Below are 56357 nucleotides of genomic sequence, written 5' to 3'. Positions count from 1 at the left end.
TTATGGCATTACAGGCGGAAGCGGCTGACCAGAGTATTGAACGATGTCGCCAGGCTAGACAGTTCCTGAGTGGAGGCATTGGTCTGATGCGCACCCGCAGCTGTCTGGGTCGAAAGGTCCTGAATGTTGACCAGATTGCGATCGACCTCACGGGCCACGTTGGCTTGCTCTTCGGAGGCGGTGGCGATGACCAGGTTGCGGTCGTTGATCTGGGCGATGCCATCGGCGATCTGCTCCAGCGCCTGATCGGTGGCGTGGGCCAGTGACTGGGTATCGGTCACCAGCGCCTGACTTTTGCCCATGGCACCGACGGCTTGATCGGCACTGTTTTGCACGTGGCTGATCATGCCTACGATCTCACCGGTGGACGACTGCGTGCGGGCGGCGAGGGCGCGCACTTCGTCAGCGACCACCGCGAAACCGCGACCCTGTTCGCCTGCGCGGGCCGCTTCGATCGCAGCGTTGAGCGCCAGCAGGTTGGTCTGTTCGGCGATGCCGCGAATCACGTCCAGCACCTTGCCGATGTCGCGCACTTGCACAGCGAGGTCTTTGACCATTTCGGTAGAGGCCGCGATTTCCGTCGTCGCGCTGTTGATAGCGGTCACGGCGTTGCGGGCCTGATCGCGGCCACTGCTGGCTTGCGCGCTGGTGGCGCGGGAGGCCTCGGACGTCGACACGGCATTGCGTGCGACCTCTTCGACCGCCGAGGTCATTTCCGTTACGGCGGTGGCCGCCTGCTGGATTTCGTCGTTCTGACGCACCAGGCCGCGACTGGCGTTGTCGGTGACTGCCGCCATCTCTTCCGCAGCCGAGGCCAGTTGATCCGACGCGCTGGCGATCTGCTGAATCGTGGTCTTGAGGCTGTGTTGCATGTCACCCAACGCGCTCAGCAGTTGTCCGGCTTCATCGCGCCCGGTGCTGACAATGTGTTGGGTGAGGTCGCCTTCGGCAATGCGCTGAGCGCTGGCAACGGCGGAGGCGATGGGCTTGCTGATCAGACGGCTGATGAACAGCCCCAGCAGAATGGCCGCCACGAAAGCCAGTGCGATACCGGTGTACAGCGAGGTTTCGGCGGAGGAGGCCAGTTGCGCAGCGGCCACCGAACCTTCGCCCACTTGCCGGTTGTTGGAGTCGGTCATGATGGTCAGTTCGTCCATCACCACGCGATAGGCCTTTTGCAGATCGCCCAGCAGCAGCGCGCGGCCGTTTTCCACGTCACCTGCTTTCATCAGCGCGACGTAACGTTGCACCAGGGCCTGATAGGCCGGCCAGTCCCGCTCCATCTTGTCGCCTGCCGCACGCTCGTCGTCGGCCAGTTCAGCCTTGCGATAGGTGGCGAAGGCTTTTTCGCTGGCGGCCTGGTTGGCGTTCATCGAGGCGATGAACTCGTCTTTGGTGCTCTGGGGCAGACCGGCTTGGGTCGCCACGTAGAGACGATACATGTCGCGAGTCTGACCAACGGCCTTGATCTTGGCCTGGTCGGTGTTGGTGACGGACACCAGATTGTTGCTGAACACCCTGTCCAGGCTGTTCGAGAGATGAGAAACGCCCCGACTGCCCAGCACCCCCACGCCGAGGGTAATGAACGCGCACAGCGCGAACGCCGTGATCAATTTGGTCGAAAGTTTTGCATCGTGAATCCAGCGCATCTGACGTCCTGCCGAATGTTGTTGGAGTAAAAAACTGAAGAGTCAACCGAACTGGACGAACGGTCGTCTTACATCTGTCGGCGCGCTTGTAAATGACTGAAGGGTTACAGGATATTAATTTTCCTGAATATTAATGAATCAAGAAGCTTGTTCTAGAGCCTTCGCATTCGATAAGCACAGATGTGGCACTTTGCCTCTTGAATTTGTTGCAACATGTTATTCTTTGTGAAATATTCCCCGAAAATTATAAGACATCGTACCACCTGAGCTTTTTCCGTCAGCGTGATGGCATCAGCGTGTCCGCGATTCAACCAATTTTGAAAAAACCATAAAAGCATTGGCCTGAGGCAGGAATCATGTTGCGTTACGCGGGTAAGGGGAGAGGTGTGGGCAGAACCTTTGCTGGTCTGTTCACGCTGATGATGGCCAGTGGAGGGTTGGCCTACGGGCAGGCACTGGACGAAAATGCTTCAGCGGGCAAGCGCCTGGCGGTAGCAGCGGATTGCGTGGCGTGCCACAGCGTGCCCGGGGGCAAGGCGTTCGCGGGGGGTTATGCCCTCAACTCGCCAATGGGAACAATCTATTCCACCAACATCACGCCGTCGAAAACGGCCGGTATCGGCAATTACACGGAAGAACAGTTCGCCCGTGCGGTGCGCGATGGCGTCGCGGCCGACGGTACGCACCTGTACCCGGCCATGCCGTACACCTCGTATTCGAAGATGACCGACAGCGATATCTCGGCGCTCTACGATTACTTCATGCACGAAGTCCAGCCAGTGGACGCTGCCACGCCGAAGACCGAATTGGCATTTCCGTTCAACATCCGCGGCTCGATGATCGGCTGGAACGCGCTGTTCCACAGCGACAAGCGCTTCACGCCCGACCCGGCCAAGTCTGCCGAAGTCAACCGTGGCGACTACCTGGTCAATGGTCTGGCGCACTGCGACACCTGCCACACCCCACGTAACGTGCTGATGGCTGTCGACAATTCACGGCCGCTGGCAGGCGGCTCGCTGGGCAGTTGGTTCGCACCGAACATTACCTCTGACAAGGTCAGCGGCATTGGTGCGTGGTCCGCGAACGAGATCGTCGCGTACCTGCGCACCGGCCACGTCGAAGGCAAGGCCCAGGCGGCTGGCCCGATGGCCGAAGCGGTGGAAAACAGCCTGCAGCACCTGAGCGATGCAGACCTCAAAGCCATCGCGGCTTATCTGTTGCAAACCCAGCCGATCAAGACCGGCGAAGCCAAGGCCCGTCACGAATACGGCCAAGCGTCCAACGATGAATTGACCCTGCGCGGCGGCACACCCGAGGACAATCCGGGCTGGCACATCTTCAGTGGTACTTGCGCCAACTGCCACCAGCCGAATGGCCAGGGCAACAAGGAATACCCGTCGCTGTTCCACAACACCGCCACCAGCCGCAGCGACAACCTGATCGCGGCCATCGTGTATGGCGTGCATCGCGAAGTCGACGGCGTGGCCATCGACATGCCTGCGTTTGGCCCGGACGCGCTGTTCACCGATCGCCTTAACGATCAGCAGATCGCTGACGTCACCAACTACGTGCTGTCTCGCTATGGCAACGCCGACAAGGTGGTGACCGCTGCTGATGTCGCGCAAGTGCGTGAAGGCGGCCCGAAAGCCCCGCTGGCGGTGCTGGCGAAGTTCACGATCCCGGCAATCATCCTCGTCTGCGTGTTGATCGGCCTGATCGTGATGGCCCTGATCGCCCGTCGTCGCAAGGGAGCCTGATGCAATGGACCGTTCAAATATGAATACGCAACACCCTGAAGTTTCTGCCGGTTTCTCCCGTCGCAACCTGTTGCGCGGCTCCGTGGCGCTGGGCCTGGCCGCGCTGGCGGGCAGCGTGATGCCGTGGCAGTCGGTCATGGCGGCGCAGGTTTCAAACGACGATTTCATGGCCCTGTCGCAGTTTCTGGTGAGCCGCCCGGTCAACCCGGTATTGGCTGCTCGTTACTACACCGCGCTCGACAAGCGCGCGCCGAACTTCTCGACCAACGTGCTGGCGCTCAAGCAACTGATTGCCGCCCAAGGCTACAAGCATGTCGATGAGTACCTGGCGCAAGCCGATGCAGATGCCTCGCTGAAGGCCACTGCCACCAGCATCATTTCAGCGTGGTACCTGGGCATCGTCGGCGAGCCTGCCACGGCCGAACTGATCGCTTATTCCTTGGCCATGATGTATGTGCCCACGCACGGCATTCTCGCCATCCCCACTTACGGCGGCGGCCCGGCTACATGGGGTCCTAAACCAGACGCAGCACAGGATTCAAAAGCATGAGCAACGATCAATTCGATGCCGACGTGGTCATCATCGGCTCCGGCGTCATGGGCGGCCTGATCGCCACGGGCCTTGCCAAAGCGAACAAGTCGGTGATCGTGCTGGAAGCAGGTCCTCGGGTGAACCGCCGCGACGTCGTGGAAACCTTTCGCAACGCCCCGGTGAAGCTGTCGCTGGCCAACGCCAAATTGCAGGGCGCGGGTTCCCCTTATCCGAGTCTGCCGCACGCGCCATCTACCTACGGCGATTATTTGCAGCAGGTCGGCCCGGTCAAATACAACACCTCGTACCTGCGGGTCGTGGGTGGTACCACCTGGCACTTCGGGTCTTCGCTGTGGCGCATGCTGCCCAACGACTTCAAGCTCAAGTCGCTGTATGGCCGCGGTCGCGACTGGCCGATCAGCTACGACGAGCTGGAGCCGTTCTACGCGCGGGCTGAGACCGAGCTGGGTGTTTCGGGTGTTGATGGCCAGGACGAAAGCGGGCAGGGCGGTGGTGCATTCCCGCCACGTTCGATCCCGTACCCGATGGAAGGCCTCAAGCCGAGCTACATGTTCAAGCGTTTGTCCGAGATGTTGAGTGTCGGCGGCTACAACCCGATCCTCGAACCCAATGGTCGCGCCACCCGCCCTTACGGCAAGCGTCCGCCGTGCGCGGGCAACAACAACTGCAACCCGGTCTGCCCGATTGCCGCCAAGTACGACGGCTCGATGCACATCGACGAAGCCGAGCGCCATGGCGCCAAGGTGCTGGACAACTCGGTGGTGTACAAGATCGAAGCGGGCGATGACGGCAAGATCACCGCAGTCTGGTACATGCGCCCGGACAAATCTCAGCACAAGCTGACCGCCAAGTCGTTCGTGCTCGCGGCCTACGGTATCGAGTCGCCGAAGCTGTTGCTGATGTCGACCTCCGAGAAATACCCGAACGGCATCGCCAACTCGTCGGACCAGGTCGGTCGTAACCTGATGGATCACACCGGCATCAGCATGAACGTCATGACCAAGGAAGATATGTGGCCGGGCGAGGGGCCGACGCAGTTGCTGGTCTACCTCAACAGCCGCGACGGCGCATTCCGCAAGGACTTCCCGAGCTACAAGATCAAGGTCCGCAACACCGTGCCGACCTCGCAGATCACCTCCAACCTGATCGGCAAGGGCGTGTTGGGGTCCAAACTCGACGAGCAGATCCGTCTGCAATCGGCACGTTCGCTGAACTGGGCGGTAGACTTCGAAACGCTGCCGCTGCCGGAAAACCGCATCACGCCAAGCAAGACCAAGTTCGATGCCATCGGCCTGCCGGTGCCGGAGATTTACTACAGCGTTCCGGACTACTGGCATGCGGGTAAGGAGAAGGCGCTGGAGGACTTCAAACAGTTCGCCAAGCTGCTGAACGCGGACATTCTGAGCACTGACACCGGGTTCCAGAACCGTCAGCACATCATGGGCACGACCATCATGGGCGACGATCCGAAGGATTCGGTGGTCGACCGCGATTGCCGCACCCATGACCACCCGAACCTGTTCATCGCCGGGACCAGCGTCATGCCGTCGTCTTCGTGCGTGAACCCGACGCTGACAGGCGCGGCATTGAGCATTCGTATTGCTGATGTGTTGGTGGGCGAGGTTTAAATGTCGATCGTGCCCAGGCTCTGCGTGGGCACGCCATTGCGGACGCTCCGCGTCCAATGTCGCGGAGCGTCAATCACGGCATTCCCACGCGGAGCGTGGGGCCGATCACCCTTTATTGCTGACGGCTACAGGGATCACCGCGGTCTGGTGATTTTCACACCGACCGGGTAACGCCGCCATCCACCCGCAGATTCTGCCCCGTGATGTAGGCCGCACCTTCTGACGCCAGAAACGCTATCGTCGCCGCCACTTCTTCGCTGGTCCCGTAACGCTTGAGCGGCACACTGTCACGGCGCTCATCGGTTTTGGGCAGGCTGTCGATCCACCCCGGCAGTACGTTGTTCATGCGGATGTTGTCGCCCGCATAGGTCTGCGTGAAGATTTTGGTGAACGATGCCAGCCCCGCACGGAACACCGCGGAAGTCGGAAACATGTCTGTAGGCTCGAAGGTCCACGCCGACGAAATATTGATGATCGATCCACCTTTTTGCTGTTGCATGAATGGCGTCACCAGGCGCGTGGCACGGATCACGTTCAGCAGGTACACCTCCATGCCGCGATGCCAGTCCTCATCGCTGATCTCCAGAATCGGTGCCCGTGGGCCGTGGCCTGCGCTGTTGACCAGCACGTCGATCCGCCCCCATTTCTCTGAGACCGCCGTCACCAGACGCTGAATATCGTCGGTGGACTGATTGGAACCGGTTACGCCAATGCCACCCAGTTCATGAGCCAGCGCTTCGCCTTTGCCGGAAGAAGACAGAATGCCCACCTTGAATCCGTCTGCCGCCAGACGACGCGCCGCAGCAGCGCCCATGCCACTGCCGCCTGCGATGATGAGGGCCACTTTGGGTTCTGACATGTGCAAATCCTCTCGATAGGTGAAGGTCAGTAATGGCCTCAATCTAGGCCAGTGCTCTTAGATGCACTAGTGATGATTTTTGTACGAGGGTGTAGAAAAACTACATACTCAGCACTTCTCGGCTAAAGGGCAGGGCAGGCGATCTATGGAGAAATCCAGCGTTTCACGCATGGGACACGCCGTGATGGGGCAACTTGTGGCATTTGAAGCGACGGCACGGCTCGGCAGCTTTCGCGCGGCGGCAGACGAGTTGCACATCACGACGGGCGCCGTTGCTCAGCAGGTTCGGTTGCTGGAGCGCAAGCTTGGCATGGACGTGTTCAAGCGCCAGCCTCGCGGCGTTCGTTTGCTGCCCGAAGCGGAAGCCTTTCTGGCCAAGGTTCAACTCGCCCTCGATTTGATCAACGAGGCCACGCGCGAACTGAGCGCCCAGCGAGCCGCTTCGGGCAGCAGGGCATTGACGCTCAGTACGACGGGCGCATTCGCCAGCCGTTGGCTGATTCCAAAGCTCGCCCACCTGAGCGAAGCCGAACCCCAATTGTCAGTGATGATCGATGCCAGCAACGCTGCGCGCCCCCTGCATGGCGTCGATGCGGTCGACATGGCGATTCGCTGGGGTACGCCGCCGTTTCCGGGGTGCCATGTACGCCCGCTGTTCCTCGGCAGCATCATCCCGGTCTGCTCGCCGAACGTGAAACGCCAATATCGCTGGCGCAGCCTGAATGACTTGGCCCACGGCGCCCCGCTGATAGCCGACTCCCACGACAACTGGAGCAAATGGTTCACTGCCCGCCGCTTGGACGCCACATCCAGCGTGCAGATATTTTCCCAGACCAGCCTGGCCATCGAAGCCGCCGAGCGTGGGCTTGGCGTGGCCCTGGCGCCCGAAGTGCTGATCCGTGGCGCTTTGGCAAGTGGTGGGCTGGTCCGGGCGCTGGACCCCGATCAGGTACTGGACACCGACGGCGGGTTTTATCTGCTGACGGGCAGCGAGCCGGACGCCGGGTCGGATCTGGGTAAGGTGATGGCGTGGTTGTTGCGGAATGCCACGGATTCGAACCGGTCGTCATGAACTAGAAAAACCTGCTTGACACATGTGCATATACACATATGATGGGCGTCATGAAAACACGACTGAACGCCGATCTCTGTCATTGCTTCGCCGCCCGGCGCCACGCCCGGCTGCTGACGCGTCTGTATGACCGACATCTGGCGGAGGCGGGCATCTCGACCTCGCAGTTCTCGATCTTGACCGTGGTGCAAGAGCGTCCGGAGATCCTCATTGCCGAGCTTGCGGAGGTGATGGTCATGGAGCGGACGACGCTGGTTCGCGCGCTGAAGCCGTTACAGAACGAGGGGTTGTTGTTGAGCCACCCTGCCGGGCCGCGCGGCGCGATCAAGCTGTCGCTTTCTGCCGCAGGCGAAGCGAAGCGCAAAGAGGCTGCGCCGCTTTGGCAGGCCGCTCAGCACGAGCGGGAAGAGCAGATTGGCAAGGAGCGAGCCGTTGCGCTGCGTGAGTCAATTCTTGAGCAAGGCGTGTGACGTGTTTTTTTTGATTTTCAGCTGTGCAATTACACATGTAAACCATCTCAACCCACGAGGATCGTTTGATGAACATCAGTGGATCAGTTGTGTTTGTAACGGGTGCCAGCCGTGGTCTGGGTCTGGCGTTTGTCAAGGAAGCCGTGGCTCGCGGGGCGAAGAAGGTCTATGCCGGGGTGCGCAACCCAGCGGCATTCGATGTGCCCGGTGTCATTGCGGTGAAGCTCGACGTCACCGACGAGGCATCAGTGAGGGCGGCAGCGCAGCACTGCCAGGACACCACGCTGCTGGTCAACAACGCCGGTATCGCCAGTGTCATGCAAGGCCCCCTCGATCAGAACATGATCGAGTTGTCGCAGCATTTGATGGACACCAACTACTACGGCGTGATTCGTGTCAGTCAGGCGTTCGCACCGATTCTGGCGGCCAACGGCGGCGGGGGAATCATCAACGTGCTGTCCGATGTGACCTGGTTGAGCATTCCACTGCTGGCCGCTTACGCGGCGACCAAGTCGGCGGCCTGGAGCTTCACCAACGCGTTGCGGCTGCAAGTGCGTGGCGACAACACCCAGGTGGTGGGCCTGCATGTCGGGTTCATCGACACCGATCTGACTCAGGGCTTCGACGTGCCCAAGTCCACCCCGAAAGCCGTGGTCGACTCTGCGTACGAAACGCTGGAAGCCGGTGGTTTCGAAGCACTGGCCGATGAGGGCTCGCGCTATATCAAGTCCACGTTGTCCTCTGCGGACGCGGTGTATTTCAACCCGCCGATGCCGGGCTGATCGACGACTTTTCCGTTCGCGCGCCGTGCTCATCGTCATGGCGCGCTCTTCTTCACGGTGACCTCGCTCACAGGAGCACGACCATGCAACCTCGCAAATACCTGATCACTGGTGCGACCGGTAAAACCGGCGTCTATACCGTTCAACAGTTACTCGCCGAAGGCCATGCCGTGCGCGCTTTCGTTCATCACAATGACGAGCGCAGCGAAGCCTTGCGCCAGGCCGGTGCGGAAATCTTCGTCGGTGATCTGCTTGAACACGATGACATTCTTCACGCCATGGACGGCGTGACCGGCGCCTATCTGTGCTACCCGGTACGTGACGGTTACATCCAGGCCACAGCCTATTTCGCCGACGCCGCGCAGCGGGCCGGTGTCGAGGTGGTGATCGAGATGTCGCAGATTTCCGCACGAAACGATTCCCACAGCCACGCGGCACGCAATCACTGGATCGCGGAGCGGGTGCTCGACTGGTCTGGCGTGCCAACGGTGCACATTCGCCCGACCTTCTTCTCTGAGTGGCTGACGTTTCCGTGGGTGCTTGACCCCATCGTTAAAGACAACCGCATCACTCTGCCGTACGGTGCAGGGCGCCATGCGCCGATTGCCGCGGAAGATCAGGCGCGGCTGATCGTTGCCGTGCTGACTGATCCGGCGCAGCACATTGGCAAAACGTATTCGCTGTTCGGGCCTGTCGAGATGGACCACAGTCAGATCGCCGCAGAACTCAGCGCTGTGCTGGGTCGTAAGATCACTTACGCGCCGTCCACTCTCGACGAATACCGCGCGCACTTGGAAAGCTATAATCTGCCGGCGTTTCTGATCCAGCACTTCATTGAAGTCGCGATTGATTACCAGAACGGGATTTTTGCCGGTGAAGACGGCGTGATCGGCCAGATCACCGGGAAAGCGCCGCAGACGGTCCGAGAGTTCGTCCTGGCCAATCGCAACGCCTTCTAGTGATCAAGAGAGAGAGGTGGAAGGGACGTTGTCTTATTCCACCGCCTCGACCACGCCTTGATCTTCACCCAGAAACCCACCGCTCTGGTGTTGCCACAAGCGCGCATAGGTGCCGTTCTTTTCGAGCAGCTCGGCGTGGGTGCCCTGTTCGATGATGCGACCATCATCCATGACGATGAGTCGGTCCATGGCTGCGATTGTCGACAGCCGATGGGCGATGGCGATGACAGTTTTGCCTTGCATCATTTCGTCGAGGCTCTCCTGAATGGCCACCTCGACTTCGGAGTCCAACGCGCTGGTGGCTTCGTCCAGCAACAGAATCGGGGCGTTTTTGAGCATCACCCGGGCAATGGCAATGCGTTGGCGTTGGCCGCCCGACAGTTTGATACCGCGTTCGCCGACCAGGGTGTCATAACCGGTGTGGCCTTGCCGGTCGCTCAACTGCATGATGAACGCATCGGCCTGGGCATCGGCAGCGGCGCGCTGGATCTGCTCGTCGGTTGCGTCGGGGCGGCCATAAGCGATGTTGTCGCGGATGGAGCGATGCAGCAGCGAGGTGTCCTGCGTGACCATGCCGATCACGCTGCGCAGGCTGTCTTGTGTGACGTGGGCGATGTTCTGGCCATCGATGCGAATCTCGCCGCTGTTCACGTCGTAAAAGCGCAGCAGCAGATTGATCAGCGTGGATTTGCCCGCGCCTGAGCGCCCCACCAGACCGACCTTTTCACCGGGTTTGATGTGCAGGCTCAAATCGTCGAGAACCTGGCGTTCACCGCCGTAATTGAAACTCACCTGATCGAACGTCACCGCGCCGCCGGTGGTCGTCAACACACCCGCGTTCGGGGCGTCCTGGACTTTGGGGCTGCGGGTCAGGGTTTCGATGCCGTCTTGCACAGTGCCGATGTTTTCGAACAGCGAGGTCATCTGCCACATGATCCAGTGCGACATGCCGTTGATGCGCAACGCCATGGCGGTCACCGCAGCGACGGCTCCTGTGCCGATATCGCCCTGGTGCCACAGCCACAACGCATAGCCGCCCGCGCCCATGATCAGCGCGACCACCAGGGCCTGATTGACGATTTCGAACTGACTGACCAGGCGCATCTGGCGAAAACCGGTCTGTTTGAAGTCTTCCATCGCCGCTCGCGCGAAGTGCGCTTCACGCTTGGAGTGGGAGAACAGTTTCACTGTCGTGATGTTGGTGTAGGCGTCTGAGACACGCCCGGTCATCGACGAGCGCGCGTTGGCCTGCTCTTGACCAACTTTTCCCAGACGTGGGACGAAGTACGCCATCGCCAGCCCGAACAGCACGATCCAGCCCATGAACGGGAGCATCAGTTTCGCCGCGAAACCGCCGGCCAGCGCAATGATCGCGATGAAATACACACCGATGCCGGGGGCGATTTCGATGATCGTGAACAGCACCTCGCGCACGGCCAGCGCGGTTTGCATCACCTTGGTCGTGACACGGCCCGAGAACTCGTCGGAGAAGAACGACAGGCTCTGTCTCAGCATCAGGCGATGGAAGTCCCAGCGTAGCCGCAGCGGCAGGTTGATCGCCAGAATCTGGTGCTGAGCCATGGTGCGCAGCGCAACCAGCGCGATGCTGGTCAGCAATACGATGCCGATTCCCCACAGTACGCGGCTCTCCTGTATGGCCGCTTCGCCGCCGGTTTGCCAGGTCGAGAGCAGATCCACCACCTGCCCGAGAAACGAAAACAGCCAGGCTTCGTAAATCGACACAGCGGCGCTGAGCAGTGCCAGCGCGAGGATGTAGCGACGCGCGCCCCGGGTGCAGGCCCACAAGAAGCGGGCCAAGCCCTCAGGTGGGGGCGGCACCTCGTCAGGCGGGAAGGGGTCGAGCCATCGTTCAAAAGCGCGAAGCATGCGGGTCTCCATGAAAATCAGATTGCAGCGATTCTGCCATCGAACGATTGGGCCTTACATCTTCTTGCGCGTTCCCGTGACGCGTATGCACTTGCTCCTGCTTTGCTTTTGCTCTTCATGCACAAATGGCTCAGACGCCGCCGACTGCGACTTGCGTGCAGCCTGCACCCAAGTCGCGTTCGATGGTGTCTGGGCTATTGCGGATCAATAGCGCGAGCGAGAGCGAATGCGCTTTTCATTCGTCGAGCTGTGCGACAGCGATGGTTTGAGGGTCGTTTCCCGTCGCCCGGTTTTCCTTTCTGTCGCTCAACCAGCCATTGATCTGGTTGGCGAACTCCGGTGGCGCCTTACGGCCTGTGCGGCGTGCAAGATCGAGAATGGTCTGCTGTTCCAGCGCCTCTTCCATCCGCTTTTGTGCCGTCATCATCGCCGCGTTGATCCCGCACACACCCGACGTCGCCCATTCAGGGGCGCAGCCATCGAACACCGCGCAGCGACCGCGGATATCACGACAATCGAAAATCAGCTTGTGGCCGTCGATGGCCGTTACGATGTCCAGCAGGGTGATTTCGTCCGAAGGCTTGCCCAGCTTGAAACCGCCGCGCACTCCTTCTGTGGCCATCACCAGTTTCGCCTTCGCCAGTTTGGTGAACACCTTGGCCAGATACTCCTGAGGCACACCCTGCAATTCGGCCAGATCGCGCACGCTTGCCTCACGGCTGTCGCCACGTTCGTCCACCAGGTACAGCAGGCAGTGAATGCCGTATTCGACGCCCGCGCTGTAAAGCGACATCTCAATCTCCGACTGAACTGATCGTGCAAAAGCTAACAATTTGCCGGAGGTCTCGCAAGGAATCCGTGTGGTTTGGCGATCGCTGGCGAGCAGAAAGCAGTGTGTTTCAGGTGAGGCGACAGTCGGTTTTAACGATTAATTGTTTGATTTTTATGTGAAAAGAAACCGTCTCTGACATCGAGAAATGTTGGGTGCTGAAAAAATCACTTGCTGAACATAACTACGACAAATAAAGTCGTAGTTGTTTTGAGGTGACACGTAACTCCGACTGCGAAGGGCGGACGTCGGGTGTCGCTGCTCACTCACCCTGAACACAAGCGATTTCTTCTTTGGAGCACACAATGAAAAAGCAGATCCTGATTGTTGGCGCAGGCTTCGGCGGGATGTGGAGCGCACTGAGCGCGACGCGTTTGCTGGACATGCATGGCCGTAACGATGTGCAAGTAACCGTTCTGGCCCCTGAGGCCGTACTCGGCGTGCGCCCGCGTTACTACGAGCAGGAAGTGCATCAGATGCAGTCGCCGCTCGGGCCGTTGTTCGATGCCGTGGGCGTGACGTTCATTCAGGGCATGGCTAATACCATTGATGCAGCGGGTAAAACCGTGACGTACACCGACGCTCACGGCGCCAATGTCGTGATCAACTACGACAAACTGGTTCTGGCCACAGGCAGCCGCGTGGTGCGTCCTGCTTCTGTGCCGGGTGTCGAGCATGCTTTCGATGTGGACTTGATGGCTGAAGCGACCCGTCTGGATCAGCACATCAAGGCGTTGGCTCAGCAACCTGACTCAGCCATGCGCAATACGGTGGTCGTCGCGGGTGGCGGGTTCACCGGCATTGAGACGGCGACCGAGATGCCTGCTCGTCTGCGCGCCGCGTTGGGCGCCGATGCCAACATCCGCGTGGTCATTGTGGATCGCGGCGAAAAGGTGGGCGCGGCGCTGGGCGAAAACATCAGTCCATCGATCATCGATGCCACCGAAACGCTGGGTGTGGAGTGGGTGGTCAATGCATCGGTGGCGGCAGTGGACACCCATGGCGTGACTCTGGCGGACGGTCGACGCATCGATGCCAAAACAGTGGTCTGGACCGTCGGCGTGCGGGCCAGTTCGCTGACCGAGCAGGTTCCGGGCGTGCGCGACGCTTATGGCCGCCTGCATGTAGATCGCAACCTGAAAGTCATCGGCCAGGACGATATCTTCGCCACGGGCGATACCGCGTATGCGGCGACTGACGATGTGGGCAACTTCGCGTTGATGACCTGTCAGCACGCGATTGCGCTGGGGCGTTCGGCGGGCAATAACGTCGCAGCCGACTTGCTGGGCGAGGCGCCGATTCCTTATAGCCAGGTCAAGTACGTTACCTGCCTGGACCTTGGCGCGTGGGGCGCGGTGTACACCGAAGGCTGGGACCGGCAGGTGAAGTTGATCAAGGAGGAGGCCAAGCAATTGAAACAGCAGATCAACTCGGTGTGGATCTATCCTCCGGTGGCAGAGCGTGAGGCCGCGTTGGCGGCAGCGGATCCGATGATTCCCGTCGTTGCGTAACGCTGTTCAAGGGGCTTGATTTCCGATACTGCCCCTTATGCATGCCCTGCGGGCGACTCGATGTTGTCTGGTCAACCGCATTCGCCACCAAGGCGGCTCCCACAGGTTCGGCACCCTCTCTGTGGGAGCCGCCTTGGTGGCGAAAAAGCTGTCCAGTCACCATCGAATCCCCACAGTGATTGCGTCGAATCCAAATAGTGTATTCAACGCTGAAACTGTGAGAGCCGAGGGACACTAACGATTCATATCCAGAATCATGCAGGTGGTGGTTCCCGTCGCAAACAGTCGGCCATCGGCGTCATAGATTTTTCCTTCCGCCAACGCGGTCGAACGCCCGAGGTGCACCACGGTGCCTTCGGCGCGGATCGGCCCGCTTTTGTCGGTCAGGGCACGGATGTAACTGATGCGCAGGTCCAGCGTGGTGTAGCCTTGGCCTTTTTTCAGTTGCGTATGAATCGAGCAGCCCATGCAGGAGTCCAGCAGGGTCGCGGCGTACCCGCCGTGCACGATGCCCAGCGGGTTGTAGTGCTGCGGGCCGGGCGTGCCTTGAAACAGGAAACGGCCTGGCGTCCATTCGATGGGCACGAAATCCATCAGCTCGCCAATCGGCGGATGAGGGTATACGCCACTGCCGATACCATCGAAAAACTCCTGCGGCGTGAGCTGCGCGACATCCATCAGGCTCATGCTGCCTGCCTTGCCCAGACGGGCACGCATTTCCTGTTCTTGCGCCTGCCAGAGTGCCAGGGTTTCTTCGCGAGAGGTGCTTTGCATGGGCGTGGGCTCCGGGAAAGACACCCGACGAACTGCCAGGTGCTAGAAAATTACGCTCATAATCCCGTGCATTCATGACGCTCGCAATATCATAAATGTCCACCCAATGGCTAAAGCGCTCAGTCAGGCGTGTCCATCCTTTTTCACAAAGTGCTTGTGCATGTCTGCGGTGAGGGCTTCGACCCGTTCTGTCAGCACTTTGGTCATTTCCGTCAAGCGCGTGTTCTGCTCCAGCAGTTCGAGCATTTGCGCCGTATTCTGCGCGGCGCGGGCCATGCGTTCTTCATTGGCGACAGCCAGGGCTTCACGGTGTTGAGCATCAGCATCGGCGCTGGCTTTGTCCCGCGCGGCCTGACGGGTCTGGGCGAGCAGAATCAGTGGCGCGGCGTAGGCCGATTGCAGGCTGAAGGCGAGGTTGAGCAGGATGAAGGGGTAGACGTCGAACGTCACCAGCCCTGTGAGGTTGGCGCCCACCCAGAGCAACACCACCAGCGTTTGAGCGCCGAGGAAGGTGGGGGTACCGAAGAATCGCGCGAATGCCTCGGCCTTGAGCGCGAAGGCATCGTTGCCGAACGTGGGCGCCAGATGCGCATGGGCCTTGTGAAAGCGCAGGTGATCGACACTGGCGTGGGAGGCAGTGTCGCGAGCGGCGGAGTCAGGTGTTGCAGCGGGCATGGGAATTTCCTGAAGGCAAAAAACATCTGCCCACTATAGGCCCGTGCCCGGAGGCTTTGTACTCGGCAGGAGGATCACTCCTGCGGGTGAGGGTACAGCGGCTTGGAACGGTGCATGATGTTGGCGTAGTCATACACGTATTGGCGGCCGGCGTGGCTGGTCATGCGCAGGCAGTCGATCAGTTGTCGCTCTTTCTTGTTCAGGTATCTCAAACCTTGGCGGTCACGGGATTTGAGGCGATCACGTTCATGGGCGTCAGGGAAGGTGATGACGTTCGTCATGAAATATCTCCTTGATAAAATCCTTGTGCCCGGCTCCATATCCGGGGACACCTTTGTCATGCGACTGCGCACCTTACCCACAATGACTTGCGGGCTTCAACCCTGAAATTGTTTAACGGATCACAGCACGTGCGTGATCTCGAACGATTGCTGAGCGCCGTTGACCACAATCTGCACCTCATCCCCGTCGAGTTTGCTCAACAGGTTCTGCCCCAGCGGTGCGCGAGCGGTGATGACCGTGATCAGCCTGTCATCGACTTGAACCTTCAGCCCTGCGGCGTCCGGCCCGAGAAACAGCCACTGTTCGTTGCCGCTGGCGGATTCGAGCACGATCAGATCACCGGGCTGGATACCCCGATCTTCATCGAAAGGCCTGAGCGTCAGGTGCTGATACAACGCCAGCGCCTGACGGATCTCCTCCACGCGACGTGCCTGACCGGCGGCCAGGTACGAGGCCTCCAGGCCCAGTGTGTCGTATTTGTTCTCGGCGATGTTTTCTTCGTGGGTCGCTGTTTCGTACGCAGTCTGGGCGGCGCGAATGGCGACGTCCAGATCGATTTGCAGCCGTTCGATGATCCGTTGCAGGACCTGTTGCTTATTCATGGATGGCGCGTGTCTCGTCAAGGCAATCAGCCGCAGAACTGATAAATCGCTGCGCGGCTTTTCTCGCTGGGGGCCGTCTGGTTCTGTTGCATCCAGAACTGGCATTTGGGGCCGTTGAAGCTGCGTGCGCGCTCGGCCTGTTCCGCTTCCTGGGCTTGGCGGGCTTCGCTGTCGCGCAGGATCTGCCGGTACTGATCAAACATTGGGTTGTCGCTTTCAGGCCTGGCTTTGGCCGCAGGCGTGGTCAATTGTGTTGCGGCGTTTGTCAGCGCCTGCGTCTGCTCGGCGGGCAGTACCTTGTAGATCAACCAGCCCGTGAGCAGCACGGCCAGAAATCCCAGCCAGATGCCTGCGGCAATCGACAGCACCAGTTTGACCGGGCGAAGGGTGACGGACAATTCGCGATGGTTGACGTACATGGCAGACTCCCTACTTGCAGTGGACGTAGCGCGGATTGTCGCACGACCGGGCTGGCGATTCTGCGCCGTTATGAAGGACAATTCGCATTTTTGAACATCCTCAAGGAGCCGGGATGAAAGCCTCTTGGGATATTTTCTGCACCGTCGTGGATAACTTCGGTGATGTGGGCGTGACATTGCGCCTGGCGCGGCAACTGGTGGCCGAGCACGACATGAGCGTGCGGTTGTGGATCGATGATCTGACGGCGTTCGCCCGTTTGTGTCCGGGGGCCGATGCTCAGGCGGCACAACAGTGGCGCGAGGGCATCGACGTGCGTTTCTGGGCCAAGGATTGGCAACCCGTGGAACCTGCGGATGTGGTGATCGAAGCCTTTGGCTGCCACTTGCCGCCGACGCAGATCGACGCCATGAAAGCGCGCGATCCCAAACCGTTGTGGCTGAATCTCGATTATCTGAGTGCCGAAGAGTGGGTCACCGGTTGCCATGGTTTGCCATCCTTGCAATCGAGCGGCATTCAAAAGTTCTTCTTTTTTCCGGGTTTTCGTCCCACGACCGGTGGGCTTTTGCGGGAGGCCGGTCTGATCGAACGGCGTCACGCCTTCGAACAGAACCCTGCTGCGCAACAGGCGTTTCTGGCTGATCTGGGGGTGTATCCACAGTCGCAAGCGCGCCTGATGTCGTTATTCGCCTATGAGCACGCGGGACTGGGGTCGTGGCTGGAGCGGCTGGCCGCGGACGCCCAGACCACCCATTTGCTGGTACCTGAAGGGCGCATCCTTGGTGATGTCGAGCGATGGCTGGGTGTCGAGGGCTTGAGAGCGGGCGCGCTGCAGGTGCGCGACAGCCTGACGATTCAAGTGCTGCCGTTCGTGCGTCAGGAAGATTATGACCGGTTGTTGTGGTGCTGCGCCTTTAACGTGGTACGCGGCGAAGACTCCTTCGTGCGGGCGCAATGGGCGGGGCGACCGATGATCTGGCACATTTACGAGCAGGACGACGATGCCCATTGGGCCAAGCTCGACGCTTTCCTGGAGCTGTACCGAGCGGGCCTCTCCGATGCGGCAGGGCAGGCGCTGACTCAGATGTGGCGTAACTGGAACGCCGCAGAAGACATGACACATAGCTGGGACGCGCTGGAAAAACACCGCAGTGAACTGGCCAATCACGCCGAACGTTGGTGTCTGGAACGGGCCTTGCAGGATGATCTGACGACTGCGCTAGTACACTTTTACCGAAATTGGCTATGATACGCGGCCTTGTAGTAAGCCCTGTACGAAAAGTGGCTTTTCGTACAGGGCTTAGAAAGAACTTCAATCCAAATTCGGATACTCGCAATGAAAACTGGTAAAGAGCTTAAACCCGGTACCGTACTGCGTATCGACAACGATCCTTGGCTGGTTCAGAAAGCTGAATTCACCAAGTCGGGTCGTAACAGCGCGATCATGAAGACCAAGCTGAAAAACCTGCTGACCGGCTACAAGACTGAAACCGTCTACTTCGCCGACGACAAGCTGGACGACGTGATCCTGGACCGTAAAGAAGCCACCCTGTCTTTCATCAGCGGTGACTCCTACACGTTCATGGACACCACCGACTACACCATGTACGAGCTGAACGCTGAAGACATCGAAGCTGTTCTGCCGTTCATCGAAGAAGGCATGCAGGACGTCTGCGAAGCCGTTTTCTTCGAAGGCCGTCTGGTTTCCGTAGAACTGCCGACCACCATCAGCCGTCAAGTGACCTACACCGAGAACTCGGCCCGTGGCGACACTTCCGGTAAAGTCATGAAGCCAGCCAAACTGGCCAACGGCACTGAAATCCAGGTCGCTGACTTCATCGAAATCGACGAGTGGATCGATATCGACACCCGTGACAGCTCCTTCAAGGGCCGCACCAAGAAGTAATATGCGCTAACCCCGCATGCAAAAAAGCCCGACCATTGAGTCGGGCTTTTTTGTGGGTGATGGTTTTGCGTTGGAAAGATGAACCCCTGTAGCCGCCCGGCCGGACTGTTACAGGGGGAGATGTCGTATTACTTCAGATGCTCTTTCAACTCTTGGGAAGCCTGCAACATCGCAGACCGCACTTCCGGCACCTGGCTAACCACGTTCAGCAAACCGTAGTCGTGAATCATGCCGTTGTAGCGCACCGCAGTGACTGGCACACCGGCCTGGTCCAGCTTGCGAGCGTAGGCTTCGCCTTCATCACGCAGTACGTCGGCTCCGGCGGTTTGTACCAGCGCTGGCGGCAGACCTTTCAACTGATCCGTGGTGGCGCGCAGCGGTGAGGCGTAGATCTCGGCGCGTTGTTTCGGATCGGTGGTGTAGTTGTCCCAGAACCACTTCATCATATTGCGGGTGAGAAAGTGACCCTCGGCAAACTGGTCGTAGGAACCTGTGTCGAAGTTGGCGTCAGTCACCGGCCACAGCAGCACTTGATAACGAATCGCCGGCGTGCCCTTGTCTTTGGCCATCAGGCTGACGACCGCCGCCATGTTGCCACCCACACTGTTGCCGGCCACGGCCAGACGTTTGCCGTCGACGTTGATTTCCTTGCCGTGCTCGGCCACCCATTTGGTCGCGGCATAGGCCTGGTTGATTGCGGTCGGGTAGTGCGCTTCAGGCGAAGGGGTGTAGTTGACGAACACCGCCACCGCACCGGAACCCGCTACCAGATCGCGAACCAGACGCTCGTGGGTCGGGAAGTCGCCCAGTACCCAGCCGCCACCGTGGAAGAACATGAACACAGGCAATGTGCCCTTGACGCCTGCCGGACGCACAATGGTCAGGCTGATGTTCTGGCCATCGACCGAGATGGTCTTCTGGCTGACATCGGCTTTGGGCAGGGTCAGTTTGACCCCGGCCTGAGCGCCGGTCAGAACAGCGCGTGCGTCCTTGGGCGACAGTTGCTCGATCGGCTTGCCAGTGCCCGAATTCAAGGCATCGAGAAACGCCTGGGTGTTGTGCTCGACGCCGGTATCGCCTGCTGCAAAGGCATTGCCGATCGACAGCGCGAGGAGCGAGCCCGCCAGAATTTTGCCGAATGTGTTCATGTTCTTTCTCCTTCCGGTCGGGTGGGTTAGACGGTCACGTGCAGGCGAACGTCAACGTTGCCGCGAGTGGCGTTGGAGTAAGGGCAGACCTGGTGAGCGGCGTCGACCAGCGCTTGAGCGTCGGCTTGATCCAGACCTGGCAGGTTGATGTTCAGGTCGATGTCCAGACCGAAACCGCCAGGGATCTGGCCGATGCCGACATGGGCCGTGATCGAGGCGTCGGCAGGGATGCTGCGTTTGCTCTGACCCGCAACGAATTTCAGTGCACCGATGAAGCACGCCGAGTAGCCAGCAGCGAACAGTTGCTCAGGGTTGGTGGCTTCACCACCGGCGCCGCCCAGTTCTTTTGGCGTGGCCAGTTTCACGTCGAGAATCTTGTCGCTGGAAACAGCACGGCCATCACGGCCACCGGTTGCGGTTGCGACTGCGGTATAGAGCGCTTTCATGGTAATTCCTCACTTGATGATGTTGGCCTGAAGCCTGTTGTGCTTTGCGCTAAAGTTTTGTGCGCTAAGCAAGTGAGATGAAATGTAGTGCGATAATGTTTTGCGTGCAAGATAAATTTTCGAGATTTTTCTGAAGGAAATCGTTTTTTTGTTTAACTGATTGATTTTTAAGTGAATATTTTTTTAAAAAAATCGAAATGCTCGGCTTTCCAGCGATGAATAGCTGAAGAAAAAAACGAAAAAGGCCAGCACGAATGGCTGGCCTTGGGAGGAGGGGAGGTAGCGGGTCAGAGACTGCTGTGCAGGTTTGCGCGCAGCCCCAGTAGATCTTTTTGCAACGCCTGAAGTTGTTCCATGTTGATCCCGCTGGCCGCCAGGATGCATTGCGGAATCCGGCGAGCCTTTTCGTGCAGCGCCTTGCCTTGGTCGGTCAAGGTCAGCAGGACAACACGTTCATCTTCCTTGCTGCGGGTACGGCTGATCAGGCCTTCGCTTTCCAGTCGTTTGAGCAAAGGTGTCAGGGAACCTGGATCGGTCAGCAATCGCGTACTGACTTCTCCTACTGTCAGTCCATCCTGTTCCCACAGCACCAGCATCGCCAGATATTGTGGGTAGGTCAGATTCAGTTCCTGAAGCAACGGCTTGTAGACCTTGGTCATCATCAGGGAAGTGGAGTACAGGGCAAAACACAGCTGGTTGTCCAGCAGCAGATCTTCGCAACTGCCAGCGCCCGCCGTGGTGCAGCTTGGGTCGGCGTTCATCGAAAGCGTCCTCGGTGGATCGATAATGGTGACTAATTTAGCGTGGCGATCTTTAATGCACAAAGTAATTTCGGTAATCGGCCTTGCGACACTTATCTATCACCGTTGTGCGACAGTCTTCTCTGCACGATTCGTGAATCGATATTTCACGAATCGTGCACGTCAATGGCCGTCTGCCGATTTCGCCGATCGATTTGACTGCGTAGCATGCGCGCAGATTCATATAGAGGACCGAGCGTGATTGTCGATGTTGTGATGTACCTGCTGTTGGGCGCCGCCATGGGCACATTGGGTGGCCTGTTCGGAATTGGTGGCGGATTGGTGGCGATCCCGGCATTGGGTGTGCTGTTCGGTCTGGATCAGCAACTGGCGCAAGGCACCGCGCTGCTGATGGTACTGCCGAACGTGCTGCTGGCGCTGTGGCGTTATAACCAGCGCAACCGAATTTCGGTGCGCAATGCGTTGATGTTGATCGTGCCGAGCTTCTTCGTGTCCTGGCTGACGTCGCTGTGGGCGGTGCGAGTCGATGCCCAGAGTATGCGCATCGGCTTCGTGGGCTTCCTGATCGTCCTGACGGCCTTCAACCTGATCCAGATGTACTGGCGCAAGGGCAACGCCGGGACCGAGCTGCGTCACCGTAATTGGCTGTGGGCGCTGGGCGTGGGTTCTGGCGTGACGGCAGGCTTGTTCGGCGTTGGTGGCGGAGTGATTGCCACGCCGATCCTGACCGGCGTATTTGGCGCCACCCAAGTGGTGGCCCAAGGTCTGGCGCTGGCACTGGCAGCTCCGGCCACGACCATCACGTTCTTCACCTATGCGCTGCACAGTCATGTGAACTGGTTGATGGGAATTCCGTTGGCGATCGGCGGCCTGGCCAGCATCAGTTGGGGCGTTGCGTTGGCCCACAGCCTTCCGGAACGCCTGCTGCGCTCGCTGTTCTGCGTGTTTCTGGTGATCTGCGCGATCATGCTGTGCTTCAGGATCTGACGCTTACAGTTTGAACCCCTCGGCAATGTGATCGGCCAGGCATTCAGTGATCGGCGAAGGATTGCTTGGGTTGCGCAGGAGCACGATACTCGCCGAGGGCAGTTGCGGAAGTCCTTCCGCCTCGCCAAGCACTCGCAGGTCCGAGGTGATGAGGCTTTCCAACTGGGCCGTCACTGCCAGACCTGCGCTGACCACTGCCATGATGGCGGACAAGCTGGCGCTGGTGTAGGCGATGCGGTACTCGCGGCCCGAGGCGTCGAGTGCATTGCTTGCCCACAATCGGCAGAAGCAATCGCTGTTGAACATCGCCAGCGGCATCGGCGTTTGTTCATGCGGATAGAAGCCTGCCGCCTCGGCCCAGACAAACCGTTCCTGACGCAGAATCTGGCCGATCTCCTTGCCCGGTTCGCGGGTCACGATGCTCAAATCCAGATCCTGCCGTTGCAGCAACTGTGCCGACGATTCGCAATGCACTTCCACCTGAATCAACGGGTAGGCCTGCGCGAAGCGCGACAAAATGCCGGGCAGAAAGCGCATGACGTAATCATCCGGTGTGCCGATCTTCACCGTGCCGACCATGTGCGGCTCGCGCAGGGTATTGAACACCTCGCTGTGCAGTTTGAGGATGCGCCGCGCATAACCCAGCAGCACCTGCCCCTCCGCCGTCAGGTTCAGCACGCGGCCGTCTTTCTGAAACAACGGGCGCTGCACCACGTCATCTTCCAGCCGCTTCATCTGCATGCTGACCGCCGATTGCGTGCGGTTCACGACCTCACCCGCTTTGGTGAACCCGCCTTGATCGGCGATGGCGACAAAGGTGCGCAGCAGTTCGCTGTCGATGCTGGGGTAGGTGGCCATGGATCAATCTCCCAGATGCAGTGCATCAGAAACATTCGTTGGATTGATCTTAATCTCGGCGCAACAATCTGCCCATCCCCACTTGGAGGGCAAGACGATGAAAGGTCAAAAAGGTTACGTACTGGTTCTGAAAACCCTGTCCCATGATTCAGCAATTGAGCGCGCCTGGCATGCCGCCATTGGCCAAATTGCCCGCTGGCGCAAGTTGCATCGTGAACGTGTGCAACTGGCCAGTTTGAGCGACGCCGCGTTGAAAGACATGGGCTTGTCGCGAGCGGATGTCATGGAAGAGTCCGAGCGGCCGTTCTGGGATGATCCAATGAAGCATTAATAGGCCCCATGGATTCGTCGGAACGCCGCCTTGGGGCGGGCGGCGTTCCGACGAATGCAGTTGACCAGACAACATAGAATCGCCCACAAGCATGCGCACGGCCTACTGCTACACAGACGCGGCGCAGTCAGGTAGTTTTGTGGACCGACCAGGAGGTCTCGCATGCCCGCAGAACTGCCGACGCAACAGCAACTGTCCATCAAGCAAGCGCGTCGTGTGGCGCTGGCGGCCCAAGGTTTCAGTGGCCGCCAACCTGCCGCGACGATTACGTCTCGCCACGTTACCCAGTTGATCGAACGCCTTGGTGTGGTGCAGATCGATTCGGTCAACGCTTTGGTGCGGTCGCACTACCTGCCGCTGTTTTCGCGCTTGGGCAACTACCCGCAGAAGCTGCTGGACCAGGCCGCCTGGAGTCAGGGGCGGCAGCGCAAACTCTTCGAATATTGGGGCCACGAAGCGTCGTTGCTGCCGGTGGCGCTGTACCCGCTGATGCGCTGGCGCATGAAGCGTGCTGCTCAAGGCGAAGGCATCTACCAACAAATGGCCAAGTTCGGTCGGGAACGGCAATCCACCATTGCAAACGTGCTGCAAGCGGTGCGCGATCAGGGGGCGTTGGGGGCAGGGAGCCTCAACACCCGCCAGGAGCGCGCAGGTCCGTGGTGGGACTGGAGCGATGAAAAGCACGCGCTGGAATGGCTATTCGCCGCGGGCGAAGTGACGGTCGCGGGGCGGCGTGGCTTTGAGCGGCTGTATGACCTTCCGGAGCGGGTGCTGCCGTCTGCGATCATCGATCACCCCGAACTGAGCGAAGCCGAGGCCCAGCGCGGCTTGTTGCTGCGTGCCGTCGGTGCGCTGGGTGTTGCCGTCGAGAAAGATATTCGCGATTACTTCCGTCAGGACCCGGTCCCGGCCAAAACCGGGATCGCCGAGTTACTGGAAGAGGGCGCTATTGAGCGGGTTCAGGTGCAAGGCTGGAAACAGCCCGCTTATGTGCTGCCGGAACTCAAGATCCCGCGAAAAATGGCGGCCAGTGCGCTGCTTTCACCCTTTGATTCCCTGATCTGGGAACGGGCACGCACCGAGCGTTTGTTCGATTTTCATTATCGACTGGAGATTTACACCCCTGCCCACAAGCGAGTGTATGGCTACTACGTACTGCCTTTTTTGCATCACGAACGGATCGCGGCGCGTGTTGACCTGCGTGCCGAGCGAGCGGCGGGACGGCTGGCCGTGCATGCCGTTCATGAAGAGGAGCCGGGGCTGGACGACGAAGGGATGCAGGCGTTGGCGCAGCACCTCAGAACTCTGGCCGATTGGCTGGGGTTGCCGGAGGTGTTGATCAACTGCCAGCGGGCCAGTGGTGCCCGGTTGCGGGCTCAAATGCATTCTCTGTAGGAGTGACCTTGCTCGCGATGGCGGTGCTTCAATCATAAAAATGAACCTGATACACCGCTATCGCGAGCAAGCTCACTCCTACAGAGGGCTGCGCAGACTTATCGACGCACCTGCTTCAACGTCTCGGCAATCAAAAATGCCAGTTCCAGCGACTGATCAGCGTTCATCCGTGGATCACAATGCGTGTGGTAACGGTCCGACAAACCATCTTCAGTAATTGGACGTGCGCCGCCGATGCATTCGGTGACGTTCTGCCCGGTCATTTCGATGTGGATGCCACCGGCATACGTGCCTTCGGCCTGATGCACCTGGAAGAACTGCTTTACCTCGCCCAGAATCTGCGCGAAGTCACGGGTCTTGTAGCCGCTGCTGGCTTTGATCGTGTTGCCGTGCATGGGGTCGGAACTCCACAGCACTTTCTTGCCTTCACGCTCCACGGCGCGAATCAGCCCTGGCAAATGGTCGCCAACCTTGTTCGCGCCCATGCGGGCGATCAGGTTCAGGCGGCCGGGGTCATTGTCCGGGTTGAGAATGTCAATCAGGCGGATCAGGTCATCGGTGTTCATGCTTGGGCCGACTTTCACGCCAATCGGGTTCTTCACCCCGCGCAGAAATTCCACGTGGGCGCCGTCCAGTTGGCGGGTGCGGTCGCCAATCCACAGCATGTGCGCCGAGCAGTCATAGAAGTCGTTGGTCAAGCTGTCGCGACGCACGAAGGCTTCTTCGTAATTCAGCAGCAAGGCTTCGTGGGCCGTGAAGAAACTGGTTTCGCGCAACTGCGGTGAGGTGTCCATACCGCAGGCGCGCATGAAGGCCAAGGTCTCGTCGATGCGGTCGGCGAGCTGGCTGTACTTGTCCGACAGCGCCGAGCCTGCGATGAAGTCCAGATTCCACTGGTGCACCTGATGCAAATCAGCGAAACCACCCTGCGCGAAGGCACGCAGCAGGTTCAGGGTGGCGGTGGACTGGTGATAGGCCTGTAACAAGCGATCCGGATCGGGCACGCGGCTCTTCTCGTCGAAACCGATGCCGTTGACGATATCGCCACGGTAGGCGGGCAATGTCACACCATCCACGGTTTCGTCGTTGGCTGAGCGCGGCTTGGCGAACTGACCGGCCATACGCCCGACCTTGACCACCGGGCACCCGGCCGCGAAGGTCATGACGATCGCCATCTGCAGCAGCACTTTAAAGGTGTCGCGGATTTTCGCGGCGGAGAACTCGAAGAAGCTTTCGGCGCAGTCGCCCCCTTGCAGCAGGAACGCGCGCCCCTCTGTCACCTCGGCAAACTGTCGGCGCAGTTCGCGGGCTTCTCCGGCGAACACCAGCGGCGGGTAGCTGGCCAGCGTCTGCTCCACGCGCAGCACGTGCTCGGCATCGGGGTACTGGGGTTGTTGCTGGATTGGCAAGGTCCGCCAGCTATCGGGGCTCCACAGGTGGCTCATCTTCTTCTCGAAATCAAAGCAAGGGGACGGCCATGGTAGCAGCCGCCCCGATAATTTGCGTGACCTGCGGGGGGCGCATGGCTGACAATCCGCGCTTTCCACACACTGGGTGCCTGGCTGCCAGCGCTCGCAGGGTGTCCATCACTTGTAGCAAGAGAGCCGTAATGACCGAGCAGCGTGTAGAGCGCGTACTGGCCGAAGTTCACGACGACTTCGGCATGATTCGCGTGCTGGAAGTCGAGGACTATCGCTTTCTGGAGTTCGGCGATGCCATCGAGCAGAGCTGCACCTTCACCTCTGACCCAAGCTGGCTGGAGTACGACTACACCCGCGCGATGCTGATCGGCGCGTTGTGCCATGACGCGCCGGAAAGTGCGTTGTTCATGGGGTTGGGCGCGGGAACACTGACCCAGGCGTGCTTGCGCTTTTTGCCACTGGAGGACGTCGAAGCCATCGAGCTGCGCCCGGATGTACCGCGTCTGGCCATGGAATACATGGGCCTGACCGATGACCCCCGTCTTTATATAAGAGTGGGGGACGCCCTTGAGCTGTTGCCCTCGGCTGAAACCGCCGACCTGATCTTCGTCGACCTGTACACCGACACCGGCCCTGCGGCGGGTCATCTGGCATGGGGTTTTCTGGAGAAATGCCAGCAACACCTCAATCCCGGTGGCTGGCTGATCATCAACCAGTGGGCCTCTGATGACGGCAAGCCTTTGGGTGCGGCGCTATTGCGCGGGCTTTACCACCGGCATTACTGGGAGCTGCCGGTCAAGGAAGGCAACGTGATCCTTATCGTGCCGTCCGATCTGGACCAGACGCTGGACATCGACGCGCTGACTGCCCGCGCCGAAGCCCTTGCCCCTCAGCTCGGCTATTCGCTGCTGCCGCTGATCAAGACCCTGCGTGCAGCGACCTGAAAACGCTCAATGGCCTGTGAACTGGCCCGGCCTGCGTTCGATCAAGGCGCGCAGGCCTTCTTTGGCGTCTTCACTGGACATCACCTCCCGAATGTGCGGCAACAGTTGTCTGGCCGCTTGTTCCTCGCCCTCTCGCACCGCCAGACGCGCTGACGCCAAGGTGGCCCGAACGCCCAGTGGCGCACGTTCGGCAATGCGACCGGCCAACTGCAACGCACGAGCCAGCAAATCCTCCTGCACCAGGACCTCTTGCACCAGTCCCATGCTCAGTGCTTCGTGAGCGTCGAACTCATCGCCGGTCAATAGCCAGCGCATCGCGTTTCCCCATCCGGCGATCTGATGCATGCGCAGCGTTGCGCCGCCAAACGCGAACAGACCGCACTGGACTTCAATCTGCGAAAAGCGCGCATTGCTCGCGCACAGATTGATGTCGGCGGCCAGCATCAACTCAATTCCCAGTGTCAGGCAGTAGCCTTGGGCGGCGACGATGACCGGTTTGCTGACCCGCGGGCCTGCGAAAACGCCCCACGGGTCGTAACCGCCATCCGGCAAATGCCAACCATTGATCAACGTGGGGCCGGTCTCCGCCAGATCCAGCCCGCCGGTAAAATGCTCGCCGTGGGCGAACACCACGGCGACCCGCGCCTGTTCACAGCGTTCGAATTCGCCGTAGGCCAGACTCAGTTCATTGAGCATGTGCATGTCGAAGGCGTTGCGCTTGGCCACGCGGTCCAGCCCGATGAGCATGATGGCGCCGCGCTGTTCCCGGGTGACGTGGCCTTTGATCGAAGAGGTCATGTCCAGAATCCTGCTGCTGAGTAGGAGAGGAGGGTGGGCTGCCTGACTGATGAGGTGAAACGTTTAAGCCCCCGCCGCCAGTAATACCGGGCCTTGAAAAAATAGACACTGGCACAGGTTTGCGCAAAGCCTGTGACCGTTGGCCGCAAGGACTTGGTTGTGTGAAAAAAATGCTCCTTTTTTTTGGCAATTCCGGTATAGTGCGCGCCGGTCTTTCATAGGGCCGTCGTCATGGCGTGTGTTTGCGAGGCACTCTCCGCAAGCCGGTTCCCCCACGAACTATCCTTGACGATCCATTCATCAATACGTTTTCGCAAATCCCCGCCGACAAAGCAGCCAGGGTGACCTTCGGGTCTTACACGGCACGCGCAGCTTTGAAGCATGGGTCTTTGCGGATGCACTCAGAGGCAGACCCATGACCCAGGAAACCGGCGGCTTCGCCGCTCTTGACCTTAATCCGAATATTGTTGCTGCCGTCATCGCGACCGGCTACGAAGAGCCGTCGGCGATTCAGCAACAATCGATCCCGATCATCCTCGCCGGTCACGACATGATCGGTCAGGCGCAGACAGGTACCGGTAAAACCGCAGCCTTCGCACTGCCTATCCTGAACCGCATCGACCCAAGCAAACGCGAGCCGCAAGCGCTGATCCTCGCGCCGACCCGCGAACTGGCCCTGCAAGTGGCCACCGCTTTCGAAACCTATGCCAAGCAGATGCCAAGCGTAAATGTCGTGGCCGTCTACGGCGGTGCGCCGATGGGCCCACAACTGAAAGCCATCCGCAATGGCGCGCAAATCGTTGTCGCCACGCCGGGCCGCCTGTGCGACCACCTGCGTCGCGACGAAAAAGTCCTCGCCACCGTGAACCATCTGGTGCTGGACGAAGCTGACGAAATGCTCAAGCTGGGCTTCATGGATGACCTGGAAGTCATCTTCAACGCCATGCCTGAAAGCCGTCAGACCGTACTGTTCTCGGCCACGCTGCCGCAGTCGATCCGTGCGATCGCCGAGCGTCACCTGAAAGACCCGAAACACGTCAAGATCCAGAGCAAGACCCAGACCGTCACCGCGATCGAGCAGGCTCACCTGCTGGTTCATGCTGACCAGAAGACCTCGGCTGTCCTGAGCCTGCTGGAAGTCGAAGATTTCGACGCCCTGATCATGTTCGTACGCACCAAGCAGGCCACTCTGGACCTGGCCAGCGCTCTGGAAGCCAAAGGCTACAAGGCCGCTGCGCTGAACGGCGACATCGCCCAGAACCAGCGTGAGCGCGTGATCGACTCGCTGAAAGACGGCCGTCTGGACATCGTCGTCGCCACCGACGTCGCGGCCCGTGGTCTGGACGTTCCGCGCATCACTCACGTGTTCAACGTCGACATGCCGTACGATCCGGAGTCGTACGTTCACCGTATCGGCCGTACCGGCCGCGCCGGTCGCGAAGGCCGTGCGCTGCTGCTGGTCACGCCACGTGAGCGCCGCATGCTGCAAGTGATCGAGCGTGTGACCGGTCAGCGGGTAGCTGAGGTTCGCCTGCCCGATTCGCAAGCTGTTCTGGATGCCCGCATCAAGAAACTGACCAACAGCCTCGCGCCGCTGGTTGCCGACGCCGAAGCCACCCATGGTGACCTGCTCGACCGTCTGACTGCTGACATCGGCTGCAGCCCGCGTGCCCTGGCCGCTGCGCTGCTGCGCAAGGCGACCAACGGTCAAGCGCTGAACCTGGCGGCCATCGAGAAAGAGCGTCCACTGGTGCCGAACAGTGCGCCACGTGGTGATCGTCCGTCGGGCGACCGTCCTGACCGTGGCGACCGCGAGCGTCGCGCGCCGATGCCGCTGGCTGAAGGCCGTGCCCGTTGCCGTACTGCGCTGGGCGCGCGTGACGGTATCGCCGCGAAGAACCTGCTGGGCGCCATCCTCAATGAAGGTGGCCTGGCTCGCGAAGCCATCGGTCGCATCCAGGTGCGCGACAGCTTCAGCCTGGTCGAGCTGCCAGAGGAAGGTCTGGAGCGCCTGCTGGCCAAGCTGAAAGACACCCGCGTTGCAGGCAAACAGCTGAAGCTGCGTCGCTACCGCGAAGACTGATTGGCGTTGAGCTGATCGTCTGAACAAAAAAATCCCCGGCTGGTCCGGGGATTTTTTTGCGTCGCAGAATGCGTATATGCAGGAGCATTACCCAAACCGGTAAATATCCATCCCCAACGCGCCCATGGTGAAGCCTTGGTGCGCGATGCTGAACTCACCGCCCGCACCCCGCGCGAAATACAGCGGCAGCAGATGCTCGTCGGTCGGATGATTGCGCACGGCATTCGGAGCCTGCCGACGATAATCGTGCAAGGCCACTTCATCGTTGGCCGCCAGTTTCTCCACCATCCAGTCACGAAACACCAGCGCCCAAGGCTCGACGCTTTCTGGCCCTGCGTGCCAATCCAGCTCGCGCAAATTATGGGTGATGCTGCCTGAGCCGATCACCAGCACTTCTTCTTCACGCAACGGGCTCAATGCCTCGCCGACGCGGGTCTGTAATTCAGGCCCCATGCGCGACGGCAATGACACCTGCACGATTGGCACGTCCGCTTTCGGGTACATCAGCGACAGCGGCACCCAGACCCCATGGTCGAACGGGCGGCGGGAATCCATGTGCGCCGGGAGGCCGGCCGCAGCCAGCAGCTCCATGACCCGGTGTGTCGTGGCCAACTGCCCGGATGCCGGGTATTGCACGGCGAAGAGCTCCGCGGGGAAGCCGCCGAAGTCGTGCCAGGTTTCCGGTTGCGGATTGCCATTGACCCGCAAATCGTTGCTTTCCCAATGCGCTGACACGATCACCACCGCCTTGGGCCGTGGCAGTTCAGCGGCCAGACGCGCCAGTGCCGGGCCACTTTCACCGGGTTCCAGAGCGAGCATGGGGGAGCCATGAGAAATGAACAGGCTGGGGAACATGTCGAACGTCCTGAGCGTATAAGATAGTGGCCATGATCAGGCAGATCATTGATCTAAATCTAATATAAGTTTTAGTGCCGTTTGATCGAAATATCAGGAGCATTTATGGAGCCGCAGTTTTGGCATGAGCGCTGGGCGATCAATCAGATAGGTTTCAATCAATCGGAGGTGAATCCGTATCTTGTGAAGCTCTGGCCAGAGCTGACGGTTCAGCCGGGTGAGCGTGTTTTCGTGCCTCTCTGCGGGAAGACGATCGACATCCACTGGCTTCTGGATCAAGGCCATTACGTCGTCGGCGCCGAGTTGTCCGAAACCGCCGTCGCTGCGTGGTTCAGCGAAGCGGGTTTGACTCCCAGGGTCGAGGAGCACGCAGATTTCAAACTGTACCGCTACGGAGCGTGTGAGATCTGGTGCGGCGATTTCTTTGCGCTCAAACCGGAAAACATCGGCGAATGCACAGCGTTTTACGACCGCGCCGCGATGATCGCGCTGCCCGCAAGCATGCGCTGGCAGTACGTTCAACAGTTGAATCGACTCATGGGAGAGGATTCCTGCGGCCTGCTGATCACATTGGATTACGACCAATCTCGGATCGACGGGCCTCCCTTCGCTGTGGATGGCGACGAGGTGCAGCAACTGCTGTCGCCAGAGTGGCGAGTGAAGCAGGTGGGAGAGTGGGACGTGCTGGAAAAGAGCGCCAAGTTCAAGCAGGCGGGAGTGACGCAGTTGATGGAATACGCCTACCGGATGTTTCGCCGATAGTAACTGTTTGTCTCTGTAGCCGTCCGGAGTTGGAGCGGTTTATCTTGGCAAAAGAAAAGGGCGACCCGAAGTCGCCCTTTCTCATTACAGCACTGCGAATCAACCGCGACGGCGCAGGGCCTCGATACGGTCTTCCAGCGGCGGGTGGCTCATGAACAGGCCTGCGAGGCCGTGTTTCAGGCCGCCATTGATGCCGAAAGCGGTCAGGCTATCAGGCATTTGCACCGGAACACCCTGTTCCGAACGCAGGCGCTGCAACGCGCTGATCATCGCGCCAGTACCGGCCAGGCGAGCACCGGCGTCGTCGGCGCGGTATTCGCGTTTGCGCGAGAACCACATGACGATGGCGCTGGCCAGGAAGCCCAGCACGATTTCGGCGAAGATGGTCGCGATATAGAACGCCATGCCCCGGCCTTCTTCGTTCTTGAAGATCACCTTGTCAACGAAGTTGCCGATGATGCGCGCGAAGAACATCACGAAGGTGTTCACCACGCCCTGAACCAACGCCAGCGTCACCATGTCGCCGTTGGCCACGTGGCCGATTTCGTGGGCCAGTACCGCTTTCACTTCTTCAGGCGAGAAGCGCTCCAGCAGACCCTGGCTTACGGCGACCAGTGCGTCGTTCTTGTTCCAGCCGGTAGCGAAGGCATTCGCTTCGTAGGCCGGGAAAATCCCGACTTCCGGCATTTTGATGCCCGCCTCGCGGGACAGTTGTTCCACGGTTTGCAGCAGCCATTGTTCGTGGCGGGTGCGGGGTTGGGTGATGATCTCGGTTCCGGTGCTCATCTTGGCCATCCACTTGGAGATGAACAGCGAGAACAGCGAACCGGCGAAACCAAACACGGCGCAGAAGATCAGCAGCTGATTGAGGTTCAGATCAACCCCGTTGGCCGCCATGAAACCATTGAAGCCAAAAAGGCTCAGGGTGATGCTGGCAATCAGCACGACCGCAAGGTTAGTGGCCAAAAACAGCAAGATGCGCATCATGATCTGGAATTTCTCCTCGTGAAGAATGTGTAACGCGTTGCGGGGTATATAAGGTGATGTCGGAGGCTATTCAACCGGGCGACTATTTCAAACTGTGTCGTTTTGCGTCGCCAAGGCAATTATGGACCATGGACGAGAGGGCGGGGGTAGAGCGTTCAAGCAATACTGATCGTTCCCACGCTCCGCGTGGTAACGCCGCACAGGACGCTCCGCGTCCCCTGCAGGGTGGCGCGGAGCGTCACGGGATGCGTGCCCATGCAGAGCGTGGGCACGATCAGCAGCACTACTGCTTGTAGGTTTTCAGGAAATTGCCGATCCGGCCAATCGCCGCTTCCAGATCATCCACGCGTGGCAAGGTCACCACGCGGAAGTGGTCCGGCCAAGGCCAGTTGAACGCGGTGCCCTGAACGATCAGCAGTTTCTCGGACAGCAGCAGATCCAGCGCGAACTTCTCGTCGTTGTGGATCGGACAGACTTTCGGGTCGATCCGCGGGAAGGCATACAGCGCGCCCATCGGCTTGACGCAGCTCACGCCGGGAATGTCATTGAGCAGTTCCCACGTGCGGTTGCGCTGTTCCAGCAAGCGGCCTGGCGGAAGGATCAGATCGTTGATGCTCTGATAGCCACCCAGCGCGGTCTGAATCGCGTGCTGGCTCGGCACGTTGGCGCACAGGCGCATGTTGGCCAGGATATCGATGCCTTCGATGTAGCTCTGGGCGTTGTGTTTCGGGCCGGAGATGGCAATCCAGCCGGAGCGGAAACCCGCTACGCGATAGGATTTCGACAGCCCGTTGAAGGTCAGGCACAGCAGGTCCGGCGCCAGCGAAGCGGTGCAGATGTGCACGGCATCGTCGTACAGGATCTTGTCGTAGATCTCGTCGGAGAACACCACCAGGTTGTGCTGACGAGCGATCTCCAGCATGCCCAGCAGCACTTCTTTCGAATACACGGCGCCGGTCGGGTTGTTCGGGTTGATGATGACCATGGCCTTGGTGTTCGGCGTGATCTTGGCCTTGATATCGTCCAGATCCGGCCACCAGTTGGCCTGCTCGTCGCACAGGTAATGCACCGGGTTGCCGCCGGACAGCGCAACGGCAGCAGTCCACAGCGGGTAGTCCGGCGCAGGCACCAGCACTTCGTCACCGTTGTTCAGCAGCGCCTGCATCGACATTACGATCAGCTCGGACACGCCGTTGCCCAGGTAGATGTCCTCGATACCGACACCTTCGACCTGCTTCTGCTGGTAGTACTGCATCACTGCTTTGCGGGCGCTGAACAGGCCTTTGGAGTCGCTGTAGCCCTGCGCGGTCGGCAGGTTGCGGATCACGTCCTGCAGGATCTCGTCAGGTGCCTCGAAACCAAACGGTGCCGGGTTGCCGATGTTCAGCTTGAGGATGCGATGGCCTTCCTCTTCCAGACGTTTGGCGTGCTTGAGCACGGGCCCGCGAATGTCGTAGCAGACGTTGGCGAGCTTGTTCGATTTGCTGAACTGCATGGTGATTGATCCCAAAGAGAACGATTTGCCGTAAGCAACGAAGGCGAATCTATGAGCACGACGCCATCAAAATGAATTTGTATGCCTTCAAGGCCGGTGACAGACTGGCGTCCGACGAAGGCGCAATCATACGTGCCGCCCGATCCGTGGAAAAGACACAGTTCGGGCTTTTTGAGTTTGGAGGTGTACCCGTGGACAAGCTGGAAAAAACCCTCGAAGAGTGGAAGCAGATGCTCGACCCAGAGCAGTATCAGGTCTGCCGTCTGAAGGCCACCGAACGGCCCTTCACGGGCAAATACAACATGACTAAAACGCCGGGCGTCTACCACTGCGTGTGCTGCGGCGATGCTCTGTTCGACTCCACCACCAAGTTCGATTCCGGCTGCGGCTGGCCCAGCTTTTACGCGCCGATCGAAGGCAGTGCGGTGGTGGAAGTGCGTGATGTCAGCCACGGCATGATTCGCACCGAAGTGGTGTGCGCCAAGTGCGATGCTCACCTGGGTCATGTATTCCCGGACGGCCCGCCACCGACCGGCCTGCGTTACTGCATCAATTCGGTCTGCCTGGACCTGGTGCCCCGCGACGCTTGATGCTGTGATATCACGCTGAGTAATTCGATGGCGCGCCAATCACTGGCGCGCTAGTTTGGCGGTTTGATTCTTTTCGAGGCCTCGCCATGAGCGACAATTTGCTGAACATCCCGGTGCAGACGATCAAGGGCGAGCAGAAAACCCTCGCGGACTATGCGGGCAAGGCCGTTTTGGTGGTGAACACGGCGAGCAAATGCGGGTTCACACCACAATATAAAGGCCTCGAAGAGCTATGGCAGCGTTACAAGGATCAAGGCCTGGTCGTTTTGGGCTTCCCCTGCAATCAGTTTGGCAAGCAGGAACCGGGCAATGAAGGTGCGATCTCGGAATTCTGCGAGTTGAACTACGGGGTGAGTTTTCCGTTGTTCAAGAAGATCGATGTGAACGGCAGCAACGCTCACCCGTTGTTCGTTCAGCTTAAAAAGCAGGCGCCAGGTCTGTTGGGGTCAGAGCGCATCAAGTGGAATTTCACCAAATTCCTGGTCGGCAAGGACGGCAAACTGGTCAAACGCTATGCGCCGTTGACCAAGCCGGAAGAGCTGACCTCGGATATTGAGGCGTTGCTTAAATAATTGAATCGCTGTCGGGTGCTTGATTCTGGCCGGAGGCCGTTGGGGCAAGCCCCACTCCTACGCCTTGCGGGCAGAATCAAACAACTGCGCTCAGTTCGTCTGCACCACCGGAATCCACTGATCCAGCACGGTGATCAACTCTTCCCGGTGAAACGGCTTGGCCAGATAGTCGTTCATGCCCGCTGTCCTGCAGTGTTCGCGTTCTTCGGGCATGGCGTTGGCCGTCAGGGCGATGATCGGTAAATCAGGCCATTTCCCGCTTTGGCGAATCAGCCGGGTGGCTTCATAACCGTTCATCACCGGCATGTTGCAGTCCATCAGCACCAGATCGAAACGTCCGCGCTCAAGCTGCTGCAAGACCTCCCCGCCGTGACTGCTGACCACCACTTCACACCCCAGCTTGCTGAGCATGCCCTTGGCCACCAACTGGTTCACCGGGTTGTCTTCCACCAACAGAATCCGTGCGCGATGGGGCGCGACCAATGGGCTGCCGGGCAAATCGTCAGGCATCAGCGCATCTGTTTTCAAACTTCGGGACAACGCTTGATGCAGCACGGCGCGCGAGAGTGGGCGCGCCTGTTGTTGCAACGGCGCCAAGGCCTCGACCTGGCTGGCTGGCATGAAATTGCCATACGCCGTCACCAGCAGAATGGGAATTCGGGTGGCCGGGCGAATCCCGACAAGGCACTCAAGGCAGTCCGTGATCAGCAGGTCGGGCTGGGTGTCGGGGTGTAAATCCGGGGTCGAGAAATGGCGATACTCGATGCCCCATTCAGGCAACAACCTGCTCAGTAATTCCGTCAGGCCGCTGTTGAGCGGGCTGACCACCACCACGCGGCCTTTCAATCTTGGCCATGGGGTTGCGGGGGTGTGGGCGGGGAGGGGCAAATCGGCATAGAAACGGCTGCCCACGCCGGGCGTGGATTCAATGTTCAACTGGCTGCCCATGGCTTCGCACAGGTTGTGGGTCAGCGTGAGGCCCAGCCCGGTGCCGCCATACTGGCGCGTGATCGCCGCTTCCGCCTGGGTGAAGGGCTGGAAAATCCTGGCCTGAGCATCCTTGGCGATGCCGATCCCGGTGTCGCAGACTTCGATGCGCACTCTGTCACCTTGCTGGCCCAACCGCAGGTCGACGCGTCCTGTTCGTGTGAATTTCAGCGCATTGGAGAGCAGGTTGCTGACGATCTGCCTGACCCGCGTCGGGTCGCCCAGCACCAAGGCCGGAAACGCCGGGTCGATCAGGCAGGCCAGCTCCACCGTCGCGGCGGCGTTCTGCGACAACAAGGTGGCGGTGTCTTCGATCAAAGTGGCCAGATCGAAGGGGATACGTTCCAGCTCCAATTGTCCGGCGTCGAATTTCGACAGGTCGAGGATGTCGTTGAGCAGTTCCACCAGCACCTTGCCCGAGTCGTGAGCAATCGACAGTTGCTGGCGCTGTTCGGCACTCAACGGCCCGTCCAGCGAGAGCGCGAGCATGCCCAGCAGCCCGTTGAGCGGCGTACGAATTTCATGGCTCATGTGCGCCAGAAACGCCGAGCGGGCGTGGGCCATGTCCAGCGCGGTGCTGCGGGCGATCTGCAATTCTTCGTTGGACTGACTGAGCCGAGCGTTGCTGGCCTTGAGTTCCTGGGTGCGGGCCGATACCACGTTTTCCAGCTCGTTGAGGTGCTCGGTCAGGCGGTTTTCGGCATCCCGTCGACGGCCAAATTCGGACGCGACATTTTCGAACTGTTGGTTGGCGACCTGCACCAGCACGCCGATTTCGTCGCGCTCATGGCCGGGCGGGCAGGGCAGCGGGGCTTGCTCGGGGCTGCTTGAGTCGCGACTGGACAGGGCGCGGATGACACCGGTCAGCGGCTTGGTCAGTGTCAGGTAAAACAACCCCATGAGGATGCCCGCGAACACCAGGCTGCGGGCGAAGCCGTTGAGCAGGGTGATTTCCGCCCGCTGAAGAAAGTGGCTGCCGAACGCGAAGGTGTCGACCTCCAGTTGCAGCGTGCCGATGGTCTCGTTGGGCATGTGATCCAGATGCAGCGCATCCTCGAACTGACGACTCTTGCCGAACAGGAAGTCGCTGAACATGCGGTAGGGGCTTTCCGTCAGCGGGCGTGACACCGAGGCCAGCAGGACGTCGTTATTGTCGATCAGGCGTGCGCTGACCACGGCGGGTGAGTGCAGCAGGCCCGAAATCAGTTCCTGCGCAAGTTCGGCATCAATGTTGTAGGCGATGCGCGAGGCCGGATTATGGCTGATTTGCAGCAGAGAGCGAATTTCACGATCGATGGAGGCGTCTTCGCTGGCATAATCGATCGCAATCTGCGCCAGGCTGAACAGGGTTCCCAGCAGGAATCCGATCAGCACGGTCAAACGGGCCTGTTTGAACGACAGTCGGTGAGTGATCGGTATATCCATAAGGGCACTTGATCCCAGGGGCACTTGCACTTCGTGTGTCCGTTGCGGGCCAAGCATAGCTGATCGCAGACCGGCTTTAACCAGTTAAATCAAGGAGACAACGTGGATTCTCGGTTGAACGCATTTCTGGAACGTGCCGAGTCGGTTCTGGCGCGGCTTGAGCCTTTGTTGCCCGCCGTGCGCGAGCCGGTAGACTGGAACACCTCGCTGGCCGCCCGCTGGGTGCGCGAGGGCCGTACCGGTTATCTTCTGCCCCTGGACGTGACGCTGGACATGCGCCTGTCGGACCTGATCGGCGTCGATCAGCAGCGCGCGCAACTGGGGCGCAACACTCAGCAGTTCATCGATGGCCTGCCTGCCAACCACGCGTTGCTGTGGGGGTCTCGCGGGACAGGTAAATCTTCGCTGGTTCGCGCTTTGCTGGCCGAGCACGCCAACGCCGGGCTGCGCCTGATCGAGATCGAACGCGATCATCTGGGCGATCTGCCTCGCGTCGTTGAGCAATTGCAGAAGCTGCCGCAGCGTTTCGTGCTGTTCTGCGATGACCTGTCGTTCGAATCCGGTGAGGGGGATTATCGCGTCCTCAAGAGCGTGCTCGACGGTTCGCTGGAGCAGGCCCCGGATAACGTCTTGCTGTACGCCACGTCCAACCGTCGCCATCTGGTGCCGGAAAAGGAAAGTGACAACGCGCACTGGCAGCGCGGCGACGATGGCGAAATTCATCCGAGCGAGGCGGTCGAGGACAAGATTGCCTTGTCCGACCGCTTTGGCTTGTGGCTGTCCTTCTATCCATTCACGCAGGAGCATTACCTGGACGTGGTGGAGCACTGGATCGGCGAACTGGCGGGCAAGGCCGGGCTGCAATGGCAGCGTGACCACGAACTCGACATTCTGGCGGTGCGCTGGGCCACGGGCCGTGGCAACCGCAACGGCCGTTGTGCCTATCAGTTCGCGCGTTATTGGGTTGGTTTGAAAATGCTGGAGCAACATCCATGATCGATTTGAATGCCGCAGGGCAGGGCCTTGATGGCTACAACCTGCTGACCGCCCAACTGGAATCCCTGCTGGCGGACGAGCGCGACTTCATTGCCAACGCCGCGCAGTTTTCGGCGTTCCTGTATACCCAGTTGGAAGACCTCAACTGGGCGGGTTTCTACCTCAACCGCAACGAAGAACTGGTGCTTGGCCCGTTTCAGGGGCAGATTGCCTGCGTGCGCATTCCGTTCGGCAAAGGCGTCTGTGGCACCGCCGCGCAGACCCGCGAAACCCAGCGCGTGCTGGACGTGCATGAGTTTCCAGGGCACATCGCGTGTGACAGCGCATCGAACAGCGAGCTGGTCGTGCCGTTGATCAAGGACGGGCGCTTGATTGGCGTGCTGGACCTGGACAGCCCGAGTCTGGCGCGTTTCAGTGAGGTGGATCAGGCGGGGATCGAAGCCTTGGCGGCGATTTTTCTCAAGGCCACTGACTGCTGAGAGGGCGGGCAGTGCCTTGTCCGGGGCTGACGCAGATTCAACTGTGGATGCGAACTCATTCTGGGCGGCATCCCGACGATGCGATCCTACAGCCGATAGAGATCTGCCGAATGTCCGGGCCAATCGTCGGAATGCCGCCGGAGCGAATTCGCTCCCATAGGCTGATGCGGGGTGTCAGCCTGCTACCGGTCTGTCTTCTGTCACCGCCGCCTCAGGCTCCATCTTCCTGAAATACGTCGACAGCAACGCCCCCGAAATGTTGTGCCACACGCTGAACAGCGCGCTGGGTACCGCTGCCAGTGGTGAGAAGTGCGAAGCGGCCAGTGCGGCGCCGAGGCCGGAGTTCTGCATACCGACTTCCAGCGACAGTGACTTGCGCTGTGGCAACGGCAGTTTGAACAGCTTGCCGGTGAAATAACCCAGAAGGAAACCAAAGCTGTTGTGCAGCACGACCACGGCCATGATCAGCAGACCCGATTCGGCGATCTTCGCCTGGCTGGCCGCCACCACTGCGCAGACGATCATCACGATGCTCACCACCGAAATCAGCGGCAGCACATCGACGGCGTAGCTCACTTTTTCGCCGAGTACGCGCTGGGCGACTACGCCGAGGACGATCGGCAGCATCACGAATTGCAGGATCGACCAGAACATTTCCATGAAGGACACCGGCAGCCACGCCGAGGCCAGCAGCCAGATCAGCGCCGGGGTCAGCAACGGGGCGAGGAGGGTGGTGACGGCGGCGATGGCTACCGACAGCGCCAGATCACCTTTGGCCAGCCAGGTCATGACGTTGGACGAGGTGCCGCTCGGGCAGCAGCCGACCAGAATCACGCCGACGGCGATTTCCGCAGGCAGGTGGAACACCTGGCACAGCAACCACGCCACCCCCGGCATGATCACGAAATGCGCAACCACACCCAGCGCTACACGCCATGGATGGCGCACGACCTCGGAGAAATCTTCCAGCTTCAGGGTCAGCCCCATGCCGAACATGACCAGTCCCAGCAGTGGGACGATCAGGGTTTTCAGGCTGATGAACCAGCTCGGAAACAGGAACGCCAGCACGGCGAACAGCAGCACCCAGTACGCGAAGGTGTTACCGACAAAACGACTCAATGCAGCCAGCGCACGCATGGCTTGCTCCTTTTATTGTTGGATGAACCGGGGTTTGAAACTGTGGGAGCCAGCAAGTCGGCTCCCACAAGGTTCGGTGGTGAATCAGATCCCCTGCGGAATCTCTTCACCGCCCAACGCTTCGAACAGCTCCGGCAGGAACTCGCCGAAGGTCAGCATCATCAGGGTGAAGCTGGCGTCCAGTTGGCCCAGCGCGTCGTCGCCGCCGTCCTGTTCGGCTTGATCTTGCAGCAGGTCTTCGAATTTCAGACGCTTGACGGTCAGCTTGTCGTCCAGCACGAACGACAGCTTGTCCTGCCAGGCCAAAGACAATTGAGTGACGACTTTGCCGGTACTCAGGTGCAGTTGGATTTCGTCGCTGGTCAGGTCCTGACGCTTGCACTTCACGATGCCGCCGTCTTCGTGGGTGTCGCGCAGTTCGCACTCGTCGAGCACGAAGAAATTGGCTGCCGTTTCGCCGGACTTGACCCAGTCGGTCATGATCGCGGTCGGCGCGGTTTTTACCGTCACTGGACGCACGGGCAACGAGCCGACCACTTCACGCAGGGTCGACAACAGGTCTTCGGCGCGTTTCGGGCTGGAGGCGTTGACCAGAATCAGGCCCTGCTTCGGCGCGATGGCGGCGAAGGTCGACGACTTGCGAATGAACGCGCGAGGCAGGAACGCCTGGACGATTTCGTCCTTGAGCTGGTCGCGTTCCTTTTTATAGACCTTGCGCATCTGCTCGGTCTCGATCTCTTCGACTTTCTCTTTCAGCGCGTCATTGACCACGCTGCCCGGCAGAATGCGCTCTTCCTTGCGCGCCGAGACCAGCATGAAGTCGCCGCTGACGTGTACCAGTGGTGCGTCTTCACCTTTGCCGAATGGCGCGACAAAACCGTAAGTGGTCAACTCCTGGCTGGCACACGCGCGTGCAGGCTTGGTCGCCAATGCGGCTTCCAGCGCCTCGGCGTCAAATGGCAGGTCCTGGGTCAGGCGATACACGAGCAGGTTTTTGAACCACATGGGTTACATCTCTCCTTTATACAAAGGGGGGCATTATTCGCTGCCGCGACCCTTCGGCCAACCCTGATGTAAGCCTTTGGCGGGATTATAAAAATTATTTGAAAAAGTGCTTGCCAGAGGTGGGATCGCTCCGTAGAATGCGCGCCACACCGAGAGACAAGGGTGATTAGCTCAGCCGGGAGAGCATCTGCCTTACAAGCAGAGGGTCGGCGGTTCGATCCCGTCATCACCCACCACTCGTTGAAAGGTGTTACGCGCAGCGGTAGTTCAGTCGGTTAGAATACCGGCCTGTCACGCCGGGGGTCGCGGGTTCGAGTCCCGTCCGCTGCGCCATATTGAGTATCGAGGCCCTTGAACTCCTCGATACGACAGAGAAAGCGACCTTAGGGTCGCTTTTTTTGTGCCTGGGATTTGGTGGGTGGGAAGGAATACCTTGGGGAATAACCCTTTTGGGAGATTCTATGTTACTTGGTCAACCGCCTTCCCCTCCCGGTTGGCTCCCACAATGACCGAGTCGGCTCCATGCCTTTTGTTCGACGCCGAACCTGTGGGAGCCGGCTTGCTGGCGAAGGCGTCGTGTCAGGCGATACTTTCGTATCAGAGGCACCGCATTCGCCAGCAAGCCGGCTCCCACAGGTTGTGGACCTGCCGCTACCCCACATCCACCTCCACCACATCGCCACTCAACCGCACCGGCCAGGTCCTCAACTTCAACGCCGGATCTTCCAGGCACAACCCATCCTCCAGCCGGTAATGCTGTTTATATAGAGGTGAGGCGATCACCAGGCTGCCCGCGACACTGCCCACCAGTCCGCGCCCGATCACGTTCACACCCGACACCGGATCACGGTTATCAACGGCAAACAACTGCGGCGTCCCGCTGATGCAGGCGACGTAAAACAACGCCACTTGCTGGTTACCCACCAGCGCGACGACGCCGGAGTTGAGCACCAGGTCGTCACGGGCGCACACCGCGCGCCAGGCTTGGGTCTTGGAAAGGTCCATCATCACTGCACCGGTCGGGCTCATCGTGCGATCTCCACAGGAATCAGGTTGAGTTCATGGCTGCGCGCCGGACGACGCTGGCTGCGTTCCTTGACGAAATGGATGTCCGGGTCGGCGCTTTTATCGTTGACGAACGTGCGGAAGCGCTTGAGCTTTTCCGGGCTCTTGAGGGCGTTGGCCCATTCGCATTCGTAACGGTCGACCACCAGTTGCATCTGTTCCTCCAGTTCGGCGGCCAGCCCCAGGCTGTCGTCGATGACCACGGCCTTGAGGTAATCCAGCCCGCCCTCCAGCGATTCGCGCCATACCGACGTGCGTTGTAACTTGTCAGCGGTGCGGATGTAGAACATCAGCACCCGGTCGATGTAGCGAATCAGCGTTTCGTCATCCAGGTCCGTGGCGAACAGCTCGGCGTGACGCGGGCGCATGCCGCCATTGCCACAGACATACAGGTTCCAGCCGTTCTCGGTGGCAATCACCCCGATGTCCTTGCTCTGCGCTTCGGCGCATTCTCGGGTGCAGCCCGACACCGCGAACTTCAATTTATGAGGCGAGCGCAGCCCCTTGTAACGATCCTCGATGTTCAAAGCCATTTGCACGCTGTCCTGCACGCCATAGCGACACCAGGTGCTGCCTACACAAGACTTTACCGTGCGCGTCGATTTGCCATAGGCATGCCCGGTTTCGAACCCGGCGGCGATCAGTTCGGCCCAGATGTCCGGCAATTCGTGCAACTGCGCGCCAAACAGGTCGATGCGCTGCCCGCCGGTAATCTTGGTGTACAGGTCGTATTTCTTCGCCACGGCACCAATGGCGATCAGGCCCTCGGGGGTGATTTCACCCGCCGGAATGCGCGGGACCACCGAATAGGTGCCGTTCTTCTGCATGTTGGCCATGAACGTGTCGTTGGTGTCCTGCAATGGCACCAGCGATGGGTCCATGATCGGCTTGTTCCAGCAAGACGCAAGGATCGAGCCGACCGCTGGCTTGCAGATGTCGCAACCAAGATGGCCCTTGCCGTGACGAGTGAGCATGTCTTCGAATGTTTCGATTTTTTCGACCCGAGCGAAGGCGTATAGCTCCTGACGGGTATAGGCGAAGTGCTCGCACAGGCTTTTGTCTACAGCCACGCCGCGAGCGGTCAGTTCGTGTTCGAATACACTTTTCAACAACGCCGCGCAACCGCCGCAACCGGTGGCAGCCTTGGTGCAGGCCTTGATGCCAGCGAGGTCGGTGCAGCCGCCGTCGATGGCCGAGCAGATCGAGGCTTTGCTGACGTTGTGGCAGGAGCAGATGGTGGCCGTCGCAGGCAAGGCGTCGGCGCCGAGTGTCGGCGCGCCTTCGCTTTGCGGCATGATCAGGCTCGACGGATCGGCGGGCAGCTTGATGCCGTTTTGGGCGTATTGCAGCAGGGTGTCGTAGTAACTGTTGTCGCCGACCAGCACAGCGCCCAGCACCTGTTTGCCATCCGCCGACACGACCAGACGCCGATAACTGGCTGTGGCTTCGTCGATGAAGCGGTAACTGCGTGCACCGGTCAATGCGCCGTGGGCGTCGCCAATCGAGGCGACGTCCACACCCAGCAGCTTGAGCTTGGTCGACATGTCAGCGCCGAAGAACGGCTGGGCGTCCTGCTCACACAACTGCGCGGCGACATTGCGCGCCATCTGATACCCCGGCGCAACCAGGCCGAACACGCTGCCATTCCATGCGGCGCATTCGCCGATGGCGAAGATGTCGGCGTCGCTGGTGCGGCAGTGCTCATCGATGGCGATGCCACCGCGCGGCCCGAGCTCCAGTGCGCACTGGCGGGCGAGGGCGTCTTGCGGGCGAATGCCTGCGGAAAACACGATCAGGTCGGTTTCGAGGAATTCGTCCTCGGCGAAATTCATGCGATAGCGGTACTCCTCGCCTCGGGTGATCGACTGCGTGGCGCGGGACAGGTGCACGCCGACGCCGAGGGCCTCGATGCGTGTTTTTAATGCGGCACCGCCGAAATCGTCCAGTTGCACCGGCATCAGGCGTGGGGCGAATTCGACGACATGAGCTTCCAGGCCAAGGGATTTCAGCGCATTGGCCGCTTCCAGTCCCAACAGCCCGCCGCCGACCACCACGCCGCGTTTCGCTTGGCTGGCAGCGGCGCGGAGGGTGTCCAGGTCGTCGAGGGTGCGATACACCAGACGCGAGTGCCCCTCAGCGCCTTCAATTGGGGGCACGAACGGGTAAGAGCCCGTCGCCAGGACCAGCTTGTCGTAGCTGAAGCAGCCTTGGGCAGTGATGACCTCGCGCCGAACCCGGTCGATTTCCAGCACCGGAACGCCCAGATGCAGGGTCAGCCCGGCCTGCTCATATAAAGAAGCGTCGCTCAGGGCCAGGGATTCGGCATCGCGCCCGCCGAAGTATTCGGAGAGGTGCACGCGGTCGTAGGCGCGCTGACCTTCCTCGCCAAAGACGTGAATGCGATAACGGTTTAGGGCGCCTGCGGCGATCAATTGTTCGACGCAGTGGTGTCCGACCATGCCGTTACCAACCACGATCAGGGTTTGCACAGCGTCAAGAGGGGCGACTGGGGTGTTCATATCGAATCCGGCCTCGGCTCGTCAGGTTTTTTGAAAGCAAAAAAAAGGCGCCTGGAACCGTTGGGTTCCAGGCGCCTTTGCCTGTTCTGTTATGCGGTGCCGCCCGACCACGCTGTCGACGGAACCTATGTGGCCCGAGGGCGAATCGTCGTTGACTGGCCGGGGCTGCCAGCGTTGTGTTTGGCTGGGCTTGGGAATGAGGGAAGCAATGGGTGTGCCAGAGCGCGGGCAAGCCACGCTCCTACGGCCTACGGCCAGAAACGTCACTGCGTCGGCACATAAAAGGTGCATTTATCCGCTGAGTCGCCCCAGGTTGTGGCGAGGACGGCCTTCAATATCCGGCGTCGCGAGCCGCGCGCCCATGTCACATCATGTGCAGGATAACTGGCCTACTGTTTGCAAACCCCTCCACACAGGCAATCAACGCCGATTGCCCACTTCACGACAAAGGCGCCGTGTGCTCCCCGTTTTCGACGGTGGAGAACAAGGCGCTTTTTTGTTTTCGGGAAGGTGGGTATGGCGAGCAGCGTGCGAAGTGTGTGTCCTTATTGTGGTGTCGGTTGCGGCATCGTGATGCAGGTCGAGAACAACCGGGTGATCAAGGTCAGCGGCGACAAGGCCCATCCGACCAACTTCGGCCGTCTGTGCACCAAGGGCACGACCTGCGGTCAGGCGATTGCCGAGTCAGGGCGCATGGAATCGGCCTACGTTCGCGATCAACGCCAGCAAGACCCGGTGCAAACCGGCATCGACGCTGCGATCAGCGAAACCGCCCGGCGCCTGCGCGCGATCCTCGACCGCGACGGGCCTGACGCGCTGGCCTTTTATGTCTCCGGGCAAATGTCGCTGGAGGCTCAGTACCTGGCCAACAAGCTGGCCAAGGGCTTTGTGCGCACGAACAACATCGAATCCAACTCGCGGCTGTGCATGGCCAGTGCGGGCAGTGGCTACAAACTGTCCCTCGGTTCGGACGGTCCGCCCGGTTCCTACGATGATTTCGACAAGGCCGATGTGTTCTTCGTGATCGGCGCGAACATGGCCGACTGTCACCCGATCCTGTTCCTGCGCATGATGGACCGGGTCAAGGCCGGGGCGAAGCTGATTGTTGTCGATCCCCGCCGCAGTGCCACCGCCGATAAAGCCGATCTGTTTTTACAGATCAAACCCGGCACCGATCTGGCCTTGCTCAACGGCCTGCTTCACTTGCTGCTGATCAATGGTGACATCGATGCGGCGTTCATCGCGGCCTACACCCAAGGCTGGGAGGTGATGCCCGAGTTTCTCGCCGACTACACGCCGGAAAAAGTCGCGCAACTCACCGGTCTGGCAGAGCGCGACATTCGTCAGGCGGCGCAGATGATCGGCCAGGCGCCTGAATGGATGAGCTGCTGGACCATGGGCCTGAACCAGAGCACCCACGGCACCTGGAACACCAATGCGCTGTGCAACCTGCATTTGGCGACGGGGGCGATCTGTCGTCCTGGCAGCGGGCCTTTTTCCCTAACCGGCCAGCCCAACGCCATGGGCGGCCGGGAAATGGGCTACATGGGACCAGGACTTCCGGGGCAGCGCTCGGTGCTCGTCGAACAAGACCGCAGCTTTATTGAGCGCCTGTGGGCGATCCCCCAAGGCAGCCTCGGTCATGCGCTCGGTGGCGGCACCCTCGACATGTTCCAGCAGATGCGCGACGGCGTGATCAAGGCCTGCTGGATCATCTGCACCAACCCGGTGGCCAGCGTCGCCAATCGCTCGACCGTGATCGATGCGCTGCAAACCGCCGAATTGGTGATCACTCAAGATGCCTTTCTCGACACCGAAACCAATCGCTACGCCGACATTCTTCTGCCCGGCGCGCTGTGGTCTGAGGCGGAGGGCGTGATGATCAATTCCGAGCGCAATCTCAACCTCACGCAGAAAGCCGTCGATGCTCCCGGCGATGCGTTGCCGGATTGGCAGATCATCGCCCGCGTGGCCTGCGAAATGGGCTTTGCCGAGGCGTTCAGCTATGCGTCTGCCGAAGCGGTGTTCGAGGAAATCAAACAGGCCTGGAATCCGAAGACCGGTTACGACATTCGTGGCGCCTCGTATTCGCGCTTGCGTGAGCAACCGCTGCAATGGCCGATTGCGCTCGACGCCGAGGGCACGCGCAACCCGATTCGCTACCTCAACAATGGCACCAGCCAAACCGTGAAGCACGACGAACAGGGCCGGCGCCCGGCCATTGTTTTTGCCACGCCATCCGGCAAGGCGCAGTTCCTGCCGCGCCCGCACAGGCTGCCCGCCGAGATGCCCAGCGATGCCTTTCCAATAGTGCTCAACACCGGCCGCGTGCAGCACCAGTGGCACACGCTGACCAAGACCGGCAAAGTCGCGACCCTGAACACACTCAATCCCGGCCCCTTCGTCGAGATTCATCCCGAGGATGCCGAGAGGCTGGGTATTGTCGACAAGGACGCCGTGGAAGTGCGTTCGGTGCGAGGCCACGCCGTATTACCTGCTGTGGTGACGGACAGGGTGCTGCCCGGCAACTGCTTCACGCCGTTTCACTGGAACGACGTGTACGGCGAGAATCTGGCCATCAACGCTGTGACCAGCGACGCCATCGATCCGATCTCCCAGCAGCCCGAATTCAAGTGTTGCGCGGTGGCGTTGAAGAAGGTCGAGTTGATTGGCCATCGTTTTCTCGATTTGCCGCAGGCCGATGATGACGAGGAAGCCGCACTGGAAGGTGAACCATTGCTGACCCTGCTCTGGGCCTCGCAGACGGGCAACGCCGAGACACTGGCCAAGGGCTTCGGCAGCCGGTTAAGAGCAGCAGGCGTGCCAGTACAGGTGTCAGCGATGGACAGCTATCCGCTGAGCCGTTTGAGCGAGGCGAAGTATGTTGCGCTGATCAGCAGCACCTTTGGCGACGGGGATTCACCGGACAATGGGCAAGGGTTCTGGCAGGCACTGACTGCACGGCAAGAGCGCCTTGAATCGCTGCGTTATGCCGTGTTGGCGCTGGGCGATCCCAGTTATGAAAGTTTCTGCCAGCACGGCAAGAATCTGGATCTGCGTCTGGCGACATTGGGCGCATTGCCACTGACGCCGCGCGTGGATTGCGACGGGGATTTTCAGGATCAGGCCAAGGGCTGGTTCAAGGCCTTGCAACAGGCGCTGGCGTTGAATGTACCGGATATCGAAGCGGCTGAACCTCGGAACGGACAGCCCACTCGCTCGCGTCCCCATGCCGCCCGGCTTTCTATTAATCGCCGATTAAACGGGGAGGGCGCAGGCAAGGACACGCGCCAGTTCGCCCTGACGCTGGGGGATTCGGGCATGACCTATGAAGCGGGCGATGCGCTGGGCGTGTGGCCGCGCAACTGCCCGGCGTTGGTGGATGAACTGCTGGAACTGACGGGGTTGTCGGGTGAACAGGCGGTCCACGTGGCCAAGGCGGGGGATGTCTCGCTGCGCGAGGCGTTATCGGGGCACTTCGAGATTGCCCGCCCTGCTGCCGAAGCGCTGGGTTTCATTGCGCAGCGCAGCGGCAGTCAGGAGCTGAAAACGTTACTTAGCGGACCTTTCAAGGGTGAGTTGAAAAGCTGGCTGTGGGGGCGGCAACTGGCGGATGTGCTGCGCGAGTTTCCTCTGCGCTGCTCGGCTCAGGATTTGCTGACAACCCTCAAGCCGTTACAGCCTCGGCTGTACTCGATTGCGTCCAGTTCCAAGGTTCATCCCGATGCCGTTCATCTGACGGTTTCTGCCGTGCGTTATGGCAAGCGAAAGGGGGTGTCATCGACCTTTCTGGCGGACCGGGCCGAGGATTGCGAGGTGCCGATCTTCCTGCAACCCACCCAGCATTTCCGCCCGCCCGCTGACGGGGATGTGCCGATGATCATGATCGGACCTGGCACTGGCGTCGCGCCGTTTCGCGCGTTTTTGCAGGAGCGCCAGGCGCGCGGGGATCGGGGGCGTAACTGGCTGTTCTTTGGTGAACAGCATGCGGCGACCGACTTTTATTACCGCGATGAACTGGAAACCATGCAGAAAAACGGCTTGCTGACGAACCTGAGCCTGGCGTTCTCGCGGGACCAGGCGGAGAAAATCTACGTCCAGCACCGCATCCGCGAGCAAGGCGCCGAACTGTGGCGTTGGATGCAGGAGGGCGCGGGGATCTACATCTGTGGCGACGCGACTTACATGGCCAAGGATGTCGATCAGGCCCTGCGTGATGTGATTAGCGAGCAGGGCGGGATGAGCGCGGAACGTGCTGCCGAGCATTTGCAGGAAATGGCGACGCAGAAGCGTTACGTGCGGGATGTGTATTGAGCTGATCGCTCTCTGGCGATTTGTGTTGCTTGATAAATCGCTTTCGCCAGCAAGCCGGCTCCCACAGGATTCGTGTTGATCCCGAATTTACGGCTTGACGCAGATCATTGTGGGAGCCGGCTTGCTGGCGATAGCAGTGTATCTGACGCCACAGGTCAATACCCCTGATCCCGCGCAATTTCACCCTCCATCCTTTCCCCATTTTGATGCTGTCGGATGTTCGCCAGCAGCACGTCGAATGCCGTCTCCGGTGAGGTGTTTGCGCCGATGTGCGGGGTCAGCCAGATGTGGGGGTGGTGCCAGAACGGGTGGTCGGTGGACGGCGGTTCGTCGTTCAACACGTCGATGACGGCATGGCTCAACTGCCCGCTGGCCAACGCATCTAGAAGATCATGTTCGACCAGATGCCCACCGCGCCCCAGGTTGATCAATTGCGCACCCTTGGGCATCGCGTTGAAGGTATTGGCGTTGAGAACGCCGCGCGTATCGTCAGTTAGCGGCAGCAGGCAGATCAGAATGTCGCAGTGCGCGAGAAAATCCGGCAACTGGCCTGAACCGTAAAAACATTGCACGCCCGGAATGTCCTTCTGCGACCTGGCCCAGCCGCTCAGTTCGAAGCCGAACGGGCGCAGAGCCTCCAGCGACGCCACGCCGAGATTCCCCAATCCCATCACGCCAACGCGGCGTCTTCTGGCCGGTGTCAGTTCGTGTTCCTGCCATTGCTGGTCGCGCTGCTGTTGTAGGTACAGGGGCATGTCCCGATGCAGGCTCAACACCGCAAAGCAGGCGTATTCCACGATGCCCTGAGCGATGCCGGGGTCCAGCATGCGCACGACTTTGATGTGCTCGGGCAATTCACCCAGATCAAACTGATCGACCCCCGCCGATGTGGCGAAGATCACTTCAAGGTTCGGGAAGCGCTCATGCAGATTCTGCGGCGGCTGCCAGGCGGCAAAATAGCGAACTTCTGAAGGTTCACCTATTTCTGGCCACAGGCGCAGGTCGATATCCGGAGCGTGGATTTCGAACAGGGATTTCCACGCGAGACCGCGGGCATCGGGGACTTTGAACAGGAGCGCCATCGGCTTTCTCGCATCACTCGGGGAAGGTGGGCCCCACGATGCCAGAACCGTACGCAATAATCTCCCGAATCACAGCCTGTGAACGGGAGATTGCGCGTTTTCTGCCGAATCAGACCGCAGCGGCGATGGCCTTGCCCAGCGCTTCGGTGTTGCCGGTGCCGCCGATGTCGCGGGTCAGTGGCGCGTCTTGCGGCCCTATCGACAGCACGCTTTCGATGGCTGCCAGCACAGCCGCGCCCGCTTCCGGGTGGCCGAGATGATCGAGCATCATCGCGCCGCACCAGATCTGCCCGATGGGGTTGGCGATGCCTTTGCCCGCGATGTCCGGCGCAGAGCCGTGCACGGGTTCGAACAGGCTGGGGAAGGTGCGCTCGGGGTTGATGTTGGCCGACGGCGCGATGCCGATGGTGCCGGTGCAGGCCGGGCCGAGGTCGGAGAGGATGTCGCCGAACAGGTTGCTGGCCACCACCACGTCGAACCAGTCAGGGTGCAGGACGAAGTTCGCGGTGAGGATGTCGATGTGGTACTTGTCGACGTTCACGTCCGGGTACTGCTTGCCCATTTCCGCGACGCGTTCGTCCCAGTACGGCATGGTGATGGCGATGCCGTTGGATTTGGTGGCCGAGGTCAGGTGCTTCTTCGGACGGCTCTGGGCCAGGTCGTAGGCGAACTTGAGAATCCGGTCGACACCGACGCGGGTCATCACCGTTTCCTGCAACACGATTTCGCGCTCGGTGCCGGGAAACATCTTGCCGCCGACGCTGGAATATTCACCCTCGGTGTTTTCACGCACCACCCAGAAGTCGATATCGCCGGGCTTGCGGTGGGCCAGTGGCGCTTTCACGCCAGGCATCAGGCGGCAGGGGCGCAGGTTGACGTACTGGTCGAACTCGCGACGGAACTGCAACAGCGAATCCCATAGGGAAATGTGATCGGGCACCACATCCGGCCAGCCAACGGCGCCGAAGTAGATCGCGTCGTAACCCTTGAGCAGTTCGAACCAGTTGTCCGGCATCATCTTGCCGTGAGCGAGGTAGTAATCGGCGCTGGCGAAATCGAACCAGTCCCATTGCAGGTCCAGGTTGTGTTTGGCGGCCACGGCGTCGAGCACCCGCACGCCTTCGGGCATGACTTCCTTGCCGATGCCATCGCCGGGAATCACTGCAATTTTGTACTGGGCTTTGCTCATGGGGATTCTCCTGCTGGGGATTGAAAGGCAATGGCGGCCAGTGTATGCAGTGTTTCTGGATTAATAATTGGTCTGGAAAGAAAGCCATTCTTAGATTTTAGGAAAGAGTCCGTGAGCGCGATCGACGACCTGAGTTTCTTCCAGCACGTGGCAACGCGAGGCAGCCTGACTGAAGTGGCCCGGCATCTGGGCTTGTCGTTGCCCGCCGTGAGCAAGCGTTTGAGCCAACTGGAAGCGCGGCTGGGGGTGCAGTTGTTGCAGCGCACCACTCGGCGTTTGACGCTGACGCCCGAAGGTTCGCAATACCTGGAAGGCGGGCGACCGATTCTGCGTCAGCTTGAAGAACTGGAAAGCGCACTCAATGCGCGCCAGGCCACGTTGCGGGGGCGTTTGCGGATCAATGGCACACTCGGGTTTGGCCGACGACATCTGGCGCCCGTGGTCTCGGAATTCGCGCGTTTGCACCCGGAGCTGGAGATATCCCTTGAGCTGACCAGCCAGCCCTTGAGTCTGCTGGACGACCAGTTCGACGTCGGTTTGTGCATGGGCGAGCCGCCGGATTCGCGTTTGATCGGCGTGCGGCTGTTGGAGAATCCGCGCATTCTCTGCGCATCACCAAGATACCTTGAAGCTATGCCTGAACCTGTATCGGTGGCCGATCTGGCGCGGCATAACTGCATCGTGTTGCGCCAGTTCGGCAGCGATTACGCGATCTGGCGTTTTCACAAAGACGGTCAGGAGTTCTCTCACAAGGTCAGTGGCACGCTGTCGAGCAACGACGGCGAAGTCGCGGTGAGTCTGGCGCTGGAAGGTCATGGATTGATTTTGCGATCACGTTGGGACGTGCAGGAGCATCTGGAATCCGGTCGATTGCGCGCCGTCTTGACGGACCATCAGGCCCCACGGGGCGACATCTTCGCGGTGTATCAGCATCGCCGACACATTCCGCAACGCATCTCGGTGTTCGTGCAGCACGTGGCCGGAGCGCTGGGCAAGCGCTTGCCGTTTGCTGCGATTCGGTGACCTTCTCTGAGTCTGTTAGATATTCCGAGATAGAGCCCATCCTCCTTGTGGGAGCCGGCATGCTGGCGAAAGCGGTGGGCCAGTGATGGGTAAGTCGGCTGACACAACGCATTCGCCAGCAAGCCGGTTCCCACATATTAAGTGCATGACTTGAGATTATGTTTGCCCTGACTATTCGTGCATTGCCCCCCAGCGTCATGCTCTTGTAACGTCCAGATGTCCCGCTCGGTCCAACAACAAGAAAATCTGAGCAGCGCATGACAGTGCAGGGTGTCTTTCAGGTTTTTTAGCTGCCGAATCAAGCCGAGTTAAATCACGTCCAGGATGATTTGCCATGAAAACCTTGTCTGTTGCTGCAGCGTTCGGTTCCGTCTTATCCCTGTTGAGCCTGTCGGTGGCTTGCGCGTCTTCGGCGCTGGCGGCTGATCAAATCACCTTTGTCTCCCAAGGCGGCGCCTATCAGGAAGCCCAGACCAAGGCCATTCTGGACCCCGCAGCCAAATCCCTGAACATGACCATCAAACAGGACAGCGCGCCGGACGCCTGGCCGATGGTCAAGGCCATGGGCGATGCGAAAAAGCCGGTGTGGGACGTGATCGATACCCCACCGTCGAACTGCGTACGCGGCGGCAACGAGGGCCTGATCGAACCCCTCGATCTGAGCAAGATGCCGAATGTGCAAAAGGTCCCCGAGCAGTACCGCACGCCTTATTCGGTGGCCTACGAGTTCTATTCGTCGGTGATCGGCTACAACAAGAAAACCCTGAAAAAAGTCCCGCAGACCTGGGCCGAATTCTGGGACGTGAAAAACTTCCCCGGCACCCGCGCCCTGCGTAATGACCCGATGAGCACCCTCGAAGCTGCTTTGCTTTCTGATGGCGTGCCACGGGACAAACTCTACCCGCTGGACGTTGACCGGGCCTACAAGCGCCTGGAGCAGATCAAGCCGAACATCGCGGTGTGGTGGACCTCCGGCGGGCAGTCGGCGCAACTGCTGGCGGACGGCGAAGTCGACATGCTGATGATCTGGAACGGCCGCGCCAGCGCCGTTCAGAAAACCAACCCTGACGTGGCCTTCACCTACAACGACGGCCTGTTACAAAACACCCAGTTGTGCATCCTCAAAGACGCACCGAACTACGCGGCGGCGGTCAAGTTCATCAACGAAGCGCTGTCCCCTGAATTGCAGGCCAACCTGCCGCTATACATCGACTACGGCCCAGGTAACCCGGCTGCATTCGCCACTGGAAAAATCACCGAGCAGCGTGCGAAAGAACTGCCAAGCTCGCCGGACAACGCCGCGAAACAGGCGCTGATGTCCGAAGAGTGGTGGGCGTCGGCAGCCGGGATTGCGGCCAAGGATCGCTGGCTGAAGTTCGTTCAGTAAGTGCGGGGCAAGTCGATGATCGATTACCTGATTCTCGGCGGCGGGTCGGCGGGTTGCGTGCTCGCCGCACGGCTTTCCGAGGACCCGAACGTCAACGTCTGCCTGATCGAAGCGGGGCGGGACATTTCCCTGCATACCATGCCCGCCGCCATCCGCAGTCGCTATCCGGGGCGGGCGTACCTCGACGTCAGTAACATCTGGCAGCGCCTCACGGCCTTCATCGTCAAGGGCGCGACGGCGAATCGGCGGTATGAACAGGCGCGGATTCTCGGTGGCGGTTCGGCCATCAACGCGCTGATGACCAACCGTGGCGCGCCTGCGGACTATGACGAATGGCAACAACTCGGCGCCGAAGGCTGGAACTGGGCCAACTGCCTGCCGTACTTTCGCAAGCTGGAAAACGACACGGATTTCAGTGGCCCGCAGCATGCAGAGCGGCATGGTAATCACGGCCCGGTGCGGATTCGTCGTACGCCCGCCGAGCGTCTTTCTCCCTTCGTCAAAGCGGTGATCAAGGTGCTCGCCGGACAAGGTCTCGCCCACAAGGCGGACCAGAACGGGCCTTGGGAAGACGGCACTTACGTGGGGGCGATCGGAGTCAGCGAACAGGGCGAGCGGATTCCTACATCGGTGTGCTACCTGACCGATGACGTGCGGCGACGCAGCAATCTGACCATCCGCACTCAGTGCGTGGTGGATCGTGTGCTGTTCAAGGCGCGTCGGGCTGTCGGTGCGCAGATCATCGGCAGCGACAGCCGGGTGGAGTTACTGACGGCCAAGGAAGTGATCCTTTGCGCCGGGGCGATTCACAGCCCGGCGATTCTGCTGCGCAGCGGCGTTGGGCCTGCCGAGGAGTTGAACGCGCTGGGCATTCCGGTGGTGGCGGATCGTCTCGGCGTCGGTGGAAATCTGATGGAACATCCCTCGATTGCGGTGTCGGCGTTGCTCACGCGTCAGGGGCGCACGCCGTTTCCTGATGAGCATCACGAGCAGGCCATCGTGCGGTTTTCATCGGGTGTACAAGATACGCCTGTCGGTGACATGCACGGCGCGATCCTGTCCCGTTCGGGCTGGCATTCGATTGGCTATCGGATGGGCACGATCTTTTTCTGGGTCAATAAATCCTACTCACGGGGGCGTTTGCGTCTGACGTCGAAAGATCCTCAGGACGAGCCGGATGTGAGCTTTGGCATGCTCTCGGATGCGCGGGATCTGGAACGCATGAAGCAGGCGTTACGCTTCGGTGCGCAGACCTTATTGGACGATGCGCTGAGCGATCAGCGCAGCGTGGTGTTTCCGTCCAGCTATTCGCCGCGCGTGGCAAAAGTGGCGATGCCTGGGGTATTCAATGGGATTCAGCGTGGGCTTTTGAGTGCGCTGCTGGACATCGCCGGGCCGCTGCGGGGGCTGTTGATTCATGGATCGGTGACCCAAGGCGTGACCCTGAAGAAGCTGCTGACGGATGATCAGGCGTTGACTGAGTTTGTGCGTCGCAATGTCGGTGGGACCTGGCATCCATCGGGCACTTGTCGCATGGGACGTGTCGATGATCCTTTGGCGGTGACGACAGCCGACGGCCGGGTGATCGGTGTTGAGGGATTGCGCGTGTGCGATGCGTCGTTGATGCCGTCGATTCCGTGTGCCAACACCAACGTGCCGACGATCATGATGGCTGAGCGCATTGCCGATTTGATCAAGGCGCAGCCTTTTTGATCGATTGTTCCCACGCGGAGCGTGGGAACAATCAACTGGGTGACGACCCATTCGCCAGCAAGCCGGTTCCCACGGGTTCGGCGTCGAACAACAGGACTGGGTCCAAACACGGTCATTGTGGGAGCCGCCTTGGTGGCGAAAGCGGCGGTGAAGCTACCGAATCACGACCCCCACCCCACAATCCCCTTGGTTTCCAGGAACGCCTCCAGCCCCCACTCGGCGTATTCGCGCCCATTGCCTGACTGCTTGTACCCGCCAAACGGCGCCGCCGCATCCCACGCGGGGTAGTTGACGTAGACGCTCCCGGCGCGCATTTGCAGGGCAATATTCCGCGCCCGTTGCAGGTCTGACGATTGCACGTACGCGGCCAGACCGAACACGCTGTCGTTGGCCATGCGCACGGCTTCGGCTTCGTTCTCATAAGTCTGGATCACCAACACCGGGCCGAAGATTTCCTCGCGGGCGATGGTCATGTTCTGGGTCACGTTGGCAAAAATTGTTGGCTGCACGTAGTAGCCTTTTGGCAAGTGATCGGGGCGCCCCAAACCACCGCAGACCCGTTGCGCGCCTTCATCGAGACCGATGGCGATCATCCGCTGAATCGCATCGAACTGCCGCTCGCTGATCACCGGTCCCAGCGTCGTGCCGTCTTCACTTGGCGCGCCGACACGATGCGCCGCCGCCGCACGACGGGCGATCTCGACAGCCTGTTCCTGCAACGCCGCAGGCACCAGCATCCGCGTCGGCGCGTTGCACGACTGGCCGCTGTTGCTGAAGCAGCTGTTCACCCCGGCCGTCACGGCCGATTCCAGGTCTACGTCATCCAGCAGAATGTTCGCCGATTTACCCCCCAGTTCCTGGTGCACCCGCTTGACCGTCGGCGCAGCCAAACGCGCAATTTCTACACCTGCCCGCGTGGAGCCGGTGAACGACACCATGTCCACTTCGGGGTGCGCCGACAGTGCGGCGCCCACCACTGGACCGTCACCGT

50 protein-coding genes, 2 tRNA genes and 1 pseudogene (1 of these 53 cut by a window edge) are annotated in these 56357 nt (G+C 60.1%); 26 read left to right on the top strand and 27 right to left on the bottom strand.

The window, feature by feature from the left end:
- Window positions 1-8: 8 nt before the first annotated feature.
- Together ACI5GA_RS08230 and ACI5GA_RS08225 are read right to left on the bottom strand one after the other, a co-directional pair.
- The gene (locus ACI5GA_RS08230; RefSeq protein WP_421425454.1) at window positions 9-797 is read right to left on the bottom strand and encodes a methyl-accepting chemotaxis protein; all 789 of its coding nucleotides are present in this window, start codon (window positions 795-797) and stop codon (window positions 9-11) included.
- 69 nt (window positions 798-866) lie between these two features.
- Window positions 867-1649: pseudogene (locus ACI5GA_RS08225) on the bottom strand (MCP four helix bundle domain-containing protein); the annotation flags it as partial.
- A 356-nt stretch (window positions 1650-2005) separates the two neighbouring features.
- Here ACI5GA_RS08225 and ACI5GA_RS08220 point away from each other — a divergent pair.
- The 3 genes from ACI5GA_RS08220 to ACI5GA_RS08210 are packed head-to-tail and all read left to right on the top strand — an operon-like array spanning window position 2006 to window position 5587.
- Window positions 2006-3406 (top strand): c-type cytochrome, encoded by a 1401-nt coding sequence (locus ACI5GA_RS08220; RefSeq protein WP_421422484.1) that lies wholly within the window; start codon window positions 2006-2008, stop codon window positions 3404-3406.
- A 4-nt stretch (window positions 3407-3410) separates the two neighbouring features.
- Window positions 3411-3956 carry a sugar dehydrogenase complex small subunit gene (locus ACI5GA_RS08215; RefSeq protein WP_421422483.1) on the top strand — a complete coding sequence of 182 codons (546 nt, stop codon included), beginning with the start codon at window positions 3411-3413 and terminating at the stop codon, window positions 3954-3956.
- Window positions 3953-5587, top strand: coding sequence for a GMC family oxidoreductase (locus ACI5GA_RS08210; protein WP_404631662.1), 1635 nt, complete (start codon window positions 3953-3955; stop codon window positions 5585-5587). The genes ACI5GA_RS08215 and ACI5GA_RS08210 overlap by 4 nt, the downstream gene beginning before the upstream one ends.
- Before the next feature lie 154 nt (window positions 5588-5741).
- Here the strand turns inward: ACI5GA_RS08210 and ACI5GA_RS08205 are convergent, their stop codons facing one another.
- Window positions 5742-6446, bottom strand: coding sequence for an SDR family oxidoreductase (locus ACI5GA_RS08205; protein WP_421422482.1), 705 nt, complete (start codon window positions 6444-6446; stop codon window positions 5742-5744).
- Window positions 6447-6591: 145 nt separating this feature from the next.
- Between ACI5GA_RS08205 and ACI5GA_RS08200 the strand changes: the two genes are divergently transcribed.
- The 4 genes from ACI5GA_RS08200 (at window position 6592) to ACI5GA_RS08185 (ending at window position 9729) form a co-directional block, all read left to right on the top strand.
- Window positions 6592-7518, top strand: a complete 927-nt coding sequence (locus ACI5GA_RS08200; RefSeq protein WP_421422481.1) for a LysR substrate-binding domain-containing protein — start codon at window positions 6592-6594, stop codon at window positions 7516-7518.
- Window positions 7519-7568: 50 nt separating this feature from the next.
- A complete protein-coding gene (locus ACI5GA_RS08195; RefSeq protein ID WP_404631656.1) occupies window positions 7569-7988 on the top strand; it encodes a MarR family winged helix-turn-helix transcriptional regulator in 420 nt (139 codons plus the stop codon).
- Window positions 7989-8056: 68 nt separating this feature from the next.
- Window positions 8057-8770, top strand: a complete 714-nt coding sequence (locus tag ACI5GA_RS08190; RefSeq protein WP_421422480.1) for an SDR family oxidoreductase — start codon at window positions 8057-8059, stop codon at window positions 8768-8770.
- Window positions 8771-8853: 83 nt separating this feature from the next.
- Window positions 8854-9729 carry an NmrA family NAD(P)-binding protein gene (locus ACI5GA_RS08185; protein ID WP_404631652.1) on the top strand — a complete coding sequence of 292 codons (876 nt, stop codon included), beginning with the start codon at window positions 8854-8856 and terminating at the stop codon, window positions 9727-9729.
- A gap of 33 nt (window positions 9730-9762) precedes the next feature.
- Here the strand turns inward: ACI5GA_RS08185 and ACI5GA_RS08180 are convergent, their stop codons facing one another.
- Window positions 9763-11616: an ABC transporter ATP-binding protein gene (locus ACI5GA_RS08180; protein WP_404631650.1), complete on the bottom strand. Its 1854-nt coding sequence runs from the start codon at window positions 11614-11616 to the stop codon at window positions 9763-9765.
- A gap of 235 nt (window positions 11617-11851) precedes the next feature.
- Window positions 11852-12409 (bottom strand): RrF2 family transcriptional regulator, encoded by a 558-nt coding sequence (locus ACI5GA_RS08175; RefSeq protein WP_421422479.1) that lies wholly within the window; start codon window positions 12407-12409, stop codon window positions 11852-11854.
- Between the two features lie 341 nt (window positions 12410-12750).
- Between ACI5GA_RS08175 and ACI5GA_RS08170 the strand changes: the two genes are divergently transcribed.
- Complete coding sequence (locus tag ACI5GA_RS08170) at window positions 12751-13956, top strand: NAD(P)/FAD-dependent oxidoreductase (RefSeq protein WP_421422477.1); 1206 nt, start codon at window positions 12751-12753, stop codon at window positions 13954-13956.
- 234 nt (window positions 13957-14190) lie between these two features.
- Here the strand turns inward: ACI5GA_RS08170 and ACI5GA_RS08165 are convergent, their stop codons facing one another.
- From ACI5GA_RS08165 to ACI5GA_RS08145, 5 genes are all read right to left on the bottom strand, one after another.
- A complete protein-coding gene (locus ACI5GA_RS08165) occupies window positions 14191-14730 on the bottom strand; it encodes a PaaI family thioesterase (RefSeq protein WP_421422476.1) in 540 nt (179 codons plus the stop codon).
- 123 nt (window positions 14731-14853) lie between these two features.
- Window positions 14854-15405, bottom strand: coding sequence for a DUF1003 domain-containing protein (locus tag ACI5GA_RS08160; protein WP_404631642.1), 552 nt, complete (start codon window positions 15403-15405; stop codon window positions 14854-14856).
- 74 nt (window positions 15406-15479) lie between these two features.
- Window positions 15480-15686, bottom strand: a complete 207-nt coding sequence (locus tag ACI5GA_RS08155) for a hypothetical protein (protein WP_404631640.1) — start codon at window positions 15684-15686, stop codon at window positions 15480-15482.
- A 120-nt stretch (window positions 15687-15806) separates the two neighbouring features.
- The gene (locus ACI5GA_RS08150) at window positions 15807-16289 is read right to left on the bottom strand and encodes a GreA/GreB family elongation factor (protein ID WP_421422475.1); all 483 of its coding nucleotides are present in this window, start codon (window positions 16287-16289) and stop codon (window positions 15807-15809) included.
- Window positions 16290-16315: 26 nt separating this feature from the next.
- A complete protein-coding gene (locus tag ACI5GA_RS08145; protein WP_421422473.1) occupies window positions 16316-16708 on the bottom strand; it encodes a hypothetical protein in 393 nt (130 codons plus the stop codon).
- A gap of 113 nt (window positions 16709-16821) precedes the next feature.
- On the opposite strand from ACI5GA_RS08145, the gene earP reads away from it, so the two are divergent.
- Window positions 16822-17955, top strand: coding sequence for an elongation factor P maturation arginine rhamnosyltransferase EarP (earP, locus tag ACI5GA_RS08140; RefSeq protein ID WP_421422472.1), 1134 nt, complete (start codon window positions 16822-16824; stop codon window positions 17953-17955).
- Between the two features lie 87 nt (window positions 17956-18042).
- Window positions 18043-18612, top strand: a complete 570-nt coding sequence (efp, locus tag ACI5GA_RS08135; RefSeq protein ID WP_108237187.1) for an elongation factor P — start codon at window positions 18043-18045, stop codon at window positions 18610-18612.
- Between the two features lie 128 nt (window positions 18613-18740).
- Here efp and ACI5GA_RS08130 read toward each other — a convergent pair whose 3' ends face one another.
- The 3 genes from ACI5GA_RS08130 to ACI5GA_RS08120 all read right to left on the bottom strand — a co-directional run bounded on the left by ACI5GA_RS08130 (window position 18741) and on the right by ACI5GA_RS08120 (window position 20967).
- The gene (locus ACI5GA_RS08130; protein WP_404631630.1) at window positions 18741-19760 is read right to left on the bottom strand and encodes an alpha/beta hydrolase; all 1020 of its coding nucleotides are present in this window, start codon (window positions 19758-19760) and stop codon (window positions 18741-18743) included.
- 26 nt (window positions 19761-19786) lie between these two features.
- Window positions 19787-20206, bottom strand: coding sequence for an organic hydroperoxide resistance protein (locus tag ACI5GA_RS08125; RefSeq protein ID WP_404631628.1), 420 nt, complete (start codon window positions 20204-20206; stop codon window positions 19787-19789).
- A gap of 287 nt (window positions 20207-20493) precedes the next feature.
- Window positions 20494-20967, bottom strand: a complete 474-nt coding sequence (locus ACI5GA_RS08120) for a MarR family winged helix-turn-helix transcriptional regulator (RefSeq protein WP_404631626.1) — start codon at window positions 20965-20967, stop codon at window positions 20494-20496.
- Window positions 20968-21222: 255 nt separating this feature from the next.
- Between ACI5GA_RS08120 and ACI5GA_RS08115 the strand changes: the two genes are divergently transcribed.
- Entirely contained in the window at window positions 21223-21954 is a 732-nt protein-coding gene (locus ACI5GA_RS08115; RefSeq protein WP_421425453.1) for a sulfite exporter TauE/SafE family protein, read from the top strand.
- A 3-nt stretch (window positions 21955-21957) separates the two neighbouring features.
- Here the strand turns inward: ACI5GA_RS08115 and ACI5GA_RS08110 are convergent, their stop codons facing one another.
- Window positions 21958-22812, bottom strand: coding sequence for a LysR substrate-binding domain-containing protein (locus ACI5GA_RS08110; protein WP_421422471.1), 855 nt, complete (start codon window positions 22810-22812; stop codon window positions 21958-21960).
- A gap of 97 nt (window positions 22813-22909) precedes the next feature.
- Between ACI5GA_RS08110 and ACI5GA_RS08105 the strand changes: the two genes are divergently transcribed.
- Window positions 22910-23143, top strand: coding sequence for a DUF1127 domain-containing protein (locus ACI5GA_RS08105; RefSeq protein ID WP_421425452.1), 234 nt, complete (start codon window positions 22910-22912; stop codon window positions 23141-23143).
- Window positions 23144-23305: 162 nt separating this feature from the next.
- On the top strand, window positions 23306-24538 hold the full coding sequence (locus tag ACI5GA_RS08100) for a winged helix-turn-helix domain-containing protein (RefSeq protein ID WP_421422470.1): 1233 nt from the start codon (window positions 23306-23308) through the stop codon (window positions 24536-24538).
- A 98-nt stretch (window positions 24539-24636) separates the two neighbouring features.
- Here ACI5GA_RS08100 and ACI5GA_RS08095 read toward each other — a convergent pair whose 3' ends face one another.
- Window positions 24637-25983, bottom strand: coding sequence for a class II 3-deoxy-7-phosphoheptulonate synthase (locus tag ACI5GA_RS08095; protein ID WP_421422468.1), 1347 nt, complete (start codon window positions 25981-25983; stop codon window positions 24637-24639).
- Between the two features lie 164 nt (window positions 25984-26147).
- Here ACI5GA_RS08095 and ACI5GA_RS08090 point away from each other — a divergent pair, with 164 nt between their 5' ends.
- Entirely contained in the window at window positions 26148-26903 is a 756-nt protein-coding gene (locus ACI5GA_RS08090; RefSeq protein WP_421422467.1) for a spermidine synthase, read from the top strand.
- A gap of 6 nt (window positions 26904-26909) precedes the next feature.
- Here ACI5GA_RS08090 and ACI5GA_RS08085 read toward each other — a convergent pair whose 3' ends face one another.
- On the bottom strand, window positions 26910-27701 hold the full coding sequence (locus ACI5GA_RS08085; RefSeq protein ID WP_421422466.1) for a crotonase/enoyl-CoA hydratase family protein: 792 nt from the start codon (window positions 27699-27701) through the stop codon (window positions 26910-26912).
- Window positions 27702-28116: 415 nt separating this feature from the next.
- Between ACI5GA_RS08085 and ACI5GA_RS08080 the strand changes: the two genes are divergently transcribed.
- A complete protein-coding gene (locus ACI5GA_RS08080; RefSeq protein WP_421422465.1) occupies window positions 28117-29784 on the top strand; it encodes a DEAD/DEAH box helicase in 1668 nt (555 codons plus the stop codon).
- Between the two features lie 87 nt (window positions 29785-29871).
- On the opposite strand, the gene ACI5GA_RS08075 is transcribed toward ACI5GA_RS08080, so the two are convergent.
- Window positions 29872-30639: a DODA-type extradiol aromatic ring-opening family dioxygenase gene (locus ACI5GA_RS08075; RefSeq protein WP_404631612.1), complete on the bottom strand. Its 768-nt coding sequence runs from the start codon at window positions 30637-30639 to the stop codon at window positions 29872-29874.
- 105 nt (window positions 30640-30744) lie between these two features.
- On the opposite strand from ACI5GA_RS08075, the gene ACI5GA_RS08070 reads away from it, so the two are divergent.
- Complete coding sequence (locus ACI5GA_RS08070; RefSeq protein WP_421422463.1) at window positions 30745-31401, top strand: thiopurine S-methyltransferase; 657 nt, start codon at window positions 30745-30747, stop codon at window positions 31399-31401.
- Window positions 31402-31500: 99 nt separating this feature from the next.
- Here the strand turns inward: ACI5GA_RS08070 and htpX are convergent, their stop codons facing one another.
- Together htpX and ACI5GA_RS08060 are read right to left on the bottom strand one after the other, a co-directional pair.
- Entirely contained in the window at window positions 31501-32388 is an 888-nt protein-coding gene (gene htpX / locus ACI5GA_RS08065) for a protease HtpX (RefSeq protein ID WP_404631608.1), read from the bottom strand.
- Between the two features lie 283 nt (window positions 32389-32671).
- On the bottom strand, window positions 32672-33883 hold the full coding sequence (locus ACI5GA_RS08060) for a pyridoxal phosphate-dependent aminotransferase (RefSeq protein WP_404631606.1): 1212 nt from the start codon (window positions 33881-33883) through the stop codon (window positions 32672-32674).
- Between the two features lie 191 nt (window positions 33884-34074).
- Here ACI5GA_RS08060 and msrB point away from each other — a divergent pair, with 191 nt between their 5' ends.
- Together msrB and ACI5GA_RS08050 are read left to right on the top strand one after the other, a co-directional pair.
- Window positions 34075-34473: a peptide-methionine (R)-S-oxide reductase MsrB gene (gene msrB / locus ACI5GA_RS08055; protein WP_404631604.1), complete on the top strand. Its 399-nt coding sequence runs from the start codon at window positions 34075-34077 to the stop codon at window positions 34471-34473.
- 86 nt (window positions 34474-34559) lie between these two features.
- Window positions 34560-35045, top strand: coding sequence for a glutathione peroxidase (locus tag ACI5GA_RS08050; protein ID WP_404631602.1), 486 nt, complete (start codon window positions 34560-34562; stop codon window positions 35043-35045).
- A gap of 90 nt (window positions 35046-35135) precedes the next feature.
- Here ACI5GA_RS08050 and ACI5GA_RS08045 read toward each other — a convergent pair whose 3' ends face one another.
- Window positions 35136-37457: a response regulator gene (locus ACI5GA_RS08045; RefSeq protein WP_421422462.1), complete on the bottom strand. Its 2322-nt coding sequence runs from the start codon at window positions 37455-37457 to the stop codon at window positions 35136-35138.
- 102 nt (window positions 37458-37559) lie between these two features.
- On the opposite strand from ACI5GA_RS08045, the gene ACI5GA_RS08040 reads away from it, so the two are divergent.
- Both ACI5GA_RS08040 and ACI5GA_RS08035 read left to right on the top strand, forming a co-directional pair.
- Entirely contained in the window at window positions 37560-38453 is an 894-nt protein-coding gene (locus ACI5GA_RS08040; protein WP_421422461.1) for an ATP-binding protein, read from the top strand.
- The gene (locus ACI5GA_RS08035) at window positions 38450-38932 is read left to right on the top strand and encodes a GAF domain-containing protein (RefSeq protein ID WP_404631596.1); all 483 of its coding nucleotides are present in this window, start codon (window positions 38450-38452) and stop codon (window positions 38930-38932) included. The genes ACI5GA_RS08040 and ACI5GA_RS08035 overlap by 4 nt, the downstream gene beginning before the upstream one ends.
- A 174-nt stretch (window positions 38933-39106) precedes the next feature.
- Here the strand turns inward: ACI5GA_RS08035 and ACI5GA_RS08030 are convergent, their stop codons facing one another.
- Both ACI5GA_RS08030 and rdgC read right to left on the bottom strand, forming a co-directional pair.
- A complete protein-coding gene (locus ACI5GA_RS08030; protein ID WP_404631594.1) occupies window positions 39107-40069 on the bottom strand; it encodes a bile acid:sodium symporter family protein in 963 nt (320 codons plus the stop codon).
- A gap of 84 nt (window positions 40070-40153) precedes the next feature.
- Window positions 40154-41074, bottom strand: a complete 921-nt coding sequence (gene rdgC, locus ACI5GA_RS08025; RefSeq protein WP_404631592.1) for a recombination-associated protein RdgC — start codon at window positions 41072-41074, stop codon at window positions 40154-40156.
- A 160-nt stretch (window positions 41075-41234) separates the two neighbouring features.
- Here rdgC and ACI5GA_RS08020 point away from each other — a divergent pair.
- Window positions 41235-41310, top strand: a tRNA-Val gene (locus ACI5GA_RS08020).
- A gap of 20 nt (window positions 41311-41330) precedes the next feature.
- Window positions 41331-41407, top strand: a tRNA-Asp gene (locus ACI5GA_RS08015).
- Window positions 41408-41725: 318 nt separating this feature from the next.
- Here the strand turns inward: ACI5GA_RS08015 and nirD are convergent.
- On the bottom strand, window positions 41726-42103 hold the full coding sequence (nirD, locus tag ACI5GA_RS08010) for a nitrite reductase small subunit NirD (protein WP_404631590.1): 378 nt from the start codon (window positions 42101-42103) through the stop codon (window positions 41726-41728).
- A complete protein-coding gene (gene nirB / locus ACI5GA_RS08005) occupies window positions 42100-44658 on the bottom strand; it encodes a nitrite reductase large subunit NirB (protein ID WP_404631588.1) in 2559 nt (852 codons plus the stop codon). Before nirB ends, nirD begins: the two co-directional genes overlap by 4 nt.
- 516 nt (window positions 44659-45174) lie before the next feature.
- Between nirB and ACI5GA_RS08000 the strand changes: the two genes are divergently transcribed.
- Entirely contained in the window at window positions 45175-48972 is a 3798-nt protein-coding gene (locus tag ACI5GA_RS08000; protein ID WP_421422460.1) for a molybdopterin-dependent oxidoreductase, read from the top strand.
- 155 nt (window positions 48973-49127) lie between these two features.
- Here the strand turns inward: ACI5GA_RS08000 and ACI5GA_RS07995 are convergent, their stop codons facing one another.
- Together ACI5GA_RS07995 and ACI5GA_RS07990 are read right to left on the bottom strand one after the other, a co-directional pair.
- Window positions 49128-50054 (bottom strand): 2-hydroxyacid dehydrogenase, encoded by a 927-nt coding sequence (locus tag ACI5GA_RS07995; protein WP_421422459.1) that lies wholly within the window; start codon window positions 50052-50054, stop codon window positions 49128-49130.
- Window positions 50055-50163: 109 nt separating this feature from the next.
- The gene (locus tag ACI5GA_RS07990; RefSeq protein ID WP_421422458.1) at window positions 50164-51243 is read right to left on the bottom strand and encodes a tartrate dehydrogenase; all 1080 of its coding nucleotides are present in this window, start codon (window positions 51241-51243) and stop codon (window positions 50164-50166) included.
- 111 nt (window positions 51244-51354) lie between these two features.
- Here ACI5GA_RS07990 and ACI5GA_RS07985 point away from each other — a divergent pair, with 111 nt between their 5' ends.
- From ACI5GA_RS07985 to ACI5GA_RS07975, 3 genes are all read left to right on the top strand, one after another.
- On the top strand, window positions 51355-52266 hold the full coding sequence (locus ACI5GA_RS07985) for a LysR substrate-binding domain-containing protein (RefSeq protein ID WP_421422456.1): 912 nt from the start codon (window positions 51355-51357) through the stop codon (window positions 52264-52266).
- 334 nt (window positions 52267-52600) lie between these two features.
- Window positions 52601-53653 (top strand): ABC transporter substrate-binding protein, encoded by a 1053-nt coding sequence (locus ACI5GA_RS07980; RefSeq protein WP_404631576.1) that lies wholly within the window; start codon window positions 52601-52603, stop codon window positions 53651-53653.
- A gap of 15 nt (window positions 53654-53668) precedes the next feature.
- Window positions 53669-55366: a GMC family oxidoreductase gene (locus tag ACI5GA_RS07975; RefSeq protein WP_421422455.1), complete on the top strand. Its 1698-nt coding sequence runs from the start codon at window positions 53669-53671 to the stop codon at window positions 55364-55366.
- Window positions 55367-55527: 161 nt separating this feature from the next.
- On the opposite strand, the gene ACI5GA_RS07970 is transcribed toward ACI5GA_RS07975, so the two are convergent.
- A protein-coding gene (locus ACI5GA_RS07970; RefSeq protein ID WP_421422454.1) for an aldehyde dehydrogenase family protein crosses the window boundary here: on the bottom strand, window positions 55528-56357 show its 3' portion. 598 nt of this gene lie beyond the right edge of the window; the window shows 830 of its 1428 coding nt (coding positions 599-1428); its start codon lies off the right edge, out of view; it ends in the stop codon at window positions 55528-55530.

The organism is Pseudomonas sp. Pseu.R1, assembly GCF_045764065.1.
GTDB lineage: Bacteria > Pseudomonadota > Gammaproteobacteria > Pseudomonadales > Pseudomonadaceae > Aquipseudomonas.
The sequence above is the reverse complement of the archived record's forward strand: the minus strand, read 5'-3'. Positions and strand labels throughout refer to the sequence as shown.

Bases quoted from the DNA above. Each gene is read 5' to 3' on its own strand.
- ACI5GA_RS08155 (WP_404631640.1), bottom strand. From the start codon at position 15,686: ATGACGAACGTCATCACCTTCCCTGACGCCCATGAACGTGATCGCCTC.
- ACI5GA_RS07990 (WP_421422458.1), bottom strand. From the start codon at position 51,243: ATGAGCAAAGCCCAGTACAAAATTGCAGTGATTCCCGGCGATGGCATC.
- ACI5GA_RS08180 (WP_404631650.1), bottom strand. From the start codon at position 11,616: ATGCTTCGCGCTTTTGAACGATGGCTCGACCCCTTCCCGCCTGACGAG.
- ACI5GA_RS08050 (WP_404631602.1), top strand. From the start codon at position 34,560: ATGAGCGACAATTTGCTGAACATCCCGGTGCAGACGATCAAGGGCGAG.
- ACI5GA_RS08085 (WP_421422466.1), bottom strand. From the start codon at position 27,701: ATGACCTCTTCGATCAAAGGCCACGTCACCCGGGAACAGCGCGGCGCC.
- ACI5GA_RS08220 (WP_421422484.1), top strand. From the start codon at position 2,006: ATGTTGCGTTACGCGGGTAAGGGGAGAGGTGTGGGCAGAACCTTTGCT.
- nirD (WP_404631590.1), bottom strand. From the start codon at position 42,103: ATGAGCCCGACCGGTGCAGTGATGATGGACCTTTCCAAGACCCAAGCC.
- htpX (WP_404631608.1), bottom strand. From the start codon at position 32,388: ATGATGCGCATCTTGCTGTTTTTGGCCACTAACCTTGCGGTCGTGCTG.
- ACI5GA_RS08115 (WP_421425453.1), top strand. From the start codon at position 21,223: ATGTACCTGCTGTTGGGCGCCGCCATGGGCACATTGGGTGGCCTGTTC.
- ACI5GA_RS07980 (WP_404631576.1), top strand. From the start codon at position 52,601: ATGAAAACCTTGTCTGTTGCTGCAGCGTTCGGTTCCGTCTTATCCCTG.
- ACI5GA_RS08095 (WP_421422468.1), bottom strand. From the start codon at position 25,983: ATGAGCCACCTGTGGAGCCCCGATAGCTGGCGGACCTTGCCAATCCAG.
- ACI5GA_RS08070 (WP_421422463.1), top strand. From the start codon at position 30,745: ATGGAGCCGCAGTTTTGGCATGAGCGCTGGGCGATCAATCAGATAGGT.
- ACI5GA_RS07995 (WP_421422459.1), bottom strand. From the start codon at position 50,054: ATGGCGCTCCTGTTCAAAGTCCCCGATGCCCGCGGTCTCGCGTGGAAA.
- ACI5GA_RS08090 (WP_421422467.1), top strand. From the start codon at position 26,148: ATGACCGAGCAGCGTGTAGAGCGCGTACTGGCCGAAGTTCACGACGAC.
- ACI5GA_RS08215 (WP_421422483.1), top strand. From the start codon at position 3,411: ATGGACCGTTCAAATATGAATACGCAACACCCTGAAGTTTCTGCCGGT.
- ACI5GA_RS08205 (WP_421422482.1), bottom strand. From the start codon at position 6,446: ATGTCAGAACCCAAAGTGGCCCTCATCATCGCAGGCGGCAGTGGCATG.
- ACI5GA_RS08035 (WP_404631596.1), top strand. From the start codon at position 38,450: ATGATCGATTTGAATGCCGCAGGGCAGGGCCTTGATGGCTACAACCTG.
- ACI5GA_RS08110 (WP_421422471.1), bottom strand. From the start codon at position 22,812: ATGGCCACCTACCCCAGCATCGACAGCGAACTGCTGCGCACCTTTGTC.
- ACI5GA_RS08150 (WP_421422475.1), bottom strand. From the start codon at position 16,289: ATGAATAAGCAACAGGTCCTGCAACGGATCATCGAACGGCTGCAAATC.
- ACI5GA_RS08210 (WP_404631662.1), top strand. From the start codon at position 3,953: ATGAGCAACGATCAATTCGATGCCGACGTGGTCATCATCGGCTCCGGC.
- ACI5GA_RS08000 (WP_421422460.1), top strand. From the start codon at position 45,175: ATGGCGAGCAGCGTGCGAAGTGTGTGTCCTTATTGTGGTGTCGGTTGC.
- ACI5GA_RS08145 (WP_421422473.1), bottom strand. From the start codon at position 16,708: ATGTACGTCAACCATCGCGAATTGTCCGTCACCCTTCGCCCGGTCAAA.
- ACI5GA_RS08200 (WP_421422481.1), top strand. From the start codon at position 6,592: ATGGAGAAATCCAGCGTTTCACGCATGGGACACGCCGTGATGGGGCAA.
- ACI5GA_RS08130 (WP_404631630.1), bottom strand. From the start codon at position 19,760: ATGAACACATTCGGCAAAATTCTGGCGGGCTCGCTCCTCGCGCTGTCG.
- ACI5GA_RS08175 (WP_421422479.1), bottom strand. From the start codon at position 12,409: ATGTCGCTTTACAGCGCGGGCGTCGAATACGGCATTCACTGCCTGCTG.
- ACI5GA_RS08125 (WP_404631628.1), bottom strand. From the start codon at position 20,206: ATGAAAGCGCTCTATACCGCAGTCGCAACCGCAACCGGTGGCCGTGAT.
- ACI5GA_RS08120 (WP_404631626.1), bottom strand. From the start codon at position 20,967: ATGAACGCCGACCCAAGCTGCACCACGGCGGGCGCTGGCAGTTGCGAA.
- ACI5GA_RS07975 (WP_421422455.1), top strand. From the start codon at position 53,669: ATGATCGATTACCTGATTCTCGGCGGCGGGTCGGCGGGTTGCGTGCTC.
- ACI5GA_RS08100 (WP_421422470.1), top strand. From the start codon at position 23,306: ATGCCCGCAGAACTGCCGACGCAACAGCAACTGTCCATCAAGCAAGCG.
- ACI5GA_RS08185 (WP_404631652.1), top strand. From the start codon at position 8,854: ATGCAACCTCGCAAATACCTGATCACTGGTGCGACCGGTAAAACCGGC.
- rdgC (WP_404631592.1), bottom strand. From the start codon at position 41,074: ATGTGGTTCAAAAACCTGCTCGTGTATCGCCTGACCCAGGACCTGCCA.
- ACI5GA_RS08080 (WP_421422465.1), top strand. From the start codon at position 28,117: ATGACCCAGGAAACCGGCGGCTTCGCCGCTCTTGACCTTAATCCGAAT.
- ACI5GA_RS08075 (WP_404631612.1), bottom strand. From the start codon at position 30,639: ATGTTCCCCAGCCTGTTCATTTCTCATGGCTCCCCCATGCTCGCTCTG.
- ACI5GA_RS08170 (WP_421422477.1), top strand. From the start codon at position 12,751: ATGAAAAAGCAGATCCTGATTGTTGGCGCAGGCTTCGGCGGGATGTGG.
- earP (WP_421422472.1), top strand. From the start codon at position 16,822: ATGAAAGCCTCTTGGGATATTTTCTGCACCGTCGTGGATAACTTCGGT.
- ACI5GA_RS08160 (WP_404631642.1), bottom strand. From the start codon at position 15,405: ATGCCCGCTGCAACACCTGACTCCGCCGCTCGCGACACTGCCTCCCAC.
- ACI5GA_RS08030 (WP_404631594.1), bottom strand. From the start codon at position 40,069: ATGCGTGCGCTGGCTGCATTGAGTCGTTTTGTCGGTAACACCTTCGCG.
- ACI5GA_RS08195 (WP_404631656.1), top strand. From the start codon at position 7,569: ATGAAAACACGACTGAACGCCGATCTCTGTCATTGCTTCGCCGCCCGG.
- ACI5GA_RS08060 (WP_404631606.1), bottom strand. From the start codon at position 33,883: ATGCAGTTCAGCAAATCGAACAAGCTCGCCAACGTCTGCTACGACATT.
- ACI5GA_RS08045 (WP_421422462.1), bottom strand. From the start codon at position 37,457: ATGGATATACCGATCACTCACCGACTGTCGTTCAAACAGGCCCGTTTG.
- nirB (WP_404631588.1), bottom strand. From the start codon at position 44,658: ATGAACACCCCAGTCGCCCCTCTTGACGCTGTGCAAACCCTGATCGTG.
- efp (WP_108237187.1), top strand. From the start codon at position 18,043: ATGAAAACTGGTAAAGAGCTTAAACCCGGTACCGTACTGCGTATCGAC.
- ACI5GA_RS08165 (WP_421422476.1), bottom strand. From the start codon at position 14,730: ATGCAAAGCACCTCTCGCGAAGAAACCCTGGCACTCTGGCAGGCGCAA.
- ACI5GA_RS08230 (WP_421425454.1), bottom strand. From the start codon at position 797: ATGGCGGCAGTCACCGACAACGCCAGTCGCGGCCTGGTGCGTCAGAAC.
- ACI5GA_RS08190 (WP_421422480.1), top strand. From the start codon at position 8,057: ATGAACATCAGTGGATCAGTTGTGTTTGTAACGGGTGCCAGCCGTGGT.
- ACI5GA_RS08105 (WP_421425452.1), top strand. From the start codon at position 22,910: ATGAAAGGTCAAAAAGGTTACGTACTGGTTCTGAAAACCCTGTCCCAT.